The following is a 57,671-nucleotide window of genomic DNA, read 5'->3' as shown; positions in this document are numbered from 1 at the left end:
CTAAGCAAGGCAAAACGCGCTGGAATCTATTGCGCGGCACAGAGCCGCAAAACAAATGACCATTATGGCGAGATTTCACAGCACATACGAATGAAGCCGACCAAGCAGGAACAATTACAAAAGGTCAAGCACAAGAAGCGAATCGTTCAGAGCGACGCTTCTTTTTTTTGTCTTTAGAGAGAACAGCAGTGTCCTTTTCAGCGTGGATTTATAAAGTAGCAGAGAAATGATTGTATACAAGCGAAAAGCGCCTTTCTGTACCGAAAAAGGACTTGATAATAATTATCATTCTTGTTAGAATATCATAAGAAAGAAGGAACCCGGGCATGGGCTCCTTCATTATAAAGCTAGGCTTGAAATCAAAGATTTACTTGGCTTCGAAGGTTTTGCAGTCTGTTTCTTCAGACTTGTGAGTGTCTTCTGGTCTGTTGCTTACGATGTAAATGGAGCTAGCGCTGCATTTATTCTCTTGGGCCCAGTACGTACAAGAGTTGACTTCACACAGAACGTCTTTTGCCATGTTGTGCACCTCCTTATATGGGTGTGATGGGCTGAGCAAATAGTATCACGGTCAGTCAAGGTAGGACTTGTCCAACTGTGTTTACCCTCTTGTTAGGAAGAGGGATTTTGCTATGCCTACCTGTACAATATCAAATGAAATTTAAAATTGCAATGATAGCATCATTTGCAGTTCAAAGCGGACATAAGTGTCCCTTTTAATTAAAAACAAAAGCTGTCCTCCATGCAGAACGAAATGTTTCTCTGCTGGAGAACAGCTTTTTTTGTTTTTCTAACATAGGGACAGCACTAAAAGACTTAGCGCACGTTAGGAATATTTATGATGGGATCAATATCAGCATCATAGTCCACACCTTCGAACTCAAAGCCGAACAGTTGGAAAAATTCGCGACGATATCCTTCAAGATCTGACAATTCGTAGATATTGTTGGTCGTCAGCGCCTCCCATATCTTCTCAACCTCTGCCTGCACGTCTTCGCGCAGTTCCCAATCATCAATGCGAATACGTCCTTCTTCATCTACAGGAGTTTCTGGTGCGTACAGACGCTCAGCAAACAGGCGGTAGCTCTGTTCTACGCACCCTTCATGCAGCCCTTTTTCCTTCATTACCTTATATAAAGCAGAAATATACAGAGGAACGACAGGGATAGCGGAGCTTGATTGGGTAACGAGTCCTTTGGTGACTGCGACGAAGGCGCGTCCGCCTGTAACTTTCAGCTGATCGTTCAGCTGACGTGCTGTCTCCTCCAGATGATCCTTTGCACTTCCGATACTGCCCTCTCTGTAGATGGCTTGTGTAATATCTGAACCGATGTACGAAAAAGAGAAGGTCGTTGCAGTATCGGCGAGCACGCCGCCAGCACGCAAGGCGTCAATCCACAATTTCCAGTCCTCACCGCCCATAACTTCTACAGTTCCTTGTACCTCTTCTTCTGTTGCGGGTTCGAGCGTCACGCTGCTGACTTCCCCGGTGTGGAAGTTAACGGTCTTGTTTGTGTAAGGCTTACCAATAGGTTTAAGCACGGAATTAAACGTTTCGCCTGTGCGGGGATTTGTACGGCGACCTGAAGCGACACTATAAACCACTAGATCGACTTGTCCCAGTTCTTCGCGAATGGCTTCCACCGTTTTGGCTTTGACCTCATCCGAGAAGGCATCTCCTGTCACGCTTAAGGATTTAAGCCCAGCTTCCTGAGCGGCTTTTTCAAATGCAGCAGAATTGTACCAGCCTGCCGATGCTGTGCGTGTAGCCGTAGCATTGCTAGGACGATACACGCCAATTGTATTGGCACGCGCACCGAAGGCGGCAGTAATGCGAGAAGCCAATCCATATCCGGCAGATGCCCCGATTACAAGTACATTACGGGGGCCTTGGATAGCAGGACGGGCCTGTACATAGTCAATTTGCTCCTGAACATGTTGGGCACAGCCCACCGGATGAGCAGTGGTGCAGATAAAGCCACGTGTTCTTGGTTTGATAATCATGTTATTGTAATTCCTCTCTTCTTGTAGCGATCTTCACCCTTACTATTTTAACTTTTAACTATTTTTTTTCAAACGTGGATTTTAGTAAGTATCCTTTTTACCCAAAAGTGAATCTCTGTACAGGGTGGCAAGTGCCTAAGGGTCTGCATATGATGCTGTAACGATAAACATGAGAAGGGAGAGAGCTGCTTGAAGAACAAGAGCCGAAAAACCAACAGAAACAAAAAGCCGCTCTATCGTGTAATTGACCCGGATATGAATGAGTTAAGTATGATACAACGCTCAAAACCACTGCCTGCGGAGAGGGAGACAGAAGCAAGACTTCATCAAGTTGCTTCTCCGCCTCCCCCAACTACAGAGGAGTCGGAGCTAAAGACAGTTTTCGAGCCTGAAGTCGAGGCTCTGCACGAGAAAGAAATTGAGGTTGCAGATGTAGAGGAGACTCCAGCTTTGATGGAAGAACCCCCACTGCCAGAGCTAGAGCCAGAGCCAGAGATAGAGCTAGAGCTAGAGCCGGAACCAGAACCAGAACCTGATCCAATTGATGTGGAAGAAATTTTGAACAATAAGAAGGCTCCGCATGTAAACAATGCTTTCATCTATACAGACGATTTGAGTGATTTCGCTGTGACAGGTGAAAAGATCGCTCCCGCTTCCATAGATTCCAGCAAGCTGAAACAAGAGAGTATCCAAACGGAATTTCTAGCAGATTATGCTGTTCATACAATTAAAATAGCTGACGGTGCTGTGACTGCTTCGAAGATTGCTCCCGACTCCATTACGGTCGAGCATCTGTCAGACGCATCAGTGGCAGGCAGTAAATTGCAGGATCGCTCTATTAGTGGTGAAAAACTTCGTGATGGCAGCATCACTCCAGAAAAGCTGGCGGATAAAATTATCAGCGGCGATCATATTGCCAATGGCTCGATTGAAAGCCGTCATTTCAAGCAATGGATCGTGTCTTCAGATATGCTTCAAGATCAGTCGGTCACCTCCGATAAAATTCGCAGCGGTACGATTCAATCGAACAATTTGGCGAATGAAGCTGTTGATAGCTCCAAGCTGGGCGATCAGTCTGTGACCACCTCCAAATTGCGGGATGGGGCTGTGGATGGAACTAAAATCCAGGCAGGCAGCATTGAGAGCGCGCACCTGACTGAGCATGCCGTTCATGCAAGGCATTTGGCCCCCGGTTCGATTAATCGCAAGCAGCTATCCGACGGAATTGTGGGCAGGGAACAATTGGAGGAAGGTGTTGTCAGCGGGCGTCATCTGGAGTCTGAGGCAGTCACCAGTACGCACATTCAGGCAGGAGCGATTGAAAGAAAGCATCTGGGTCCTGGCTCCATCGGGGAAGAGCAGCTTGGAACGGGCCAAGTAACAGCCCGGCATATCGCGGATCGGAGTATTCAATCCAATAAACTGGCAGATCAGTCTGTAGGCTCATTGCAGATTGTTGATCAATCCGTCACTTCATCCAAAATATCGGATCAGAGCATTCTCCCACACAAAATTGCCGATGAGGCAGTACTTACCAGACATATTGCAACAGCAGCCATACAAGGACCTCAGATTTCTCCAGAGGCAGTTTCTTCCGTGCATCTTCAATCCGAAATTATTCGGAAAGATCATATTGCACCAGAGGCGGTTACGGAGCAACATTTGCATTCCGGGGCTGTGACAAGCGAGAAAATAGGGAAGGGTGCAGTTCTGGATTACCATGTGGCGAATCAGGCTATCAAGGAAAATCACATCGCTTCGAGCGCTATTAAGTCTGACAAAATCGCTGACGAGGCGGTTATAGAAACTAAAATTGGCACAGGGGCGGTAACCGGAAATAAAGTTGCGTCTCAAGCCATTACCCACGTACACATTGCAACGGGAGTAATCCGTGAAAACCACCTTGCCGACAACAGTGTGGGCGGAAAGGCGTTACAGGCTCAATCGGTGGATTCAACCCATTTGGCCCAGAGCTCTGTACAGAGCAAGCATCTTGGGGAAGACAGTGTCGGAACCGCGGCGTTGCAAGAACAGTCCGTTACCGCAGACATACTAGGCGAAGGCGCTGTTCATACCGCGCATTTGGCCAGTGGTGCGGTATACTCCCACCATTTACAGGATCATGCCGTTACTTCGTTGAAACTATCGCCGGAAAGTGTGGCTACGGATAAAATTAATGATTTGGCGATTACTGCGCCTAAGCTAGCTGAGGGCAGTGTCACTTCCTCCAAGCTGTCTGCTCGTTCGGTGCAGCCATGGCATATTACGGATAAAGCAGTACTGAGCAACCATCTGGCTGTTGAAGCAGTGGAGGCGAATCATCTCGCGCCGGAATCCGTCACCTCCAACCATTTGCAGTCTGCTTCGGTCCAAACCAAACATCTCGCCCCAGATAGTGTGTCCGGCCATGCACTTCAGTCGGAAAGCGTCACTTCCGAGAAGTTAGCGGCTCGGGCTGTGCAGGCTTCCAACCTGGCGGAAAACAGCGTGGGACCCGGGCATTTGGCTGCACAGGCCGTACAAACCAGACATTTGGCCGCAGGATCAGTAGAGGACACGATATTAGCCCAGAATGCTGTGAAGTCTGAGCATCTTGCAGCAGAATCCATCCAATCCGAGCATTTGCAAAGCGGGATCATTCAGGGAGAGCATATTGCATTGCAGGCTATAGCGACTCAAGCCATACAGGATGAAGCGGTTACCTCTGCCAAACTATCAGAGGAAAGTGTAACCTCTACCAAGTTGTCAGCCCATGCAGTGCAGTCCGGGCATATTATGGATGAAGCTGTACAAAGCAACCATTTGGCCGTGGCGGTTGTGGACTCGACCCATCTGGCATCTGGAGCGGTCACCTCGGTGCACCTACAGGCCTCCTCGGTGCTAACGAGACATTTGGCTCCGGATAGTGTGTCCGGTCGTGCACTTCAAGCGGAAAGTGTAACCTCGGAAAAGCTGGCAGCCCGCTCGGTACAAGGAATGAACCTTGCAGAAGGCAGTATCGGCCCTTCACATCTATCTGTGCAGTCCGTACACACGCGGCATTTGGCAGCTGGAGCGGTACAGGATAGAGTGCTGGCAGAGGGAGCGGTGAAGTCCGTGCACATTGCCCCGGAATCGATCCAACCACACCATCTGCATACTGAAATCATTCAGGGCGAGCATATTGCATCCCAGGCCATTTCGACCGATGCTTTACAAGATGAGTCTGTGACATCTGACAAATTGGCAGATGAGGGCGTGACTGCCGCCAAGCTGTCGGCCCATTCCGTACAGTCGTGGCACATTACAGACGAAGCAGTGCAAGGAAATCATTTGGCAGCAGAATCCATCCAGTCGAACCATCTGGCACCGGAAAGTGTCACTTCAGCCCACTTGCAGTCTTCGTCAGTGCTCACGAGCCATCTGGCCCCGGATAGTGTGTCCGGCCGTGCGCTACAAGCGGAAAGCGTCACCTCGGAAAAGCTGGCAGCCCACTCGGTGCAAGGAATGAATCTTGCGGAAGACAGCGTCGGCCCGTCACATTTGTCAGCACAGTCGGTACACGCCCGGCATTTGGCAACTGGCGCAGTACAGGATACAACGCTGGCAAAGGGAGCAGTGAAGTCGGTACACATTACCGCGGGGTCAATCCAGCCACATCACCTGCACACAGGAAGCATTCAGGGCGAGCATATCGCATCCCAGGCCATATCGACCGATGCTTTGCAGGATGCGTCTGTTACCTCCGATAAATTGGTGGATGAGGGTGTGACTTCCGCCAAGCTGGCGGTCAACTCGGTACAGCCGTGGCACATTACAGACGAAGCAGTGCAAGGAAATCATTTGGCAGCAGAATCCATCCAGTCAAGCCATCTGGCTTCCGAATCCGTTACCTCTCGCCATTTGCAGGCTTCCTCAGTGCTTACGAGTCATCTGGCGCCAGATAGTGTATCCGGTCGTGCACTACAGGCGGAAAGCGTCACCTCGGAAAAGCTGGCAGCGCGCTCGGTACAAGGGACGAATCTTGCGGAAGGCAGCATCGGACCGTCACATCTGTCTGCACATTCCGTACACAGCCGGCATCTGGTAGCCGGAGCGGTACAGGATAGAGCGTTGGCAGAGGGAGCAGTGAAATCCGTGCATATCGCTCCAGAATCAATCCAATCACACCATTTGCACCCTGGAACCATTCAGGGCGAGCATCTGGTATCTCAGTCGATATCGACTGATGTTTTACAGGATGAGTCTGTGACATCTGATAAATTGGCCGATGAGGGTGTGACTGCCACTAAGTTGTCGGCTCACTCGGTACAGCCGTGGCACATTACAGATGAAGCAGTGCAAGCTAATCATTTGGCAGAAGAGGCCGTTCAATCGAGTCATCTGGCGCCGGAATCTGTCACCTCAGCCCACTTACAGTCTTCGGTGATACTTGCGAGTCATTTGGCGCCGGATAGTGTATCCGGTCTTGCGCTACAAGCGGAAAGCGTCACTTCGGAAAAGCTGGCAGCACGCTCGGTACAAGGGACGAATCTTGCGGAAGACAGCGTCGGTCCTTCGCATTTATCTGCACAGTCGGTACACACTCAGCATTTGGCAGTCGGCGCTGTGCAGGATACAGCGCTAGCTGAGGGGGCAGTGAAGTCAGTACACATTGCCCCGGAATCCATCCAGCCGCATCACCTGCACCCTGGAACTATTCAGAGCGAGCATCTGGCATCCCTGTCGATATCGACCGATGTATTACAGGATGAGTCCGTTACGTCTGATAAATTAGCGAATGAGGGTGTGACTGCTGCCAAACTGTCGGCTCACTCGGTACAACCGTGGCACATTGCGGACGAAGCAGTGCAAGCCAATCATTTGGCAGAAGAGACCATCCAGTCGAGCCATCTGTCACCGGAATCTGTCACTTCAGCCCACTTGCAGTCTTCGGCGGTACTTGCGAGCCATCTGGCCCCGGATAGTGTGTCTAGCCGTGCGTTACAAGCAGAAAGTGTCACCTCGGAAAAGCTGGCGGCACGCTCGGTGCAAGCGACGAATCTCGCGGAAGGAAGCGTCGGCCCTTCACAATTGTCTGAGCATGCCGTACACCCCCGGCATTTGGCACCTGGTGCAGTACAGGACAGAGCGCTGGCAGAAGGGGCAGTGAAATCCGTGCATATCGCACCGGAGTCCGTCCAGTCGCATCATCTGCAAATGGGAACCATTCAGGGTGTGCATATCGCCTCACAAGCAATACCGACCGATGCTTTGCAGAATGAGTCCGTTACGTCCGACAAACTGGCGGATGAGGGCGTGACTGCCGCCAAGCTGTCTGCTCACTCAGTCCAGCCATGGCACATTACAGACGAAGCGGTGCAAGCCAATCATTTGGCAGAAGAGGCCGTCCAGTCGAGCCATCTGGCTCCTGAATCCGTCACCTCTGATCATTTGCAGGCTTCCTCGGTATTTGCGAGACATCTGGCCCAGGACAGTGTGTCAGGTCGTGCGCTTCAAGCAGAAAGCATCACCTCGGAAAAACTGGCGGCACGCTCGGTGCACGCGACGAATCTCGCGGAAGGAAGTGTTGGTCCTTCACAGCTGTCTGAGCATGCCGTACACCCTCGGCATTTGGCACCCGGTGTTGTACAGGACAGAGCGCTGGCAGAGGGGGCGGTGAAGTCCGTGCATATCGCACCGGAGTCTATTCAACCGCACCATCTGCATCTTGGAACTATTCAAGGTGTGCATATCGCCTCACAAGCAATATCGACCGATGCTTTGCAGAATGAGTCCGTTACGTCCGACAAACTAGCGGATGATGGCGTAACTGCCGCTAAAATATCTCCTCATTCGGTCCAGCCGTGGCACATTACAGACGAAGCGGTGCAAGCCAATCATTTGGCAGAAGAGGCCGTCCAGTCGAGCCACCTGGCTCCTGAATCGGTCACCTCTGATCATTTGCAGGCTTCGGCAGTGATGACTCGGCATATTGCGCCGGGGAGTATATCGGTTCACGCGCTCCAGGCAGGCAGCGTGAACGCTGAGAAGCTTGCACTTCGGGCGGTGCGTGCTTCGAATTTGGCAGAAGCCAGCATAAACTCCGTGCATTTAACGGAGCATGCCGTACACGCTCAGCATTTGGCCGAGGGGGCGATCCAAGGGTCCGCACTGGCAGAAGGCGTGGTGCAGTCCAGGCATATCGCGCTGGATTCAGTCCAGTCGGAGCATCTGCAAGCAGGGGCTATTCAACCACAGCATGTAGGCTGGCAGGCGGTGGTTGAGGATGCTATACAAGAAGGAGCGGTAACATCCAGCAAGCTGGCAGATGGAACGGTACAGTCCCGTCATGTGGCTGAGGAGGCTATTGAGAGCCACCACATTGGAGAGGAAGTTATTGATTCGCATCACCTAAAAGCAGGCTCAGTGACACGGGCTCAGCTGTCCACAGATATTCATCTCTCGGGACTTTTGCCAGAGGAAGGTATCAGTGGCGACAGACTTCAGGCAAACAGTATATCTCGAAACCATCTGCAAGCTCAGGCCGTCGACAGCGAGGTGCTGAGCCCGGGAGCTGTGGGAGCAGAGCATCTGCAGGCCGCTGCGGTACAAAGCCATCATGTGGCAGAGCAGAGCATTGAAGGCCATCATCTGGTGGAAGGCACTGTAGGCTCACGTGAGTTGGAGCTGAACGCAGTGAAGCCGGAGCATTTGAGCATCACTCCGGTTCGTACGTGTGCGAATCAGTCCGCATTGCAGCAGTTCGGCAGAGCGCCGTTTCTTTTGAAAGGCAGTGAAGGAGAGACGGAAGTGACCATTGTATTCGGGGAGCCTTTTGTAAACCCGGACTACACATTAGTAGCGATGACGAACCACCCTCTCTTTCATGCGACGCTGAAATCTCAGACGCCGAATGGAGCAGTGATCGTCGTAACCAAGTGGAACGAAACCGCGCATAACTACGGTATTATTTCCTGGATCGCCATTGGCTAGTGAAGCCGGTTATTGTAAAACTCATAGCGTGCAGACTCATGTATTTTCTAAATACAGAGCTGCACGCTTTTTCATATACTTTTCACACATTTGCTCCACAATTATGCCGAATTCTCCTGATAAGCTAAAGATACTTTAAAGGAGAGGTGATTCAATCATGAAAAAATGGACTAAAAATGCAGCAGCCGTATTGACCGTAGTAAGTGTACTGGGAGGAGCAAGCAGCGCATTCGCCGCTACAGCAACAACGACTCCAGCGAGCACTGCACCAGTAACCAAAGCTCCTGCGGTTATGACACCAGCTACCAAAACACCGGCAAAAGCACCTGTGACGAAAACACCTGTGGTAAAAATACCGGTTAAAAAAGCTGTAACAGCTCATAAAACAACAACCAAAGCAAAGAAAGCCCCTGCCAAAAAATCCGTTGCGAAAAAAGTGGCAAGCCACAAAACAAAAGCAGTGAAAGTGAAGCACCGCACAGTTAAACATCATGCCAAAAAACATAATGTTGTTAAACACAAAGCAACAGCTCATAAAACTCGTACACATCATGTCGTAGCTAAAAAAGTGACCCACAAAACTCCAGTTAAAAAAGCAGTCCCAGCAAAAACAGCTCCAAAAGCAGCAGCCAAAGTAGTAACAACCAAGAAATAAGTTTGATGCGTAGTTAGCACTCAGCTCGCCTGGCATATACAGCAGCGATTCATGATAAGAAAGACGGGACCGGGAACGGTATACCCGTCTTTTGTCTATTCTGCTAGGCTTCTGTTAAGCTTAAAGAGAGGATGGAAGCATCCAGAACAACGGCAAGGGGTTAAGGCCATGACAAAAATAGTAGTAGTGGATGACGATGTGTTCATTCTGCAATTAATATCTGAATATTTGAAAAAAGAATCCTACGAGGTGACTTCCTTTTCCAGCGGTAAAACACTGGTAGAGCATATCCGTACGAACCGTCCGGATTGTCTCGTTCTTGATATTATGATGCCTGGCATTGATGGGCTTTCTCTACTGACTCAGCTTCGTGAGTTTACGGAAATGCCGATCATTATGATCTCTGCCCGTGGAGAAGAGAACGACCGTATTCACGGGCTGGAGCTGGGCTGCAGCGATTTTTTGACCAAGCCCTTTAATCCAAGGGAGTTGGTAGGAAGGGTCAAAGCAATGCTGAGACTGAGCAAGGCCGGAATGTCTGCATCGGACGATAGGCAAGCGGCAGAAAACGCAGATCTATGCCATGCGGGCAATCTGTATATTTTTGCTGACTTTCGTAAAGTCACAGTGGACGGACAAGAGCTGAATTTAACCTCACGTGAATTCGATCTGTTGCTGTTTCTTGCGAATCATCTGGAAAGACCTTTTGGCAGGGAACATCTGATTCAGCAGGTGTGGAGCTATGATTTTATAGGTGATGTGAGAGTCGTGGATGATCTGGTCAAACGGATTCGTAAAAAGTTAGCTGAATATCACTCTACGCTCGTCATTAACACCGTATGGGGTTTCGGATATAAAGCAACGGTTCAGGAGTTGTAATCATGCGTACGATGAGAGCTAAAATACTGCTTTCCCTGTCCATCGCCATGCTTATTACCGTCTGTATTACGGTGGTTTTATTCGTTAGGCTTATCGACGACATTCTAGTGAATCAAGCCAAATCCAAACTTCATGAGCAGGCACGCAAAGCCGTCCATATTATGAGTGATGGAGGCTTTGATCGACTGGATAATGCTGAATTTAACTATGTTATCAAGGGCGTGCTTTTATCTACCGATTACTTTATTTTAAGCACGGATAACCACATCATCGACTCAAGCGTCTCTGGAATGGAAGGCAAAAAGATCGAACATTTGCTTTTGATCCGCCAGGGATTTTTTGCATCGGTTCATCCGTCTGCCCAGGATCTGACCGCTACACATGAAGGGGTGGCTGTGCTTCAAGGTAAAAAGGTACTGTTTACGAATGAGGAATTGTCCGGACAACCTTTTCGTATTTTTGTATACTCACCCTTATCTTCTTTGAGAGCCCTGTATGTACCGTTAATGAGAACCACATTACTGTCTATCATCGCGGGTTTTTTAGTGATTCTCGTCATTGGTCTGATGGTGGTCTCACGTCTGGTGCGTCCGCTCAAACGATTGAAGGAGGCGGTTGGCAACTATGAGCCGAATCAGCCGCAGGATAGTGATTTTCCGCAGGCGGATAAAAGTGAGATTGGCGAGCTGATCGGCACCTTTCATTCCATGTCCGCCCGTATTCAGCAGCACCATCACGGTCAAATTGAATTTCTACAAAATGTATCTCACGAGCTAAGGACACCGTTAATGTCGATTCAAGGCTATGTATATGCCATTCAGGATCAAGTGGTATCCCAGGACGAGGGACTGAGTATCATCAAAGTGCAGTCCCAGCGGTTAATTGACATGGTGGAAAAGCTGCTGCAGCTATCGAGGCTGGAGGCGCTGAATGAAGAATGGCCTGTCTCTCTGGTTGATCTTAGAAGCATGGCGGAGGATGCTGTTCATCTATTGATGCCGGTGGCTGCTGAACGTTCTATCTCGCTCCGAGTGGAGGGAGAGGGTCTGCATGTGGCCGTTCCGGCCGAGCAATTGTTCCGCATGATATTGAATTTGCTGCAAAATGCAGTTCGGCATACCTCTACGGAGGTTGTCATTCATTTGGAGACAGGGACAACACCGGAGGTTGTATGGGTTATACATGTGGATGATGATGGGGAAGGGCTGACCGAACAAGAGGCAACCGAGGTGTTCGGAAGATTCTATGCGGGCTCGAATGGTGTCACAGGTCTTGGATTAGCTATTTGTCGTCAAATTGCTACCCGGTTGAATGGAGAACTACTCTGCACACGTTCGCCATTGGGTGGAGCACGCTTCAGCTATATCCAGCGCATGTTATAAATGAGTACAAAAATGGTTAAAAATGATCGTTTTTTCGGAGAAACATTTCATTTATCTAACATCGAATGGAAGTTTTTCGGTGATATTTGAGATATAGCTTGACTGGTAGGTACTAAACTGAGTAAAATTAATCGTATATACCTTGACTCATGGACGTCGTTTTTTTAGATAGTGGTCAATAATAGTGATGAATAATAAATGAAAGAGTGATGAGATGAACCGCCTTTTGGAAGTGAAGGACTTAACGATATCTTTCAAGACCCGCCAGGGACTAGTGCAGGCCATTCGTGGCGTAAACTTTCATGTCAATAAAGGAGAGACGCTGGCGATTGTGGGCGAATCCGGCTCAGGTAAAAGCGTAACCTCACAAGCTGTTATGAAGTTGATTCCGACCCCTCCGGGCATTTATCAAAAGGGTCAAATTATGTTTGACGGACAAGAGCTGATTAATAAAACGGAAAAGCAGATGCAAAAAATTCGTGGTAAGGAAATTGGCCTGATTTCTCAGGACCCAATGACTTCGCTTAACCCGACGATGAAAGTGGGCAAGCAGATCACGGAAGTGCTTTTCAAGCATGAAAAAATATCCAAGGATGCTGCTCGCAAGCGGGGTATTGAGTTGCTGAATCTAGTAGGTATTCCACATCCTGAACAGCGTTTTAACCAATATCCGCATGAATTTAGTGGCGGTATGCGTCAACGTGTCGTCATTGCGATGGCATTGGCTGCTAATCCGAAACTTCTGATTGCCGATGAGCCGACGACTGCGTTGGACGTAACGATTCAAGCTCAAATTTTGGAACTGATGAAAGATCTTCAGAAAAAGATTGATACTTCCATCATCTTTATTACTCATGACCTCGGTGTTGTAGCGAAGATGGCTGATCGCGTTGCTGTTATGTACGCAGGACAAATCGTGGAAACAGGTACGGTTAATGAAATTTTCTACAACCCGAAACATCCATATACATGGGGCCTTCTCGCCTCTATGCCAAGTTTGGACAGCCATGGTCAGAAGCTGGCAGCTATTCCGGGAACACCTCCGGATCTGCTTCACCCACCTGTAGGGGATGCTTTTGCAGCTCGCAGTTCTTATGCTATGAAAATTGACTTTGAGAAAGAGCCTCCACTCTTTCAATTATCCGATACGCATTTTGTGAAATCATGGTTGCTGCATCCAGATGCGCCAGCGGTTGAGCCACCAGATGCGGTAAAGGCTAAGCTTCGCAAGCTGGATAACGCATTTGAAAAGCCGGTTTTGGTAGAACAATACGGTAGTTAATGTGCGCTATAATTTGTAATTAAAAAAATGAAAAATAAAAAAAAGGGCTGTTCTCTCCGTGTGGAATCATTCTACGGAGGAAGCAGCCTTTTTTGGTGTAAAATCGCAGGTTGTATGCGTCTGCGGTTATTTGTGTTAACGGGCAGTGTTTACAGCTTACCAGAGCCAGCTTGGGAAGTGACTTCTGCCTTCACACTGGCGGATGGGGAAATTTTATCGTTCAGCGATGGTTTCCAGCCTACAGAGGAGCTAAGACCCGCGCTGGAGCCTGCATTAACAGCTTGTCCATTCAGGATTGTGCCCGTATCTGACAGGGCAGTTCCACCAAAGACAGTCACAATTTTGGTAGCGGATAATCCCGCAACGTCGATGACATTGTTTTCGGCGAAGATTTTGGACGATTTACCTGCACCCCATATATACAGTGAAGGATACTCAGAGCGATTTACATCACCTGTATAGTAATTGTTGTACAGATGGACTTGTCCATACCGTACGCGTGGTGTGCGTTGGACCGTGTTTTCATAATAATTGTGATGCAAGGTTACACGTAAAGCTCCTTCATCTGCTGTTTTGCTGTCGCTGTTGCCAATAATCGATGATTTATCATGATCGTAAAAATGATTGTAAGAAACCGTAACCAGATCGCCCTGGTTAATCACATCGAGAAGCCCATCATGATGCTGGTATTCTTGACCGTAAAAGGAGCCGTTTTGGCTATCTGGGTGAGATCCATCATTGAAGGTATTGTGGTCTACCCATACATGTGTGGCGCCGTTAATTGTAATGCTGTCATATTCCGAATTCCAATTGCCTGTGCTGCCGTCCGTTGGGTCCCATTGAGGAAAATAATCGTAGGCATCCTGGAACTCAATATTACGGATAATGACATTATCTGTCCCTTTTTTTAGTTGAAGGTTCGCGCCGTTAATGACGGCATTGCTACCCTGACCGACAATCGTTGTATTAGAAGGAATCTCAATGACGACACGACTGGCCTGATTTTTTTGTGAAGCCTCACGTGCCTTTTCCAATGTGCCGGACGGAGCCTTTTTACCCCAAGTGGATGGGTCATAAGCTTTGAGGTAGGCGTCAAAATCATATTTAGAGTCCTTGTAATCGTTCAATCCCAACGGCTTGTTATTGTCATCGACGTTGGCGTTGATCGTGCCTTTGACATAAATGATTTTAGGCGTACTATTGCTGTTTTTGCCCAAAGCATCGACTAATTGCTTGCGATTCGTTACGGTGAAAATATTAGAAGAAGAGGCTGCAGCTCCGCCTGTTGTGCCTGTAGAAAAGGCTGCCCAACCGTTTTTGTTACCAAGCGTTTCTTTACCAATATCGCTGGCTGCATGAGCAGGTGAACCAAGAGGGGACAGGGTAGTGAATAGCAGAGCTGCTGCAATTCCGAGTGAAAATCTCTTTTTCATAAAATACCTCCGTATATTGGATGAATAGAGTAGACAAACGAAGGGAGTCCCGGGTGCTCCTGTGGTTTCTACATTTTCTATCATACTTCGTGTTCCAGTATTTGTTAATATAATAAAAGTTACATACTAAAATTTTTGTCGAATTTTTTATATAATTCAATAGACCCCTACTTTTTCCAATCAAGACGTATATGCAATAATGAAAACGTTAACAATCACACGGAATAGGAAATGTATATATGAATATATGGAATTGTTTTTGTGTTTTTTCTCAAAATGTTAACGATTTCAATCTATACATTCTGGAAGGTCGATTTATAGATTTTTGCAGAATCCTCAGGTAAAATGGCTTGTAATAAAGCTGAGGAGGAATGGGCATCATGGCAGAGCATTTAGCAGATATCTTGAAGTTGTTGAAGCAAAAAGAGTGGGTAGATTTGTCCCACGCTTTTTATCCTGAAATCCCTCATTTTCCAGTATTCGATAATGTTCAGGTGGATACCCTGTTTACCCACGACGATGGCTTTTTTGTAAAACAATACTGCTTTCCAGGTCAGTATGGGACTCACATTGATGCACCCGTTCATTTTGTGAAGGGCAAACGTTACTTGCATGAGCTTTCATTGAAGGAGCTGGTTTTGCCGCTCGTTGTCATTGACCGTTCAGCAGCCGTTGCAGCCAATTCTGACTATGAACTTACGGTTGCGGATATTTTGGACTTTGAGAAAGAGCATGGACGCATTGCTGATCAGTCCTTTGTCGCTTTTCGCAGTGATTGGAGCAAACGTTGGCCTGATTCAGATGCCTTCTCGAACAAGGATGACGCCGGAGATGCACACTGTCCGGGCTGGTCGCTAGAGGCGCTACGCTTTTTGGTAGAAGAACGGAATGTGGCTGCCATTGGACATGAAACGCTAGATACGGATTCTTCTGTAGCTTATCGCAAAGCTGGCAAGCTGGTAGGGGAATATTACATATTGGAGCAGGATCGGTATCAAGTTGAGATGCTGACAAATTTGGACAAGTTGCCCCCGACGGGCGCGGTCATATATAATATCGTTCCGAGCATTCAAGATTCCCCCGGATTTCCAGTGCGCTCCTTTGCTATTTTGCCTTAATCATACAGTACCCAGTCATTTGAAAACGATTGTATATTCATCTTGAGCTTAAAAGACCGATTCAGATATCGACATCTGAATCGGTCTTTTCTAGCTTATACGGGGTAATGTACAGTGTGAATGACCGTTCAGTCCATCTTGAATCAAAAGGATGAAACGTCTTAAGTGATAATTGTTACGGTAGGGGCAGAGATGGTGGGCTGAGTTGATATGGTGGAGGTTGTGCCGCTAAAATCAGATATTTCTATGACAGCGGGGACACCTGGTGTAATATCTACAGAGGCAATGACCAGACTTGCCGTGGTCAGGGTGAATAAGGAGCTCTGCTGAATAACTCCATTAATATAATAATTAGCAGAATCAGTAGCCGTTAATGTTGGTAAAGCAACTACTGGAGCGTCGGCGTCATCTACGAAGCTTGCAGCAGGAATAGTTGTTGTTGTTGCTCCGATCATCCCGGCTGTAATTGTTGCAAAAAAACGAGTCACGGCTGGGGTTACAGTCGTGCTTATGGCACCACCAGTTGCTACGGGAGCAGTAGCTACTGCTGTGTACACAGGTTTTATGATGGGCATAGTTTTCATCTCCTTTCTTTACTGGTATGAGCCATTCGGTGGCTCTTAATCAATAAATGATTTCTCAACCTATTCGGAAACGGCATATTAACCTTTCTATTAATAATAGGGTGAATGGAGAAGGCCTATTTTGCTACAAATACAGATGGAAGCGAATACTTGGAATCGGCATCCTACAAATGCCTAAAACCCTAAAGGGGGATATGCATACAATACATAAATAAGCATGTGAGAAGGAGGTGTATACGACTGGTATGAGGAGACGCGATTCATCACTAAGAAGGCAAGGAAAAAGAACCGTACATTGCAAGATCAACAAACGTAAAAAGTGTAAAACAAGTTATTCACTCAAAGGTAGAACAAAAACGGGGTTCCATACCAAAAAGCATCCAAAGCTAATCATGCAACGGAGATGTAGAAATACTCCTACCAAGCGGAGGCGGAGAATGGGCAAGACGGGAAAGCCGGGTGTTCCAGGTTCGGCAGGAGCACAGGGTATTCCTGGTTTGACAGGGAAGCAAGGCGAAGCCGGGTTAACAGGGGTACAAGGTATTCCAGGTTTAGCAGGAGCACAAGGCATACCGGGAACTGCGGGAACACCGGGAGTCCAAGGAATACCAGGAATACAGGGTCCAGCAGGAACACGGGGAGCGCCAGGTCCGGCTGGCGTCCAAGGTAGTTCAGGTGCAACAGGTGCACCCGGCCCTACTGGAGCACAGGGCATAGCGGGCCCAACCGGAGCCCAAGGAATAACAGGCCCAACCGGTCCGGCAGCTGACATTTCAAATATTGAAATTATACCCATAGCCGAGCGATATTTTTATTTTGCACCTGCTACAATTGAGTCTTCAATCACGATTATGGCGGATCAATTTTCTGTAGATGGTGTACAGGAGCCCTTTCAGCGGTTTAATGTCGGAAGCAACAGTTATGCCAATCTATACATTAATGGAATGATACAAGAAAGCACATTGTATAGACTGACACCTGAATCGCTGACGATTCGCCTTAACGAAGGGGAGGCAATTTCCTTCGGCACACCTATTATTGTGGAAATTGTTCAATTTAGTGTGCGAGCCAGTGGATGATACTGTTCGCGGTGAGGCAACCCAGAGGCAGATACAGCTGTTTTTGGGGCAACGAGCCTTTGCGTCCGACATGCCAAAGCTGAAGACCGGCCTTGGAGCTTTGGTTATGGATGGCGTGCACGACTTTTTGCAGCGGGGAAATGTGCTCGTCGCTCATATGCCAAGACTGCCTGAGTCTTTTCCCTGCTGGGTGACTGCATGCACCTTAAGCATAATGAGTCCCGCCTGCCCGAGCGCCCGTTTTATTCGATTACATATCTATTTTATATGAATAAAATGTGGCGATACACGTATCATTAATTGTATTTATGATCATTCACTTATAAAAACATGGTATTTAGGTTTAATACAATATATATCAAATGAAAGTATGAAGACAGAATGAGCCTGCATAAAAATATAATTTGCATTTTAGTTAGTTATCACTTACTATAATTTTATGAACAAGAAAACACATATAGACAGCAAAAAGAAAGATATTCTGCAGGCAGCGATGTGCTTATTTGCAACCAAAGGAATTGACGGGATTTCAGTCAAAGAAATTGGAGAGGCTGCCGGTGTGACGGATGCCGCGATTTATAAGCATTTTAAGAGCAAAGATGCGATGGCCTTGGAAGTATTTGGGCAGTATTGCAATAGCTACACCACCTTAATTGACTTCTATCGCAAGCAGAGTGGGAACTTCGTTAGTCGTTTCCATCAACTGGTGGATGAAGTGCTGAATATGCATGATGAGGACCAGTATGGTTTGCTTCTACTATCACAGCATCATGAGCTGTATGTTGAAGCAAGCCAGAGCCAGAATGTGCGTCAGCCGCTGGAGGCGTTGACTGAATTCATCGAACAGGGGATTCAACAAGGTGAACTGCCGAAGCAGGATGCTCAGCTATCCGGTGTGCTCATCATTGGAGCTATTACACGCTTGTCCGTATCCAGCCTGGAAGGTGAACTTCCACAGCAGCTGGTTCCATTTGCAGCAGAGGTCAAACAACGTTTAACTGCTTTATTAAGTAAAGGTCAGTAGTGGCCTTTTCTTTTTAAATATAAAGTTAGTGTTTTCTAACTAAAATCATAATGTGAAGATAGGAAGTGGCTTATATGTCTAAAAAAATATTGGTGATTCAAGGGAATCCAGTCGCTGGCAGTTATGGAGAAGCGTTGGCTCAATCCTATGTAAAAGGAGCGAAGGCTGCAGGAGCAGAGGTTCGTTTGTTGCAGTTATCCGCGTTGGATTTTAACCCAAATCTATTAGGTGGATATCGTAATAAATTGCCGCTGGAACCTGATTTGATCCAAGCACAGGAGTCGATTAAATGGGCAGAACATCTTGTTTTTGTCTTTCCAATCTGGTGGGGCAGCTTGCCTGCATTAATGAAAGGCTTCATTGACCGTACCATTATGCCGGGGTTTGCGTTTAAGTATCAAAAAGGAAAATCCTTGCCTGACAAGCTTCTAAAAGGAAGAACAGCTCGCCTCATTACAACGATGGACGGTCCGCACTGGTACTACCGATTTTTCCAGGGACAGCCTGGGCATCGGATGATGAAGGATTCCACGCTGCATCTATGTGGTGTCAAACCAGTGCGTTCTACGACCATTGATCTTATGAATAAGTTATCGGATCAGCAGCGCAACGATTGGCTGAGCAAGGTGGAGCAGCTAGGTCGAAACATGAGCTAGGTGTTCCCCTGACCCAAACCCATTGGCCTACAGGTAAACCATAGCGGTATCTGAGCATAATCGACCTGCGAGAAGGAAAAAGACCGCAATGGGAGCAACTAGCTCGCATTGCGGTGTTCGGAATAGCTTATGTTTGCAATCAACGTTAAATAAATATCGATGCAACGATTAAAATAAATCCGATCGCTAGACCGGCAGGGCCCCAATAATGCATAGGGATAAAAAACAGACTGTGCTGGGTTCCCATTCGATAGCGTTGTCCCGTTTCCATATCAACTAGCACTTTGTCCGAGTCGGAGTTGAGTGCTTTCCCCAAATACCAGATAATAACTCCCGACACAATGAACACAAAGGCCATTGGCAGCCGGGAATCTATGGAGTCAAGCCCTAGAGCGGATACTAAACTACCGACAATAACAAATAAAATCCCTGGAATAATAATATTTAAAATACCAAAACCCTTCCAAATAATCACATGAATACTTCCTTTCTAAATTAAAATCCAACATATGTATTTATCGGTTGAAAGAGAGATTTAGTTTACAAAATGACCCATTCAATGGGGAATTTACAATGTGTAAAACTGGAAGAACAAAAAAGCCGTTTCTCCACATCTTCATAGCCCAGCATAATCTGGCCTGAAGGAGGAAAATCGGCTTTTTTAATTAAGTGAAGTTGAAGGCCTGTGCCTATTCGGCTGCTGCTTCCGCTTGCTGGGCTACGGAAACAACAGGCTTCATAATTCGACCCAGCATATCTTGCTTCGGACGATTCCAGGTAGTCCAGTCATCCAGCAGCAGACCGCCTGTGTCGCCGCTATTCGGATTCAGGGACCAGTACGTAAAGTACAGGTTGTTGGCACCAATATAGTCAACAAGCGCATTTTGCCATTTCCCCTCAGGGGAGGACAAATCAACATTACGGCCGCCGAATTCACCAACCAGCACCGGAGCTATGTTTTGTTTGCTGATGTAGCCCCAGGTTTGATCCCAGATCGCTGGCAGGTTGGACGGGAAGGCCGGGTCGTTGAACCATGGCTGCGAAGACACACCGGGGCCGTAATCGTGTGGAGAATATACGACACGGTTCGGTACGTCCAGAACGACAGGATAGTTGGCTACACCTGTCAGGTTGCCACCCCACCAGTATTGGCTATTGTTGCCTTGTACATTGTGGTCTACACCTTCTACGAGAATCAGCCAATTCGGATTCACGGACAGAATCGCATTCCCTGCACGTTGTGCCGCCAGACGCCAGTCTGTGGAGGCATTGCCTGTACCCCAGCTTGCTTGACCGTGTGGCTCGTTGTGCAAATCCGCACCAATGACGGTGGGGTTGTTTTTATAACGGTCAGCCAACATTTTCCAGTCACTAATCCAGCGAGACTCAGGGTACTGGGATGTGTACCACAGCTCGGATTGCCCACCTGAGCCTGGACGGTGACGGTCAAGGATAATCTGAATACCGCGTTGTCCAGCTTTTTCGATCAGCTTGTCCATAATTTGAATCGGAGTTAACCCGACTAGATCAGGGTTTTTGTGATAATCAATACTGTCTGGACGGGAACTGGAATCGAATAACTGATTGCTGTAAGGCAGACGAATCAGATTGTAGCCTTCTTTCTTCACCTGATCCAGCATGTCGTCCATTGAGCGACTCCACAGTCCATGCAAGGTGTAATTAGGAGTTTCCAGACCGAACCAGTTCAGGCCGTTAAATGCCGCTTCTTTCCCGGATTCGTCTACAATCTTGTTTCCTTGGGTGTGATAATATCCTTTCACACTGGCTGCATCTGCAGAAACGGGTGTATAGCCATACAGTGTGAAGCCCATTACGAGGGAGGCAATGACGAAAAATGTTTTTTTTAATCCTTTTTTCTTCATAATTCTGCTTCCTCCTTTATTTAAAAGAATTTGTAACCGATTACATTTTTATTTTATGTTCAAATCTTCCATCAAACAAGTTCATAAAATTCGTATATTTCTAAGATTTCGTTCGAAATCAATAGATTTATAACAACGGATTATCAAGCTAAGTAGGAAAGTTCCTCTTGTAAAAGATTCGTGAAGGAGTTTCCACCCCGTATTTTTGGCCGCGCTTGTATATGAGGTAGAGGCACGCTCTAACTCTTTATTTATTATATTTTCCTGCTGTAAAAGAAGGTATATAATAAAGTGAAATTCACTTTACATACAGGTTGCAGAATATATATTTGAAAATTAGCACGCATGACATGCAAAAAAGAAAGGAGGGTAATTATGGTAGCAACGATGAAGGAAGTGGCAGAACGTGCCGGGGTGTCGAAGAGTACAGTTTCGCAGTTTCTGCAAAAGAGATACAACTATATGAGTGAAAACACCAAGAAGAAGATCGAGCAAGCGATTGAGGATCTCAGTTATATACCCAATGAGGTGGCACGTAGTCTCAAGCAGAAGAAGACCTTCATTGTGGGGGTTATTTCTTCAACCATTTTATCGAGATTTACAACAGAAGTCGTGCGTGCCATTGAAGATGAATGCCAACTGGAAAATGTCCAGGTCATTGTCTGCAATACCGATGATGATTCGCTCAAAGAGAAAAAGTATGTCCAGTCGATGATTGCTCGGCAAGTGGATGGACTTATCATTTTCCCGACGGAAGAGAACAAGAAATTATATGTTTCCCTTGCCAAGAATGGCTATCCCTTCGTGTTTGTGGACCGAAAAATCGATGAACTCAGCGTAGATACGGTGCTACTGAATAATGAAAAGGCCAGCGAGCTTGCGGTTGAAGCACTCATTGAGCATGGTCATAACAACATTGGGATTATCACGTTCCCCTTAGGCAAAAAAGCGATCACCACACGAAGTGAGCGACTGTCAGGTTACCGAAATACGCTGGGTAAACATGACATACCCGTGAATGAAAACTATATCAAAAGCGGCAGGTTGGATGAAATGCCTAATCTGATTGGACAACTATTTCACATGGAGAATCCGCCCACTGCAATTATTGCTACGAATGACATGATTTTGGAGCAGGTGCTGATTTATGCAAAAAATAATCATCTGACCATACCTAATGACTTTTCCTTGATTGGCATAGATGATGTATCCTTTGCGTCTTTTTATAATCCGCCGATCACAACCGTTTCCCAGCCGAGTTTTGAAATGGGGAAAAGAAGTGCCAGGCTACTGCTGGAGAAAATTGATCAAAAAGAACAGGATCATGAGGAGCTGTCAGAAATCATCCGTATGAATCCGGTCATCAACCACAGAGAATCGGTCCTAAAGCTGAACTGAATGTTTGAATAAGTCCTTTTCATCTTTTTGAAAACGTTTTTATGAATTCTATTGTAAAAAGAAAATAAAGAGCTATAATGATCTTATGATTCGAGTCATGAATACCCTTTCATTTATGGTTGTCCTGAATTTAGTGATGATGGTGATTGAAGAGAGGGGAGGAATAGAGCTCAAACGAATAATGCATGGAGTAATTTGTGATTTAATTCACAAAAAAATGATTCTTCTTCTTTTTACATTCCCGGAAGGGAAATTTTTTTCGAGTATTACTAAATCGATTTAGTAAGAATGGAAAATAAATAAAAGAAAGTCGGAGATCACTATGGAAATGTTTATGAGCATTATCAGGGAGCCATCCATCATTATCGCGATTGTGACATTACTCGGCCTTATATTCCAGAGGAAGAAAGTATCAGAAATCATTACGGGAACTACCCTTTCTTTCATGGGCTTCACCATGATCAAGGTCGGCGGCGGCATTTTAGGAGGCGTTCTCACTAACTTCAGCCAAATTTTTTCTTATGCGTTCAACCTTAAAGGTGTCGTACCCAGCAATGAAGCCATTATGGCACTGACCATTGATCAGATCGGGGCGGATGCTGCGCTCATTCTGCTCTTTTCCATGATCCTTAACATCGTGCTTGCACGTCTGACCAAGTTCAAGTACATTTATTTGTCTCTTCACTTGATTTTGTTTATGAGCTTTGCCGCTACAGCCGTTATGAAAGGTCTAGGTCTCAGTTCGCTGACTACGATCATCGTCGGTTCATTGGTCATTGGGAGCTATATGGCGGTGTTTCCTTACCTACTCCGAAATGCCAGCAAAAACATTATTAAATCGGATGATTATACGATTGCTCATGCTTCCATGACCTCTTACATTCTGGGCACCTATTTAGGGAAAGTGTTCGGCAACCGTGAAAATGACACCGAAAATGTAAAAATTAATGACCGCATCAGTTTTTTGCGCGACCCCAATGTTGCAACGACCTTGACGATGCTTGTGCTTTTACTGGTATCTGGACTGGTTGCTGGTTCTGACTATGTCAGCAAATTATCGGATGGCAAAGAATACATCGTCTTCATCCTCGAACAGTCAGCTATTTTCGCAGCCGGCTTGTATATCGCAAAAGCAGGTGTTAAGCTGTTCACAACTGAAATTGTACCCGCTTTCAAAGGCTTCTCCCAAGTGTTCGCCCCTGGAGCCATCCCTGGTGTGGATGTTCTAGTACTGTTCGATAAATCACCCAATTCCGCGTTGGTAGGTTTCTTGGTCAGCTTCTTCACAGGCGTTGCCTGCGTCTTTCTTTTCCCGTTTGTCGGATTGCCTGTCATTGTGCCAGGAATCATGGCCTGTTTCCTCGCTGGTGGTGCAGCCGCGATATTCGGCAATTCCAGCGGTGGTTTCAGAGGAGCTGTTATTTCCAGTTGTCTTAATGGATTCTTACTCTGTCTACTGCCAGCTCTCACTTTGCCGCTCTTTTCTTTTTTGGGTGCCGAAGGGGTGACGTTCGCCGATCCCGACTTTACCACCCTTTCTGGAGTACTTTGGCTTATTTTTCGCTGGTTTTAAACTAAACCGATTTATGAATTTTTTCAAAATAACTCATCTAAATCAATTGTGCTTAAAAAGAGGAGGAATGATCCATGTTTTTTAATGACCAAGATATTCAAATTGATATCGTTGACAGTAATACCACCCGGAAAGTGCTAGCCCACAGCGACCAGCTTATGTATGTCAAAGTGATGTTTGCTAAAGCACAAATAGGGGAAATCCTGTTGCATAAGCATGTCCATGAACAAGTCACCTATGTAGTGAAGGGAAGTTTTAAGTTCATGATTGATGATGGCGAAACCAAGGAAGTGCAGACCGTCAAAGAAGGAGACAGCATCCATTTTCCATCCGATACTCTTCATGGCTGTATCCCACTGGAGGATGGCGGCATTCTGCTAGATGCATTTACACCAGCACGTGCAGATTTCCTGTAACGTCCGATCATTTCATTTTTATCTTTTTTAGAAGAAGACCGGCAAGTATGTTATATTTAACAAACGGCAATCGTGATGAACAGTAATATAGTGATTTTTAGAAAAGGATGAGACAATTTTGGAAAACAACGAAACTCAGCAGGAATTTGCAGAAGTATATGAGCAGCTTAAAGTAGCTGCAAACCGAACCTCCGATTGGAAAACACGCCTAGCTGCGGTAAATGATCTGGGTGCATGGAAGAACCAGCAGACGATTGACTTGCTGACACATCGTTTGAATCATGATACGGTATATGCCGTTCAGGAAGCCGCTTACCGCAGACTTCAGGAATGGGGCGAGAATGTACAGCCGCCTGTGCGCAAAGAGGGTGAGCTTGTTAAGGGCCTGACGAAGATTCTGGTGCGGATTAAAAAAAGCTTGCCAGCCGACCATACCTACAACGATTTTCGCGAGAAGCTGCACAAGATGAGAGTCGATATTTATGACATCTATGAAGGCGACAAGGGCGCTGAATTTGACCAGTGGCTGGAGCAAAAATGGGCTTCATTATCCACAAGGTAATTTCTGAACCCTGTAATTATATGTATTTTAAGGATGGTTGCAGGTGATACAGACAGAGCCTTAACAAGGATAAGGGATTATCTTTGTTAAGGTTTTTTTGTATATATACTTCGGCAATAGGGTACGATGGGATCGGATTATTTTAGTGTGTACATGGGAGGGACTAACATGAGCAAGGCGAAGCTGTGTTTTATCGGGGCTGGCTTTCACGCTTCAACGAATATATATCCTGCTGTTATTGGGGCAGGTGCTGAAATTCAGGCGATTGCGACTAGAGATTTAAGCAGATCGAAGAAAGCACTTCAGCGGTTTGGAAGTAGTGGCACACCTTATGACAATTACAAGGCTATGCTGGAGCAGGAAGACTGTGATGGAGTTGTCGTGATAGCACAAGCGGCAGATCATCCTTCGCTCGTACTAGACTGCATTAAGGCTGGAAAACATGTCTTTGTAGACAAGCCACTGGGTTGGAATGCCGAGGAAGCGGCCCAAATTGCAGATGCGGCAGAAGCAGCAGGCGTCGTGCTGATGGTCGGTTTCATGAAGCGCTACGCACCTGTATACATAAAGTTAAAAGAATGGATTGAGGGTGGCTCGCTTGGAGCCGCACGCTCATTTCAGGCAAAATTTCTCGTGGACAGTACCCAGTTTTGTAAAACTGGCGAAGACTTCATGAAGCTGGCGGCGGTTCATATGGTCGACCTGGTACGTTATTTGTTCGGGGAAGTGGTACAGGTTACCGGATTTGCGAACGATAACGGTGAGTGTATTTCCCATACGATTGCCTTGAAATTTGAAAATGGTGTAGTGGGCAGTCTATACTTCGCAGGTATGACAGCATGGACACGCGAGAGTGAAGGGATTACGGTAACTTTTGATCACGGTTTTGCGAACGCGGATGAGGTGAATACACTGATCATTCACAAGTCGGAGAGTCATACAGAGCTTCCTTGGAAATCCCTTGCGGAAAATGATACGGTTCTGACACCATCAGCTTCCGCGATGTCGGGCGGGTACCGTGATTTGTACTTGCGCGGTTTTGTCGGTGAAATTGCTCATTTCATGAACTGCTGCCAAGAAGGACGGACGCCTGATTCAAGTGGACGAGACAACGTGAAAACGATGGAGCTGTGCGACCGCATTTTGGCTGCCCTCCAATAGGATACCTATTTTATATACAAGCTTCGGAGCCTGGACGGTACCTTAGTTTGGGTGATTTTAAAGAAGCTTCGGTTTAACTGGTCAGTAGATGGCTCCTGCATGTGTCGGGAGTCATTTTTTTTAATAAGTATCGTTATTACGTGTTATTGTCGAACATAATGATTCCAGAGATTGCTGTCCATTTTGATATAATCTCTGCTGAAAATATGCCAACAAAGGAGAATGATGCGCTAGAATAGAAAATAGAAAGCGTTCTCATTATCTACTTTTCTGCGATGGCTCAGGGGGAGATGGCATATGCGTTTAAGGTACCAACCATTAAACACATTACGTAATCAGATTTTTATCGGATTTATACTGGTGATGCTTATTATGATGAGTGTAGCGGGGGCGTTCATTTATCTCAATGTGTCTCACCTGTTAAAAGACAGTGCCGAGCGACATATTGGTCAAACTGCGGTACAAGCAAGCGGTAGGCTGGATGCATTAATCGGCCAGATGGACAGTTTGACGGAGCAGGTCGCTAATCACCCGTCTGTTCAGCATATTTTGCTGGAGGAGCGCAACGGGGGCAAGGTGAATTTTGGACAGCGTCAATCCCTACTGCAAGTGATGCATAGCTATCAGGCATATATGCCGAGTGTCGGCTCACTGGAACTGTATACTGCTGAAGGGAAGATGTTGTTTCCGATTAGAGAGGGCAGTCTGGAGGAACGTATTGGACAGGCAGACATCCGTGAGGCGAATCAGATGAAAGGAAGACTGGTCTGGATCGGCATTGATCCCGAGGACCCCAGGTCACTGCTAGCAATTCGGCAGGTCAGCTTGGTGGATCGCTGGTTCTCACGCGGAGGGTACCTGATTACCCGTATGGAGCGAAGTTATTTTGGACTGAATGGTGCGTCAGCAGTCAATGAAGAAGCGGATGAAACCATGCTGCTTGTAGATCGTCAAGGCCAGCTGCTGTCGGGTGAACCAATGAACCAGACGGATTTGTCAGGTGTACTGCACAGCAAGACACAGACGGTTCATATTGGGGAGCGGGAATATGTGAAGGCGGTTCAGCAGTCGGAGCGGACGGGCTGGTCGCTGCTGATCCTGATTCCGGTTAGCGTCGTCACAGACGGAATTACGGTTTTACGGACTACACTTATCATTTCCGCGTCTCTTGGTGCCGTGCTTTTCCTGTTTATGTCCTTTATGTTGTCTACGTTGATTACAAGACCGATAGGTCACTTGATTCAGGCGATGCGTCGTTCACGGGAAGGGGCGTTGGCTCTGAATCCAGAACCGGCAGCAGCGGTCGAGCTGCGAGAATTGAACGCAGAGTACAATACGATGATTGTCGATATCAATGAATTGATCCATGTCATTTACGAAAAGGAGGTTTTACAAAGCCAGACTGAGCTTAAAGCTCTGCAGGCGCAGATCAATCCGCATTTCCTTTTTAATACGCTGGATGCTTTCAACTGGTCGCTACAGGAGAAGGGAGAGGAGGAGCTTGCCGGGCTGATGGTGTCTATGTCGCGGCTGTTTCGTTATGTTATCGAACCGGCTCACCATGACTCTTGGGTGACCCTCGGGGAAGAAATGGCGCAAATCCGTCGTTATCTGGAACTGATGGAGATGCGTCTGGGTGAACGTCTGAGCTGGCAAATTCATATGCCTTCAGAGGCAGCCAGAATTCCGCTTCCTAAACTGCTGATCCAGCCTATTCTAGAGAATGCCATTTTGCATGGTGTGGAAAATCGCATCGGCAACGGTCGCGTTGAAATCAGTGTCACTCCTTCGACCAGACAGGGGTGGACCAAGATCGCGGTCATAGATAACGGACCTGGAATGACACTGGAGGAACTTGCAGCTGTGCGTACAGCGTTGATGGGGGGAGCAGCCTGCGAGAGCAAGGGAACCGGTATGGGACTGGTTAATGTGCAGCGCAGGCTCGCTCTCTATTATGACAGCGCATCTTATCCAACGGACGGTGTGCTGATACATAGTGCTGAGCAGGAAGGAACGGTGGTCGCTTTTGAAATTCCTGATGAATATGGAGGGCGGTAGCAATGAGTGTTTCATCCAAAACCATTGTCATTGTAGACGATGAACAGCGAACACGTCAGGGGATACACCAGACACTGGAGCAATGGGCAGCCGGGAAATACCGGATTGTGACATTCGGTAATGGTTTGGAAGCACTAAATATACTGCGTGCAGAGACGGTTCATCTGTTGATTACGGATGTCCGGTTGCCGGAATTCAGTGGGCTGGATTTAATCCGCTCTCTGGAACGGGATTCACGACGACCAGCGACCATTGTCATCTCAGGCTATGCGGAGTTTGATTATGTCCAGCAGGCTCTTCGTCTGGGAGCCGTCAATTATTTGCTCAAACCGATTGATAAACAAGAGCTGCTGAATGCGGTCAATGAAGCGCTTCGGCTGGAAGAGGAGCGGCAGCGATACGAGAAGCTGGACAAGCTGGCTGACCCTGTTCTGCTAGAGCTTGATCTCCAGGCGGCTACCCTTAGTGATCCGGTACGACGTGCCTTCACCTTTATGGCGGAGCATCTTCACGAATCCATTACGATGGCGCAGACTGCCGCGCATTCACACCTGAATGCGAGCTATTTTAGTGTTTTATTCAAGGAGCAAAGTGGTTTGTCCTTCAGCGAATATCTGCATCGGCTGCGGATGCAACGGGCCAAGGAGCTACTGCTGCATACCCAATTGACGATTGCCCAAATCGGCGAACGATCAGGCTACCGAACAGATAAATATTTTATTAAAGTATTCAAAGCGACCGAGGGGATAAGTCCCAGCCGCTACAGGCAGCAGATGCGTACAGGGCCGGAGAATATCGACTGACAGTAGGCAGATCAAACCCAATAAAAGTGGAATTATACCCAATGAGCGTACCCTGTTGAAAGCAGGAATAGAGTGCTAAACTTACAAATGATAACGGTTACAAAAAAATATAAATACAACAAACGGAGGTCTAACGATGTCCAACGAGTATGGTTTACGTAAGCGCTCACATCAAAAATGGTTTGCTGGGTTGACCCTGCTGCTGTCATTCATGCTGGTGTTATCCGGTTGCGGTGTTGGTAAAGATGGTCAAGGCGGTTCCAGTGGAGACGGGGGAAAGGTTACACTCAAAATGATGCACCTGTGGCCCGAGGGAAGTTCGGCACAGCAGAGCAAGCTTGTGACTCAGATTATAGATCAATACCAAAAGGATCATCCGAATGTCGTCATTCAGCAGGAAGTGCTGGAAAATGAACAATATAAAAACAAACTCAAAGTGCTGTCAGCTTCCAATGAATTGCCGGATATCGGCATCACCTGGGCAGCAGGCTTTATGGAGCCTTACGTTAAAGGTGGATTATTTACGCCGATGGATGACCTGCTGCAAGGTTCCAAGCTGAAGGACAAATTCGTACCGGGAACGACCGAAGCTTATGCGCTGAATGGCAAAACGTATGCGCTTCCGATTGAATTAAATATTACACCCATTTATTACAACAAAGCCATATTCCAAAAATACAATTTGAAGGTACCTGCGACATTTGACGAATTTAAGCAGGTTGTGAAAACACTTACGGATCATGGAGTAGCACCGATTGCATTGGGCAATAAAGACCGCTGGACCGGCTCGCTCTGGTATATGTATTTGGCGGACCGTATAGCAGGTAACGAAACGCTGAAAAAAGCGATTGACGGCTCAGGATCGTTCGATGACCCTGGTTTAATTCAGGCGGCCTCCGAAGTTCAGACGCTTGTGGATATGAATGCATTTAACAAAGGATTTAACGGCTTGTCCAATGATGAGGGAAAATCCGAATTTATGAACAACAAGGCAGCTATGTATTTGATGGCTACTTGGGAATTGCCGAATTTTACGACCAATCCCGCAATCCCGCAAGCATTTAAAGATCAAATTGGCTTCTTTAAATTCCCGATGGTTGCAGGCGGCAAGGGCAACGAGAACAGTTGGGTAGGAGGTCCGGGAGTAGGTTTGTTTGTTTCTGAGAATTCCAAGGTGAAAGAAGAGGCCAAAGCGTTCGTTGAATACTTTGTAGTTAAATGGGGAGAACAATCGGTCACACAGGCGGGCGTTATTCCGGCGACGAAAGTGGACACCTCCAAAGAAAAATTGCCCAAGCTGTATGTCGATTTGCTGAACGGACTGAATCAAGCCAGCAGTATTACGTTGTTCGCCGATGTACAGATGAAGCCGAATGCAGCACAGGTACATTTGAATATGATTCAGGCGTTGTTTGGTAAAGCGGTGACACCGCAACAATTTGCCGACCAGCATAAGGCTGCCATCGAGAAAGGAAATTGAAATTGACCACCTAAGGAGGTCCAACCGTGGAAAAGGTCATGTCCAATAAGCTTGTCATTGCTCTCTATGTATTGCCTTCTCTGCTGCTGTTATTAGCCGTAATATATGTACCCATCGTACTGACCGGCTATTACGGCCTGAATCAGTGGAATGGAATCGGTTCTATGACTTTTGTGGGGCTGGACAATTATCAACATTTGCTCACAGACAGTGCATTCTGGCAAAGTGCCTGGCATTCGCTGCTGCTGGCCTTGTTTTCAGGCATCAGTCTGATCGGTTATCTGGTCATTGCGATGATTTTGTCAGGAAAAATCAAGGGAGCGAATCTGCTGCGGAAAATTTATCTGATTCCCATGCTGTTGTCATCTGTAGCGATCGCACAGCTGTGGCTCAAAATGTATCATCCAACGAACGGAGTGTTCAATTCCATACTGGCGTCGGTCGGAGTCCACAATCCGCCTGAATGGTTAGCTAATCCGTCCTTGGTGCTGTTTGCTTTGTTCATTCCGATTATTTGGCAATATGCAGGCTTTTATATCCTGATCTATTATGCCGGGCTGAAAAACATTCCCGAAACGCTGATGGAGGCTGCCCGGATTGACGGGGCCAGTGTCTGGCAGATTGCGACTCGTATCAAATTGCCCCTGTTGCGCGAGGTGATTAACGTTACGATCATATTGTCCATTGTCGGCTCGCTCAAATATTTTGACCTCATCTACGTCATGACGGATGGTGGGCCGAATGGAGCCAGTGAAGTGATGGCTTCGTACATGTACCACCAGGCATTCCGCAGCTTTGATTTTGGATACGGTAGCGCTACAGCCTTTGCCCTGTTGCTCATCTGTCTGATCGCTACGTGGCTGATCCGCAAGGTTACGGCTACTAGTGACACCATCCAGTATTCATAATACGGTCATGCAAATAGATGAGGGTAACAAAGGACAGGAAGAGGGAGGAACGGATATGAAAACCCAGGCAGCCGCCAACTATCCGCTTGGAGTCGGTACCCGCGGCAAAATGTTAACTCGGGTCGGTTATGCCGCTTTGTATATCATTTTAATCATCTTGGCGGTGACGCAGCTTTTACCGCTGGTGTGGCTGATGCTTTTCTCACTTAAAAATAATCAGGAAGTGTTTAACCTTCCGCCGTTTGCACTCCCGTCCCAGCCACATTGGGAGAACTATATGAATGTGTGGACCAGCGGCAATATCGGGCGGTATTTCTTCAATAGTGTGTGGATTACGGTCATATCCGTGGCGTTAACGGTGCTGCTCGCCAGCTTTGTAACGTTTGCCATTACGCGTATGCGGTGGAAAGGAAGCCAGCTGGTTCTCGGGCTCTTTATGGTCGGACTGATGATTCCAGTCCATTCCACCTTGATTCCGTTGTTCAGTATGTTTCTCAAACTGCATTTAACAGACACTTCACTCTCTATCATCCTGTCGTATGTTGCTTTTAATCTGCCGACAACGATGATGATCTTGCTGGGATTCTATTACGCCCTGCCCCGTGAAGTGGAAGAAGCGGCTGTTATGGACGGTTGCTCCGTCAACCGAATGTTCTTCCGGATTGTGCTGCCCATGACCACCCCCGTCATGGCAACGACGTCTATTATTAACATGATCTATAACTGGAATGAGTTTATTTTCGTGAATACGTTTATTAGTTCGGACGAAAACAAAACACTGACCGTCGGCGTTCAAAACTTTATTGGACAATATACGACCGACTGGGGAGCTATTGGGGCTACGTTGATGATCAGCATTTTGCCCATTTTGCTCGTGTTCCTCATCATGAGTGACCGGATTGTGGAAGGGATCGCAGCAGGGTCGGTTAAGGGGTAAAACAGATTTCCCAGATTAGAAGAGCACCCCCTAGTGTAGACATGGGAACAAACTTTTTGGTTTGTCCGATGAATGCTAGGGAGGTGCATTTTTGTGTGCGGGTCTAGGTTTGAGGTGAAGGGAATACTTAATGAAGTAACTCCATAATTTAAAGTCTTTTCAGAAATTAAATGGAAAGCAAACGAACGTGTTGATATTTATTTACCGACCAATTGTGTGAATGGATCAGAGGTTATGATGTGGTTGGTAACCCTGATAGGGAGGAATGGCAAGTTGTGTTATTCATATAGGAATTGGGATTCATTCTGCTAATTGACTGCTTATTTTTGGCATGAAAAAAGCACATTCCTACTCGTATCTCAAGTGGGACTGTGCCTTTAAAAGACTATCATATTTGTGTTAAGTTGTTGGTTTGCATATCTGTTAATATTATAAATTAAATTTGTCCGAAGTTATTAACAAGCTATTGACATGGCTTATTTGAATCTTTCCAAAGCATGATATGGATTCGAAATATTTTCACCAACTTCATCAATTGTTTCTATAATTTCTTTTAATATTAATTCGTCTATATCCTTATCTTGATTTATTGAATCTTTAATTTTTTGAAAGCAATTTTTCAGTCCGAGGTTTACAACAATTGAAAGAATAATATCTACATCATCATAAGAATCGGTATTCCATAACCTATAAAGAACCATATCTATACTATTTCTTACTTCACTTTCCAATAACTCGTAGGTCATAACTTGTCTATCTGTTAATTGGCTAAGAATTAATAAAAAATCCTTTTTCTCAATTTTACCAGTATTAAATTCATTCAATACGTTTTGAAACATCAATGCTAATGTTTCTGTTGGTAATACATCGGGTAATTTCTCAATTTCTTTAAGATTCATTTTTTTATTTCCCCTCTATTGGAATGTGAAATTCATTTAAGGATTAATTTTTAGTCCAAGTTCCATCTGTTTTTAATTCTTTATTACCTATTTTTTTCTCAACTTGGTAAACAGATGCTCATCTTTTAATAAAATATAGACCGTTGTTCACTGGCGAGTTTTTGATAAAATCGTTTGCGTAACGCTTTGAGATACCAATCTGACATTTCGAATTTCCTCACCCGTGGTTTGAGTGTGCGTATGGTATTTCTGATAGAAAGGGATGAAAATCCATTGTTTTCTGCAGGAAAGCTGGACTATTATGTTTTTTTGCCTTAGATTTCGATAATACAAAAAAAGCTCGTTCCTACTCTTAGGTTCAAGTTGGAATAAGCCTTTGAAAGTTTATCAAGTTTGTGTCAAGTTTTTAGTGTTTGGTTTGTTATATTGTGCGATCTTGTTATTGGGTGTGTAAACATCCTATTGTTTTAAGCGTATAAATTTAACTTCTCCTTGATTTGAGCTAAACAACTTTCAACTTTAGCGACATTCTGGGAATGTCTTGATAGATACTCTTGAGCTACCTTAACTAAATACTCAAAAAACATCTCATAATCCACAATTGCATACACTTCTACACTAGTTACTGGCGGAGTTGTTGTGAAATTCACTCCACTATCTCCAAAATACTCTTCATCATTTGGAGTGCATTCAGTAGCAAAATAGCAGCTAGTATAACCAATACCAAATCCTTTACCCTTTTTAAATTCATTAAGAGCTTCTAAAAAATAGCCATCCCCTAAAGTACCGTAGTATGCCTCCATATTCTCAATTTTTTCCTGAGCATCTTCTACATAATATATTTCATCATCCATCTTATTCATTCCCTTATTTATTAATTAATTTTTCGGAATCACAGGGAAAAAGTTTGTTATTTCTCCAGTAGCTTTATCCCTGTAACCTATAAATTCCAGTTTTTTACCGTCAACTTCAGCATATCCAACAATTTCATCAGAAACAGCATTTTGTCGTGTGTCTATTTTTATTTTATTATGTTGAATGCCCTCTTCCATTGCCTCTCTCCCCAACTTAAGCATCTGTTCATCAGAGACTAGTTTCGGATCGTATACAGTTTTTGGATTCTTATACTCTTTCCACTGACCAGTAAAGTTTCCTTTTCCACCATTATCTAAGCTCATTCCGTCATAAACAGGGAGTTTGTATTTAACCTCATAAATTCCCGGAATATCTGGATGTGGCGTTTTTATCGCAGCTTGATTAATATTCTTAACTTGGTCGCCAAAGTTGTCTAAAATATACTGTTCAAAGTTTTCGAGGTTATGGCCACCTTTTATTCCTATAGTTGGTTTTGCTTTAAACCCTTTCACTTCAATTAAATGATCATCATAACCTGGTTTATAATTGATTCTAACATTAGGAGCTTGTGACGTCCCCTTAGTATTCTTCGATTTAACAATTTCTTTTTCCTTTTTTAAATACTCTTTTATATTTGAGGCTTTTCTTGTATTTGTACTTTTAGCTACATTATATATGACCTTCTTTTGAATTTTACTATTTTCTTCTCTAGTTGCCTTGGAGGCAGTCTCTCGTAGCGTTTTCCTTGCCTGTTGATCCTGTTGTTTATATTGGTTTTTCGTTGTTAACCTTTCATTTGGTTGTGGTTTGTAGCCTTTGGTTTCAAGAGTTTGGTTATTTTTTGGGTTAGCTATGTTTTCTCTAGCTTCTATTTGTTGTCTCGCTAATAATTCCTGAACTCTTACTTTTGCACTTACTCCAGAAGAAATATTAAAGAACCCTTTTCCTCTACCCAGTTTTGAAAGTATCCCCTTTAATTCCTTAGTATGGTCAATCCCCCCTCGACCACCAAACATAAGAGGGTTTTCTGTGATAATAGCATAGAACATCCATTTCTTCTCTTCTTCAGATACTCCTTGTTTCCTAGTTAGCATGAAGAAATCGCCGGGATAATTATGTTTCCATTCACTATAGTATTGGCGATCCGGTTTACCGTCACGAGTACGTACAAGACCATCTTCTCCTCGATAACTCCCCGGTTTAAGTTTGGGTGTAAAGTCTTCGGTATATGCTGCCCTAAGATAATCCTGCCAGATTCTTTCGTATTCTTCTTCTGTCAGCTCTGGTGGCGCAGCTTCTTTTTTTGCTTTAAGGGCAGCTTCAGTTCTATCTTTTTCTTGTTCTTTATATTCCCTCAGCATTCTATCTTTAACGCTTTTAGGTACCTGTTGATAGGCATGAACCATAGTTTTTGATGCTGCAAGCATGTTTTGAACCAGCTCTAATGGGCCACCGGAATGCGCTATATGACGTGCGCTTGTATACACTTTTCCTAGAATCCATTTGCTATAGTAGGCATGTCTCGCTTGCTCATGCTCGTATTGAGTAATCAACCCTTGCACCGCTAAACCAGCCAAGTGTTTCAACGGATTAATGCCGTTCCCCTTACCGCCTCCAATCGTAGGAGTTCCTTTGCTCCGAACGGGGATCATAGCGGTTGCTTTCAGAATGACACCCGCCGCAGGCCCACCTAAAGCTCCCGCAACAACGCCAGCCACTTTTCCCATCACTGGAATGGAGCCTAATAGCTTGGACACCGTACCCAACAAAGAGTTGGCCTGTTGAAGTGCAGCTGGATTTGTCACTTTGGCGGTAGGAGTGCTGCTTGATGTCTTAGCTGCTGATGGAGCTTGCGCCGCCTCATATGCTTTGATGCTCATCAATGGTGGCTCAGGTACAGGAGGGAGGTCGGCTACGAAAACAGGTGCCTTCACCGTACCTTCCTGATAAATCACCGGAGCCTTGGTATCCGTCTCACCATCCAGTACCATGCTGCTGGCTCCGCCTTTTAGATACATCGCCGTTCCAGCTTCCAGTGAAAGTCCCTCGCCAGCATTGAGCTTCACATGACTACCCTGAATCTGCACATTCCCCGGACTGTCGATGGTAATGCCGTTAACTTCATGCAGTGTAATGGAAAATTCACCGGAAGTGGATAGGGTCAGATCATGCTCAGACATTTCTACGCCGCTACCTTGCACATGTTGCCATACCTTCACATTCGACTGTCCATTGGTGTGGCGTTGTTGTCGCAGTGAATCCGTGACATAGGCATCTTGTTCGCGGTGGGTAGGCAGATACAATTCCACTTGTTCCCCGATCTCAGGCATATCGTACCAGCCACTTGTTCTTCCGCGACATAACGGGTGGCTACGGGAAACCAGCACGCTTTAGCAGGATATTGCTTCGGGTCAATGTCAAGTTGAAGCTGTACAAAATCCTCCTGTACCTTCTGCACCGTTCCTGTCAGTGAAATCCCGGTGGCCTGATCGTTTTCATACCGGGCATAGCGGATATCCTGTTCGACTTGAAGATCGTAACGGGTACGCAGTAAGCCATCCGTTAGTGTGGTTACTGCCCGAACCACGACCAGTTCTTTACCTTGTCCAATGGGTAACGTGATGAGGTCGCCCAGCGCATAGTATTGCAGGCTTTCGATCATATAGGTGACATACGAGCCAGCACGTTCGCCTGGCTTTTCCGCATCCAGCTCATGAAACGTTTTACGTACTCGATAAAATACATCCCGCTCTACCTTATGCTGCTTGCCTTCAGGCATCCCGAAGAAAACCTTGGGCGAGGCTGCGGTTACCTCTGGCACAAGTACGGAACCAAAGCGAGAAGCGAGGCGTTTTAAAAACGCCCAATCCGTCTCCTCATATTGTAAAACAAATGTCTCCAGTTTGGCATAGTTGGTCACCGTATCAATGGCATCTCCGTACTGATATTTTCGAACCAGCGCAGTGACCAGATCATCATAAGTACGGTGAATATCTTGATAGGAGCGCCTTTTACGCTTAATATCCATCTGGTACGAATGGGAAGCGGCCTCTAGTTCAAACGTATACACGCCTCGCACGCAGTGTACGGACATACGTGTAACAATCCCATGGAACAACCTTCTCAGCGATTGTCCCTGATCATCCAACTGACGAATCACAATCGGCTCATGCTCCATATCCTGTCCGATGCATGCAGCTCCTTGTTCTTCGGAGAGCAAGCCACTGATATGTAAAAAGGCATGATCGTTAATGGTACGTGTTATTTGAAGTTGTTCGATATGTAGTAGCTGAAAGGGACCATAAAAGCGTAGGCTTTCATATCCGATCCCATCTGATAATACGCTCAAGTGAGTTCATGACTCCTTTCTAGATGCGATGGATATTTCCAATTGAAGCACGTCATTTTGCAATTGCTTCTGATTATAGAAGCAGCAGATGGGTGCAACAGTGAGTCAAAATAGATATGTATTACAAGGTTTGTACGCTATAAAGGGACGAGAGGTGATATTTAATAAACAACCCAGCATATGTATTTATCGGTTAAAAGAGAGATTTAGTTTACAGAATGACCCATTGGAAGTGGTATTTACAATGTTTATTTCTGGAAGTAGGAGATATCGGAGGCGAGTTTTGAGAAGAAAAAAGCATATAATAGGTGGTAAGAGGGAGTATACAAAGATATTTATAAAAGATTGAACTTTAATGAGAGATGAGGGTTCAGGTTATGCCAAAAAACGATAATATGCTGGCCATTCTATGGATGCTGAATTCGGGCGTAAAGATGACGGCAAAACAAATATCCGAAAAGTTAGAAATAAATATAAGGACAGTTTATCGGTATATTGATGCTCTATGTGCCAGTGGAGTGCCTATAATATCCGACACGGGTCATAATGGCGGGTATAGCCTGCTGAATAATTTTATTAGAGCACCTTTACTATTTGATATGGAAGAAAAAAAGGCACTTCTTCATGCTGCTGTTTTTGCAAAAGAAGCTGGATACCCTTTGAGTGAGGCATTAGGCAATGCCACATCAAAATTGAAAATGTATTCAAATCAAGAGCAGGAAAGTATACTTAGCCGTCATTTAGCCGGGTTTGAAGTGATAAATCGCATGGGAGCTCCTTCTCTTCAGCCGATATTGGCAGAATTGGAGCAGGCTGTAGCCAACGAATTTTCTGTAGAAATGGATTATCGCACAAGTCATGAAGAACAACCCAAGTATAGGGTGATAGATCCCTATGGAATGGTTTACTGGAACAACAAATGGTATACTATTGCATTTTGCCACCTAAGGAATGAGATCCGTAGCTTTCGGGCAGATCGGATTCTACAAATCAAGCGGACTCCAATCCTATTTAAGCGTCCTGAGGATTTTTCGGCTCGTGAATTTTTTATGCAAAATCTGTTACCTGATTTAGTGGGCAAGGACGGTTTAATTTCTTTAATGATCGGAGGTAGGTCAGAGGCATTGGATGACTTATGTCTGCATTGGTTTTTGGGGCATCATCTGAAAGAGCGGACCTCCAATCAAGCAATCTTTTTGCTTGAGGAAAAATCACTTCATACCTATGTCCCTTATTTACTCCTACCCTACGGGAAATCCATTCAAGTCATCGAACCACAGAGTTTGAAGAAAAAACTTGTTGCTGTTGCGTCGGAGTTAATGGAATATTATCAACGTTAAAAGCTTCACTGACAGCGGATGTCAGTGAAGCTTTTTTATAATGAAGATAATCACGGATTACCGAGGGCTGGTATCACTTGATAAATTATAAAATAAGGAGAACCTGTGAATGAATAGTACGGTATATCTGTATGTATTTGACACCATGGCAGACTGGGAGATAGGTTACTTAACTGCCGAACTGAACTCGGGAAGATATTATAAAAAGGGGCTGGCCCCATCCAAAATAGTTACCGTGGGAATGGAAAAGACTCCTGTCACTACCATGGGCGGATTGACAATCCTGCCAGATATCAAACTGGATGAGTGCAAAATTGAAAGCACGGATGCATTGATTTTACCCGGTGGAAATACATGGACAGAAACCATTCACCAACCGATCTTAAAAATCGCTGAGAGGTGCTTAGAGGAAGGGATATGGGTTGCTGCGATTTGTGGTGCTACCATGGGACTTGCCCAGGCAGGATTGTTGAATTCACGTTGGCATACAAGCAATGATCTGGAATACCTCAAAATGACCTGTCCCACCTACACGGGCGAAAAGTATTACAAAATGGAGTCTGCTGTAACCGATGGAAAACTAATCACTGCATCTGGAACAGCTCCTTTGGAATTTTCCGTACACGTCTTGAAAGCTCTGGGTGTGTTTTCTTCTAAGACATTAGAAGCCTGGTATAGTCTAAATAAGACTCGTGCATCCAAATATTACTATGAGTTGATGAATTCAATCCAATAAAGGAATAAGCATAAAACTGAACTGTTACGATCATTTAAAGGAGGAGTCAAAATGACTGAAAGCAGAGAATATATGGGAGTGTCAGGTAAATATACAAAGAAGGGGATGCCCAACGGCTTTACATCTATTACCCCTTTTATTACAGTGAAGAATCCTTCTGAAGCAATAGAGTTTTATACAACTGTTTTCAATGCAAGGGTTAAGGATATTACTGAATTTCCTGATGAGAATGGCAATAAAATAATCGTTCATGCGGAATTAGATTTTGGAAATGGTTTTTTGCAGCTGGGAGCAGCGAATCCGGCATATCAATTGGTCTTGCCGCCAGATGGAGACCATGCGTGTTATTCTTTCGGAATTTACGTAATGAATGTGGATCAGGTCATTGAAAATGCGGTAGAAAGAGGAGCAAAAGTAAGGGAACCCGTTACAAACTTTGTATCAGGTGATCGATTCGGAAGTATACTGGATCCTTGTGGAGTAAGATGGTCTATTATGACCAGGATCGAGGATTTGTCAGAAGAAGAAAGCAGTCGTAGGGTTGCTGAATGGGCCAAAAGCTTTAGTGAAGAATAAAGGCAATCACTTTTTAAAAGTATTAAGAGTGACGGTCTGCTGAAATGATGTTAAGGAAAGATTGAAGATAGAATGCATTGGTAATTTGTTCTTCAATGAGGTTCTAGTTGATAATGACTCTATTGCACAAATTTGTATAGGGATACCGTATCTTTGGTGGGCGGTTCCCTTTATAATTATTTTCAAAAAATGGTTATATGTGGTTATTTGTATGATTACTAGCTTCTAAAAGAAAAGTGATTCCCGTGGGGAACTGTGACGGCTTATGTGAACTTCAGTCTAAGCGTGTCCATTAAGGAGCAAAGTATGAAAATAATTTTATTAATAGTAGCTATAATTTTAATATTTGTTCTCATATGTATCCTGTTTTTGCTCATTGCGAAGCGCCAAAATAATAAGAAAACAGAAATGGATGTTCTGAACTTTTTAAAGGAAAACCCGAGTAAAGCATCTTTGTATATGGTCAGAAATGGTATGGAGAAAATCAGCTATAACTCAGAAGTTAAAATGCCGCTTGCCAGCACGGTCAAAGTGATCATTGCTATCGAATTTGCTCGCCAAGTTGTGGCGAAAATATTAGACGAGCAGGAACTTGTTCCTTTAGAGGAATTAAATAAATTTTATATCCCTGGTTCCGATGGTAACGCTCATCATAACTGGATTCAATCCATTCGCACAAACCATAAAGAGGTTCAAGGAAAAATTACGTTATTGGATATTACTCACGGTATGTTAGCATATAGTTCCAATGCCAATACAGAATTTCTGATGGCGAAAATGGGTTTGGATAAGATAAATGAGAATATTATCAAACTCTCACTTTCTTCCCATGATAAAATCTTTCCTTTTTCATCTGCGGGATTCATGTCTCCTTATACCCAAGAGACCGAAAACATAGGCTTTAAAGAGTCGATACAAAAGATAAGTGAGATGAGCTACGAGGAATATATGAAAAAATCTATTGAAATTCATCAGATTTTAAATCGTGATCAGGGGATAGAATGTATTCAGAAATGGAACACCAGGCAGAATTATGTACGAAAGCTTCAAGTGCTGGAATCGCGCAAGCTTCCTCGTTCAACGACTAAAGAATATGCTTACCTCATGAAGCTCATACACAAGGAGGAGTTGGTTCCTTCTACTATAAATCCATATTTAAAAATGCTAATTCAGCGACAAGTAGATAACTCCAAGTTAATAGAGTTTGGAAACAAAGGTGGATCTACCATTTCTGTTCTAACAGAGGCTTTATATTGTACGGATCGGGAAGGAAATGACATTCAACTAGCCATGTTTATTCAAGATGATTCTGGGGTGGATCATATTTGGCTCAAGCAGAAGCTGGATTTGTTTTTTTACAAATTATTAACGGATACTGCATTTCAAGAAGAGGTAAGAAGCAAATTATCATATGATAAGGAAAGAAATTGAATGTTTTTTTATTTTGTAAAAATGCTGCTAATTCCGCTTATACTTTACTGGATCATGGCTTACTTTCCATTTTAAAATCGTATTTCGTGTCTCTTTATGGTTTATTAGCGATATATCAAGTTTTTATTTGTATTTTATTTAGTATTTCATACATTATCTCCACTCCTTTAGAACGACGGTTTGAGAATTGGTGTACCAGGTATTTTAAATTGTGAGACAAATTCATTTAAACATTCGATAATTATTCTCCTTATTAATAAGATGTTGCTGTATAAAAATAATACTGGCGGCCCTTGAAGATGTGTTAGGAGCCACCAGTAAAAATTCGATATACACCTTTATTTTGATTAAGAATTATTGTCCAATTTGTTCTAAAATTTGTGTGTAAGCATTCCTGTAATGATCGGGGTTAGGATCTTCTCCTATTATCTTGGGTACGTCAAAGTCAGACAGCAGAAAATGGTGTTTGGGTTGAACTTCATGCCTTGCTAGACAACTCTTGCAACAGGACAAGGGACAGCCGTCAATTGCAATGATGTCACGTCCCGATTTTGCTGTTCTGACAAGTGGTTTGACATCACCACCAACACCAGCTATGCAGGACATTTCAGCGACTTTTTCTCGATCCATTTGTATAGCGATCATGTTAGCGGTTTGTGCTGCAGAGGAACATCCAGAACATGAATAGACAAGAGGTAAATCAGTTCTTTTCATCTTTGTACACTTCCTTGTTTTTTCTTTGTGATCGATCACGGTATCTTTGGTTTCAGCTGAAATAAATTTAAAATTGTTTGTATTTTAACTTAAATTTACAGTCTAAACCGTGATCGTGATCACGACAATATTTTAGTAAAATCTGCTATGGGGCTAACTGTGTGTGTGTATAAATCAGCTAGATCCCCAATTATTTATCCATCTCCCAACGAAAATATGCAGATAGGTTTTTATATGCCTCATTAATATCATTATCTGCGCATTTATTAATGATACGATTTAATGTGGCTTCAAGTGTATTTTCATTAAAGTCCTTTGCTATAAAATGACCATGACCGATAATAATATCACCTTGACCTGCCATTCTATCTAACCTTTTAGGACTTACTAGTTCAAATGAAAACATGTCTGATGCTCCATTTATTTCACTGGGTCCGATATCTATACTATAAGTAATATAGAAGTCGTCTATATCTTCACCCCAATCCTCATACATCTTTGTTAAAGCCTTTATTATAAGCATTTAATTATCCTCCTATTCTTCAATATCAATATGAACGTTACTTATCTGTTTTGGTACCCGTGCTTAACCAGCGCTGTATTCTTCGAACACTTTCTCTTGTAAGTCAAACACGTTAAGATGTGGAGGGATCTCAAGTCATTGTTTTAGGGAAAAGATAGGGGCGTGTTCTATACAAAACGAAACAACTCTCGCAGTGACTTCTTTGGCGCTATGTTTTTATTTTGGTAGAGTGTAAATAACATCAAATGGGTTCTTATCTTCGAAAAACTCGGTGTATAGCTTTGCAACTTCGTTTGAACTCAAGTTCATATTAAGTCGCAATAAGTCCCCTAATTTCACCAATATGTCAGCTTCTCTTGAGGTTACTATTTTCTTTTGTACTATATGTTCTGTATTTTTTGGGGTTACCCATGCCCAATCATTCATGGCCGCTTCAGTAAATGGATATCCAAAAGATAACGAACTAACATGAGCGTATTCTGAACACAGAGGATGAACGATTAATAAAAAGGCTGCAATTATTCCTGAACGATATCTTATCCTTTGTGCTTTTTGAACCTCTTGAGCAAATGATTCTAGGTAATGAGGGATTTCTCCCCAATTAGAACGTCCCATTGAAACTAGTATTTCAACGGCAAATTTATGATTTAATTTATTGGCCAATTGTAAGAATATCTGATTGTTTGTACAGCCAGAGGCGGTAATTGCACCTAAACATCTTGCAGCTTCCTGAACGTTAGTCGCACCTTCTGATATAAGTTTCACATATTCGTCCAACATCGTATCGTAGCTAACGAATTCTGGAGATTCCACAATTGTTTCGATTAAAAGTGCCTTTGTACTCTGTTCTTTAACCAGAGGAATCATACTAACAAGTTGAGCAAAATAGTCACCCACTAATTCTTCTAAATTGCAATCATTTTTTAATAACTTTAGAGCAGCTACTATAACACTATCATCTTTATCTAAAGACGCGTTTATTATTAGGTGCATAATTTTTCCAATCACATATTTCTTCCTCTCAGGCTTAGATTAAAAGTCATCTTAATCTTTTAATTTGTTCTTTTGTTGATCTGACAAAAAAAATCCTGAGTAATTTTTCATTCGACGATAATCTATTCAAGCGGCTAAAGACTTTTTGAGTAACCGCCACTTATACGTTTGTATTGTTTAACTTATTGCGGTGTATAAAAAGAAACCACAACACGCGACTAGCACGTATTATGGCGTTTAATTTTACATACGATATGGAAATTTTCATAGACACTTTTAAATAGTTTCCGTAGTTCTATTTTATATGGTTTTATAATCCTGTTTCATTGTCTTCCATTAAATGTGACCAGTATCCTTAAACGTCTTTCATTGCTACAGATCAATTTGGTCAAACATCTTTTGGAGTTCATGTGTATATTTTTGTGTACTATATTCATTTTGTTGTTTCATTTTCATTGCTAATTCATTTTTTATTAAAATGGAACAAAAAAATGTCTTCAAGTCTTTATTTATCATATATAAATGAGGTTCATGAAGGGGTGAAGTAGTAAAAAGTTCACTGCTGCTTTCTTTAAAATACAATCCACACGAGTTACGCATACCGAAACTTGTAAAATGACCAATTTTAATATACTGTACGCCTTCAATTAAATTTTTTGAAAAGTATCTAATCCATAGAATATAAAATCATTATATTCCTCTGGCACTCCGATACTGACCATAAACTCAGCATTATCATGACTTACACCGAGTCTTACTAATTCATTGTAATCATAGTCTCTTATTTCAGATTCATAGTAGTCACGAATCTCACTAATATCAATATCCACACTTTCACTTCTCCTTTAACTTTTCAAGCTCACTAAATAGTTCAGCATTTCCTCGATCCCTTGAAGCCTTATCTCCCCCATACTCAACGCTATAGGTTACTTCTGCATGAGGAAGTTCATTAGCAAGTAGTTCTTTACAATTATGACCACCAAGAACACAAGGTTCTCTCTCAGTATAAACACGTTTGACTATATGTCTGCCCATTTTTTTCTGCAGCAATTTTATCCTCAATGAAAGGCACTAAACCAATCAAGGTATTACGGAATTATCACTAACTATTGGGGCAGAGTTGGTAAAAAAGGTCGCTTGTTTTCCAATTCAAACCACACTTCAATATGCTTACATAATGGAGGAATGTCTGCTATTGCTTGTTCACACAAAGTTTCATAACTATCTCCTAAAATCTCTTTTAAGTTATAGTTTACAGCATATTCATCACTTAATTTCGCTTTATAAACTATAACTGGCTCAATTATATAATTCTTATGACGTGTGTTATTGCTGACATTTATACACCATTGAAGTTTACCACTAAAAGCATTGATACAATCTTCTAATTGTGTATATACTTCATTCTTATTATGAAATCTAAAATAAAACCCCGCTGGGCGGTCATAAATATTATTCGGATTATACATTGATGTTCTATGCCATTCAAATGACCCTAGTTTTGAGATAGTATAAGCCATTAACTCAGGATACGCTACCTCTCCATTTTCCGAAAAATAAATACTTTTAGGGGACATTGTTCTCACCTACTCCAAAGATTGTGTACTTACAGACACCTTTCCACCATTTAGCTTATTTATAGTATTCATATAATCTTTAGCATGAATCGGTTGGTCACTTAATCGAGGATCATAGACATACTTACCATCAGAATACACAGTATGGTAGTCAAAACTTTTTGTTTCACCATACTCAGTAACTTTTATTGTCCCATATTTTTCTGATGATGTTATTGTAATAATTTTACCTCTACCTCCTGACGCGTGTGCTAAATCTTCTGCTATTTCTGAACAATCATATTCTAAATTCGATTTGTATCTAGCAGCATTGGAGGACATTTCATTAACGACAGATTTATTACCTACAACTTTACCCGTCCCCTCAGTTTTAGGAGGTTTCTCCTTGGGTTTGCCTGCTTTTGAAGGCATAACTTCTGATGCGTTCTCAATAGGTTCGGATGCATTTTTTGTGGTGATGCTCTTCTGATCTATTCGCTGTTGGATTCTCCTCACATTTTCTCTTGCGAGCCTAGCGTTCTCAGATGCCCCTTCTTTGCTCTTTTTGGAGAATTCATATTTAAGGGCTCTACCTTCACCACCTCGACCGTCAAGTGGCACTGGCTCTGCAAATATGTTTGCATGGCTCATCCATCGTTGTTCTTCTGGTGTGATGCCCTCTTGATTAGATAGAATCAAAAAATCTCCTGGATAGTTTTGTTTCCAGTCATCGTAGTATTTAAAATCTGGATTTCCATTCGCTGTACGAACCACCCCGTCCTCAGCACGGTAGCTTCCTAGCGGAATTTCAGGTCTGCGATTTTCTAATGAAGACCAATAGACATAATCTCTTAGAATTTTCTCATATTCTTCATCTGTAAGCTCTGGTGGTGCAGCTTCTTTTTTCGCTTTAAGGGCTTTAGCTCTAGCTTCTTTTTCTGCTTTAAGAGCAGCTTCAGCCCTAGCTTTTTCTTGTTCTTTATATTCCCTCAGCATTCTATCTTTAACACTTTTAGGTACCTGTTGATAGGCATGAACCATGGTTTTCGATGTTGTCAGCAAGTTTTGGATCAGCTCTAATCGGCTGCCGGAATGTACTATTTGACGTGCGCTCGTATACACTTTCCCCATCACTGGAATGGAGCCTAATAGCTTGGATACTGTCCCCATCATGGCATTCGCCTGTTGAAGCTCTGCTGGACTGGTGACTTTTGCTTTAGGGGTGGAGGCTTGGCTGCTAGATGAATCCTTGGCTGCTGACTGGGCTGCTTCATAGGCTTTGATGCTCATCAATGGTGGCTCAGGCACAGGAGGGAGGTCGGCTACGAAAACAGGTGCCTTCACCGTTCCTTCCTGATAAATCACTGGAGCTTTGGTATCCGTCTCACCATCCAGTACCATGCTACTGGCTCCGCCTTTTAAATACAGTGCCATTCCAGCTTCAAGTGAAAGCTCCTTCCCAGCATCGAGCTTCACGTGACCACCCTGAATCTGCACATTCCCCGGACTGCCGATCGTAATGCCGCTACCTTCATGTAGTGTAATGGAAAATTCACCGGAGGTGGATAGGGTCAGCTCCTGCTCAGACATTTCTACGCCACTACCTTGCACATGTCGCCATACCTTCACATTCGGCTGTCCATTCGCGTGGCGTTGTTGTTGAAGCGAATCCGTGACATAGGCATCCTGTTCGCGGTGGGTAGGCAGATACAATTCCACCTGTTCCCCGATTTCGGGCATATCGTACCAGCCGCTATGTTCTTCGGCAACATAACGGGTGGCTACGGGAAACCAGCACGCTTTGGCAGGATCTTGCTTCGGATCAATCTCTAGTTGAAGCTGTACAAAATCCTTCTGTACCTTGAGCACTGTTCCTGTCAGCGAAATTCCGGTGGCCTGATTGTTTTCATACCGGGCATAGCGGATATCTTGTTCGGCTTGAAGATCGTAACGGGTACGCAGCAAGCCATCCGCTAGTGCGGTCACTGCCCGAACGACGACCAGTTCTTTACCTTGTCCAATCGGTAACGTGATGAGGTCGCCCAGCGCATAGTATTGCAGGCTTTCGATCATATAGGTGACATATGAGTCAGCACGTTCGCCTGGTTTTTCCGCATCCAACTCATGAAACGTTTTCCGAACTCGATAAAATACATCCCGCTCTACCTTATGCTGCTTGCCTTCGGGCATCCCGAAGAAAACCTTGGGCGAAGCTGCGGTTACCTCTGGCACAAGTACGGAACCAAAGCGAGAAGCGAGGCGTTTTAAAAACGCCCAATCCGTCTCATCATATTGTAAAACAAATGTCTCTAGTTTGGCATAGTGGCTTACCGTATCAATGGCATCTCCGTACTGATATTTTCGAACCAGCGCAGTGACCAAATCATCATAGGTACGATGAATATCTTGATAGGAACGTTTTTTCAGCTTGATATCCATCTGGTATGAATGGGAAGCAGCCTCCAATTCAAAAGTATACACGCCTCGTACGCAGTGTACGGACATACGTGTAACAATCCCATGGAACAGCCTTCTCAGCGATTGTCCCTGCTCATCCAACTGACGAATCACAATCGGCTCTTGCTCCATATTTTGGCCGATACAAGCTGCTCCCTGTTCTTCGGAGAGCATGCCATTGATATGTAAAAAGGCATGATCATTAATGGCGCGTGTTATTTGAAGTTGTTCGATGTGTAATGGCTGAAAGGGACCATAAAAGCGTAGGCTTTCATATCCGATCCCATCTGATAATACACTCAAGTGAGTTCATGTCTCCTTTCTAGATGCGATGGGTATTTCTAAGTAAAGGACGTCTTCTTGAAATTGCTTTTGATTAAAGAAGCCGCAGATGAGTATAACAGTGAGTCAATATAAATATGTATAACAAGGTTTGTACGCTAAAAAGGGACGAGAGGCGATATTTAATAAACAACCCAGCATATGTATTTATCGGTTAAAAGAGAGATTTAGTTTACAGAATGAACCATTGGTTGGGGGATTTACTATGTTTATTTTTGGAAGTAGGAGGATGAGAGGGAAGTGTAACAAGAGTTAATATAGGAATATGGTAATACGCCACATGGTTTGCTATTTCGATGCTTTTCCATGCTGCCAAAATAGATACTTAAAACCAAAATGATACCCTATCCAAACGATCTAAATTTAAAAATAATGGAGTGATAGAATGATAAGAGGACTTGTACTTTTAACTGGTGGGAATATTGAAGATTACTTACCAGACTTATATGATTGGAGTCTTACTGAAAGCGAAAAAGAGCAACATACTTGCCGACCCATAATCGAACTTCCTCCATATAACAATTATAAAGAGAATGTACTGAAAAGGCTTGCAAATGGGCAATTAATATATATCTTGGTTGATAAAAGTAACGGTAATAAGCGGATAGGAAAGATACAGCTTTTTGACTATAATTCTCGAAATAAAAGTGCCGAGATCGGATACTATTTGCCTCTAAAACATAGAAAACAAGGATATGCGAATGTATTGTTAGAGCTATTTATAGATACCATTTTTGAACGTAAGGATTTGGAGTTGAACAAAATTTATGCAACGGTTGCAGCATGTAATCAAGCTTCTATAAAATTATTGAAAAATTCCATTTTAAGCTGGAGGGAACTTATCGAGAGCATTATTGGTTTAGTGATGGTTCGATATGCGATCAATATCATTATTCTTTGCTAAAAAGAGAGCATGCTAGCTTAGCTGAAAAAGAAATAGAAGAAAATTGAACTATTATTTTTAAAATGGAACGAGTTAATTTCAAGTAAATCCGTTCCATCCTCTCGACACACGTTGAGGCCGTAGTAAAGCTATGTCGAGTCGATATATAGAGGTGCTTAATTGTAGCTTCCTATGTCCTTTACGACTGGGGAAAAGTTTATAGAAATAAGGTATGGCACAACAAAATAAATGTTTCGATTTTTTTGGATTTAAAGTGGTTGGACACATCCGATGTATTTAACTGAAAATGTGAGTATTCAAGAGAGCGTCCTTAGTTTGGCGTTCTTTTCTTTGTACGCTACCTGTAAGAATTCCTTAAGCAATAAGGTTATTCCCTTCTGTGACGTGCAATCAACTTGCTGTGTTTAAATAAATACGGATGCAGGGAAGGTGAACCCCTTGGATAAATTTAAAGATCTGGAGAAATTGATTAAACTTACCGAAGAGACTTTCTGAGATGGATATTGTGAACAGACCTGAATTCTCGGAATGGGAGGATAAGCATCATTACAAGCAAGCATTGGAGAATGAAGCTTTGTACTGGCAGGGCATGAAGGACGGAGCACAGTTTGTATATGTTGTATTAGAGATGATGCTTCATGATGAAAAAGAGAAAGAAGAATAGCCAATGGAGATTAGATGGTTATAGAGAACATTAAAAAAGATGCTGGGCACCTACCAACCTGGTCATACCCCTGTCAAGTAGACAGGGTATGACCAGGTTGGTAGGTGTTTTAATTTGTCTTACGTTATGGGACACAGGCTCAGGCTTTTTAGTTCAATTTGTCTTGATTGACTATGCTTGCAACTTACCCGCACGAATATCATCTGTCATGCCCGCGTAAGGTGCCTGGGCAATCAACTTCTCGTTGTTCACACCTGCATTTTCAATGAAAGTAATATATGCGAATTCAGGAACTACATGCTTCGGATAAGTCTGATACTTTTCACGCGATTCTTCCATCAGAGGGATGAAATCATTTTGATAGCGTACTTTAATCTCTGGATGCTCATGCACCCATTTCGGAAAGAAAATAATACCATGCATGGTCAATGAAATGGCTGGATGGGTTCAGTATCGGAGAAGCTTCGCCGAAAGAATCATAAACTTTAAGTCGGTATAAGTCGATTAAATAATTAAGGGCTTATATATACACAAATTTCTATATTAGAACATACCTAGCAGTGAACTTAGGCCCAAGCGTAGAAGCCGTATCTAAAAATAGAATTCATTCCAGGAGGTAAGCTATGAATAAGAGAACAGGCTTTAGATTTTTAGTTGTAATTATGATGATTTATGTATTTACTTTTAATCTGGGTGTGGAAACTGTAAAGGCAAATTCCGTATATTATGTTTCTACAACGGGGAATGACATCACTGGAACCGGTACACTATCAAATTCATGGAAAACCATACAAAAGGCAGCAGATACCATGAAAACCGGAGATACCTGCATCATACGAGGTGGTACATACCGAGAAACAGTAACACTTCATACTTCCGGAACTTCTGCAAAACCCATAAACTTTGAGGCTTATACAGGAGAGAACGTAACGGTATCCGGTGCCGATCCGGTTACTGGCTGGAAAAATTACTCCGGATCCATCTATTATGCGGAAATGAAGGGTTCCCTTGGAACAAAAAATCAGATATTTGTTAATAAGCAAATGCAATTTGAAGCCAGATGGCCCAATTCACCAACACTTGATCCCTTAAATTTAACATATGCAACAGTTGATTCTGGTTCCACTACAACCATCAAGGATGGAAACTTAACTCAGGCACCTGGATACTGGGTTGGCAAAACGGTTTGGAGTGTTCCGGGAACAGGCTACAAATCTTATAAAAGTACCATTACCAGCTCAAGTGACGGCTCCATTACCTTTGATCAAATAGATACTGCAGCGACAGGCGGTAACAGCTATTATATTACTGGTAATCTTGAAGATCTTGACAGTGCGGGAGAATGGTATTATGACAGCATTACTGGCAGACTTTATTTATGGGCACCTGGTGGAGTTGATCCGAATACTTTGACAGTAGAAGCAAAGAAGCGGACTTATGCATTTGATTTAAGTTCCCGCTCTTACATAAATATTACCGGAATTAATATCTTTGCCTCCAGCATTAAAATGTCTAATTCCAATTACTGTAAAGTTTCTAATATGATTGCGGAATATGTCAGTCATGATTCGGATGTTACCAGACAATACAGTACAGGGATATTTATGTCCGGTACCAATAATGAGCTTAGAGACAGTACTTTGACCTACAGTTCCGGTAATCTGGTGAGTATAGAGGGAACAGGAAATAAGGTAATTAATAATCTTATTCATGAAGCAAATTATTCGGCAGCGGATATTCCGGCAATCTATCTATTGGGGGCAAACCATCTAATCAGTCATAATACGGTATATAACGCTGGGCGTCATCTGATATTTATGCCTACCCAAAACAGCCAGATACAATATAATAATCTGTACAATGCAGGAAAGCTGACAAAAGACTGCGGAATACTCTATGAATTTGCCTGGGATGGGCAAGGGACGGTAATTCATCATAATTACATCCATGATAATCTGGCAAAGAATTATTCCGGCACTGGTATCTATCTGGATAACGGTAGCAAGGGCTATACTGTGCATCATAATGTTGTATGGGGAAACTATACAGGGATAAGATTGAATACACCCAGTAATTTTAACCTGATTTATAACAATACCACCTACAGTAACGGAAATGTAGGATATTGGGGAAGTAATTTTCAGTCAGATATGTACGGCGACAGAATTTTCAACAATATCTTTACTACTACCTTTACACTGCCTGGTACTCATATAAAGGGAAATAATATTACCTCAGAAACCAATCCGTTATTTGTGAATCCCACAGCATATGATTTCAGGTTGCAGTCTACTTCTCCAGCTATTAATACAGGGGTTGTAATATCTGGAATCACGAATGATTATGTTGGTGCGGCACCGGATATTGGAGCATATGAGTTCGGTGGAACTGACTGGACTGCCGGGCATGATTTTTCTTCACCTCCGGACCCGGTTTTTGAGAGTGTCAGCTTACTTTATGTTAATAACGTAAGGCAATCTGATTTCGAGAAAGGGATAATCTCACCATGGGCAGCAACATATTCAGATACTGCTGCAAGTGTATCGGTACCAAGAAGCGGCTCTAAGAGTGTTAGATTGGGACCCGGAGAAGATGGTATCGAGCAGGTACTTACGGGGCTAAGTCCTAATACCAGCTATATGTGTACCGCCTGGGTTAAGGCAGACATAGGAGAGCGGATTCAGATTGGCGTTAATGGCTTTGAAGGAACGGATGCATCCGCAACATCTGACAGTACATCCTGGACAATGGTAAACATTCCTTTTACAACCGGAGCAGGCGCTACCAGGGCAACAGTGTATGCTTACAAGAATCCTGGTACAGCATATGTTTATGTGGATGATTTTGGGGTAGTTGAGCAATAAATTATTTTACTGGTTTTATGTTTGACAGGATTGTCAGAAAGTCAGAAAAACCAAGACTGCCTTGGGGCAGATGGATCAGGAGGGACACTTTCAGTAGAAAATACTTCCAGTGGACAGAAAGCTCGATATGTTGTCTCTAGTATGTAACCATCTTCAAATGAAAAGCTTTTGCGATAAGGTTGTACATCTGCCATCATCGGCAGAACAGGTGTGAAATTGGCGTTATCCAAAATTTCCAGCTTCGTATCAAAGAACATTAATCTGTCCCGACCTTGATTTTAGGTAAAGGAAGAGCAAGCCGGATACTTGTCGGAATGCCTGTTTCATAGGTAGCTGAGCGTTCACCTTCCTGCTTATCTATTAGACCAACCGAAGCGAGCATAACTTTGCTCAAGATTGGTAAGTTCCCGCACATGTAATTGAAGTTCGTCCAGACGGTCAGTAATTTGGTCCATTAACAACGGCAGAGAATCAAAAAGATCTTTTCCCACCCAAGCGAAACCATAGGGAGGAAGGTCAATCGACAGATGTAAATGCCTTTCTATAGGTCGCTTGTTCGGGCGCTCCATGGCAGGTTAATGGACCTCTACCCGAATTAGGAACTGATCATAAAACTTCAGACTCTTGACCGACTGTAACAATTGAACATAAGGGACAAGAGCAGCAATATCTTATAGAGGATAACCACGAACCAATTGTATCCAAAGAAATATTTGAAGCGGTGCAAAAGGAGAAGAAACGGAGAGCCCAGCTGAAAGGGAGTGTGATGGGGGAGAGTAAAAGATACTCCAGCAAATATGCACTGAGCAGTAAAGTATATTGTGGATGCTGTGGAGCCATTTTTAAACGCCGAACCTGGAATAGCAATAACCCATCCAAAAAAGTGGTATGGCAGTGCAAAACGTATGTCAATGAGGGTAAAACAGCATGTGATGCCAAATCGGTTGATGAGCAAGTTTTACATTCCGCGTTTGTACGATTGTTCAACCGGATGTATGAGAACAAGGAAAGATTGATTAAAACGCTGAAAGGAAATATTGTATCGGTACTTTCCAGCAGAGTAGAGCAAGAAACACTATTGGACATTGAAGGAAAGATGCAACAATTGAAATCCGACTTGAAGGAATTAGTGAATCTTAAGCTACGGAATCAGATTGATGAGATTGTATATGATGAAGAAACGAACAGACTTTCCAGCGAGCTAAACGAGCTACGGCAACAGATGCTGATATTAGAGGAGGAAGAGGATCAGAAGGAGAAAACCAAGGAACGAGTCGATGAGATTATTCAACTTTTGAGCTCACGGCAAGATATACTGGAACAATTTGATGATAACCTATTTAATGCGTTGGTGGAGAAGATAACCGTTCTCTCACCAGCGCATTTTGTTTTTACCTTGAAAAGTGGAATGAACATAGATGAAATTATTGGGGATTAATATTACATTGTTAGATGAATTGATGGGCTAACGAATATTTGTGGGTTGTATGACGGGAAGGATCAATCGAATCCCGTCTTTAACTCCTTCTATATAGATGGATTGCTTGTCCTGACTTAGCTGATAGCCTATAGCTTCTTCCCATTCGGATAGCAGACGTTGAATATCCCCGTTTTGGTTGGTTTTGAATCGATCCATTTTGGTAAATAGATTTTTATCCTCTGATGAAAATGAAGCCTGTTGTTCACTAGCGAGTTCTAACTCATAAAATCGTTGGCGTAACGCTTCTTGAAACCATTCTGGCCAATCTGACATAGCATATTTTCCCTCCCGTAGTTGAAGTGCGTGTATGTTAACTCTGATGGGGAGGGATGGCAAGTCATTTTTTTGCGTAGGGATGTTGAATTATCTTTAAAAGTATATTTTTCATTAAGAGAATTTTTGGTTTATACATAGATTTGAATATTGAAAAAATCCCCATTTAAGTAATGAGTATAACAAAAAATAGGTCAATCATGGTAGTATGTGACCATAATCGACCTGTCAATGTAACGGATTAGCGTTATTTGGGTTATAAAAATAAAGCATCTAATGTTCGTACAACCGAAATGTAGGAATCTTTATACGGGTATTACAAGGGTTAGATGTATTATTGGTTGAAAGATGGGTTCATTCGGCACTGGGTAGCCCCTACCAAAGAAAAAACCTTGAAAGGCATAAAGCCAATTAAGGTTTGAAAAATAACTACTTCTGTTCAATGTTCCTTAGTATCTTTCTTACTCTGTGACGTAACTTTTGTGAAGCCCACCGTGCATTCACAATTTTAGATAAGTAATCCACTAGTTCACTTTGTTTAATTAGAGACAATTCTTCAAACCAATTTAATGCTAGCTCTACCCAATAATCTGATTTTTGTTCAAAACCAATTTTAACAATTTCGGCAAAAGGGAAGACGTCCTCTAAATTAACAAATATCTTATAATTTGCTAAGGCTTCCCTTAACGAGTTATGGACTGTTTTTCTTTGTTGTTCTAATAGTACTAACAGGCGAAGATATTTCCAAGGTTCGTCTAGTATTCTTATTCCTTGGTTCTCGTTAATAACCCATTGAGCATCAGTGGATAATCCAATAGTTGGATTATGTTCCCCAATTGTCATAAGTGGAATCCACTTTACCGTTATTTCAGAGTCTACTAGATGGGTAATTATTAATTTGTCGGATGGTACTTGACTTTCAATTAGTGCTTTCAATTGATTGTTCATGTTTTATCTACCCCAAATCTCATGTTTTACAGGCAATCCATAGTTCCCCACTACCTCTTCAAATTGTTTTCTCACCTCAGGAGTCCAGTTCTGACCATAGTGACCACTATTCTCAGTAGTTAATATTTCTCCATTCGGCCCTCTACTAAATGTACCACCCACTACAGTTTTACCATCAGCATTTATTGTTTGAGCTAACTTTTGGTGTGGTGAACCAGTAAAGGAACTATTGTTCGGTTTGCCAACAACGAAAGTATTCGTTTTAGGGTCAAACACAAACTCAATTCCTTCTTTTGGATAATAATTTTTTATGGCCTCTACAGATTTAGAAGAGGAGTTTACCCCAAGTACACCAGAAGTCGGGCCTGAACCTTTCCAAGTAGGAACATTACCCGTCCCCTCAGTTTTAGGAGGTTTCTCCTTGGGTTTGCCTGCTTTTGAAGGCATAACTTCTGATGCGTTCTCAATAGGTTCGGATGCATTTTTTGTGGTGATGCCCTTCTGATCTATTCGTTGTTGAATTCTCCTCACATTTACTCTTGCGAGCCTAGCGTTCTCAGATGCCCCTTCTTTGCTCATTTTGGAGAATTCATTTTTAAAGGCTCTACCTTCACCACCTCGACCGTCGAGTGCAAACGGCTCTGCTGTTAGGTTTGCATAGCTCATCCATCGTTGTTCTTCCGGTGTGATGCCCTCTTGATTAGATAGAACCAAAAAATCTCCTGGATAGTTTTGTTTCCAGTCATCGTAGTATTTAAAATCTGGATCTCCATTCGCCATACGAACCACCCCGTCCTCAGCACGGTAGCTTCCTAGCGGAATTTCAGGTCTGCGATCACCTTCTAATGAAGCCCAATAGACATAATCACTATAAATTCTCTCATACTCTTCATCTGTAAGCTCTGGTGGCGCAGCTTCTTTTTTCGCTTTAAGGGCTTTAGCTCTAGCTTCTTTTTCTGCTTTAAGAGCAGCTTCAGCCCTTGCTTTTTCTTGTTCTTTATATTCCCTCAGCATACTATCTTTAACACTTTTAGGTACCTGTTGATAGGCATGAACCATGGTTTTCGATGTTGTCAGCAAGTTTTGGATCAACTCTAATCGGCTGCCGGAATGTACTATTTGACGTGCGCTTGTATACACTTTCCCCAGAATCCATTTGCTATAGTAGGCATGTCTCGCTTGCTCATGTTCATACTGAGTGATTAACCCTTGTAATGCTAGACCAGCCAAGTGTTTCAACGGATGAATGCCGTTCCCCTTACTGCCTCCAACGGTAGGGGTTCCTTTGCTCCGAACAGGGATCGCTGCGGTTGCTCTCAGAATCACACCTCCTGCAGGTCCACTTAGCGCTCCTGCAACAACGCCAGCCACTTTTCCCATCACTGGAATGGAACCTAATAGCTTGGATACTGTCCCCATCATGGCATTCGCCTGTTGAAGCTCTGCTGGACTGGTGACTTTTGCTTTAGGGGTAGAGGCTTGGCTGCTAGATGAATCCTTGGCTGCTGATTGAGCTGCTTCAAATGCTTTGATGCTCATCAGTGGCGGCTCAGGCACAGGAGGGAGGTCAGCAACGAAAACAGGTGCTTTTACCGTTCCTTCCTGATAAATCACTGGAGCTTTGGTATCCGTCTCACCATCCAGTACCATGCTGCTGGCTCCACCTTTTAAGTATAGCGCCGTGCCAGCTTCGAGTGATAGTTCCTCGCCTGCACCGAGCTTCACATGACCACCCTGAATCTGCACATTCCCCGGACTGTCGATGGTAATGCCGTTACCTTCATGAAGTGTAATGGAAAATTCACCGGAGGTGGATAGAGTCAGCTCATGCTCAGACATTTCTACGCTGCTACCTTGCACATGTTGCCATACCTTCACATTCGGCTGTCCATTGGTGTGGCGTTGTTGTCGCAGCGAATCCGTTACATAGGCATCCTGTTCGCGGTGTGTTGGCAGATACAATTCCACCAGTTCTCCTACTTCAGGCATATCGTACCAGCCGCTATGTTCTTCGGCAACATAACGGGTGGCTACCGGAAACCAGCACGCTTTGGCAGGATCTTGCTTCGGATCAATTTCCAGTTGAAGCTGTACAAAATCCTGTTGTACCTTCAGCACCGTTCCTGTCAGCGAAATCCCGGTGGTCTGATCGTTTTCATACCGGGCATAGCGAATATTCTGTTCAGCTTGAAGGTCATAACGAGTACGCAGTAAGCCATCTGCTAAGGTTGTCACGGCTCGAACCACGACCAGTTCTTTGCCTTGTCCAATAGGTAACGTGATGAGGTCGCCTAGTGCATAGTATTGAAGGCTTTCAATCATATAGGTGACATACGAGCCAGCACGTTCTCCCGGCTTTTCCGCATTCAACTCATGAAACGTTTTCCGTACTCGATAAAATACATCTCGCTCCACCTTATGCTGCTTGCCTTCTGGCATCCCGAAGAAAACCTTGGGCGAGGCTGCGGTTACCTCTGGCACAAGTACGGAACCAAAGCGAGAAGCGAGGCGTTTTAAAAACGCCCAATCCGTCTCATC

At 43.8% G+C, this 57,671-nt stretch carries 48 protein-coding genes and 3 pseudogenes (1 of these 51 running past the window's edge); 29 read left to right on the top strand and 22 right to left on the bottom strand.

Annotated elements, in window-relative coordinates; genetic code table 11:
- Positions 1–177, top strand: partial view of a hypothetical protein gene (locus G9G53_RS18875; protein WP_049816899.1) — the 3' portion only. Its footprint begins 27 nt before the window's first position; only the last 177 of its 204 coding nucleotides appear in the window; the start codon falls outside the window, past its left edge; it ends in the stop codon at positions 175–177.
- Between the two features lie 190 nt (positions 178–367).
- On the opposite strand, the gene G9G53_RS18870 is transcribed toward G9G53_RS18875, so the two are convergent.
- Together G9G53_RS18870 and fabV are read right to left on the bottom strand one after the other, a co-directional pair.
- Positions 368–520 carry a DUF1540 domain-containing protein gene (locus G9G53_RS18870; RefSeq protein ID WP_013311427.1) on the bottom strand — a complete coding sequence of 51 codons (153 nt, stop codon included), beginning with the start codon at positions 518–520 and terminating at the stop codon, positions 368–370.
- 296 nt (positions 521–816) lie between these two features.
- A complete protein-coding gene (gene fabV, locus G9G53_RS18865; protein ID WP_029515641.1) occupies positions 817–2,004 on the bottom strand; it encodes an enoyl-ACP reductase FabV in 1,188 nt (395 codons plus the stop codon).
- A gap of 189 nt (positions 2,005–2,193) precedes the next feature.
- Here fabV and G9G53_RS18860 point away from each other — a divergent pair, with 189 nt between their 5' ends.
- The 5 genes from G9G53_RS18860 (at position 2,194) to G9G53_RS18840 (ending at position 13,156) form a co-directional block, all read left to right on the top strand.
- Positions 2,194–8,958 (top strand): WIAG-tail domain, encoded by a 6,765-nt coding sequence (locus G9G53_RS18860; RefSeq protein ID WP_165149605.1) that lies wholly within the window; start codon positions 2,194–2,196, stop codon positions 8,956–8,958.
- A gap of 157 nt (positions 8,959–9,115) precedes the next feature.
- Positions 9,116–9,613 carry a hypothetical protein gene (locus G9G53_RS18855; RefSeq protein WP_165149603.1) on the top strand — a complete coding sequence of 166 codons (498 nt, stop codon included), beginning with the start codon at positions 9,116–9,118 and terminating at the stop codon, positions 9,611–9,613.
- A 168-nt stretch (positions 9,614–9,781) separates the two neighbouring features.
- The gene (locus G9G53_RS18850; protein WP_029515637.1) at positions 9,782–10,492 is read left to right on the top strand and encodes a response regulator transcription factor; all 711 of its coding nucleotides are present in this window, start codon (positions 9,782–9,784) and stop codon (positions 10,490–10,492) included.
- 2 nt (positions 10,493–10,494) lie between these two features.
- The gene (locus tag G9G53_RS18845) at positions 10,495–11,874 is read left to right on the top strand and encodes a HAMP domain-containing sensor histidine kinase (protein WP_165149601.1); all 1,380 of its coding nucleotides are present in this window, start codon (positions 10,495–10,497) and stop codon (positions 11,872–11,874) included.
- Between the two features lie 214 nt (positions 11,875–12,088).
- Entirely contained in the window at positions 12,089–13,156 is a 1,068-nt protein-coding gene (locus tag G9G53_RS18840) for an ABC transporter ATP-binding protein (RefSeq protein WP_029515635.1), read from the top strand.
- A gap of 149 nt (positions 13,157–13,305) precedes the next feature.
- Here the strand turns inward: G9G53_RS18840 and G9G53_RS18835 are convergent, their stop codons facing one another.
- Positions 13,306–14,589: a pectate lyase family protein gene (locus G9G53_RS18835; protein WP_165149599.1), complete on the bottom strand. Its 1,284-nt coding sequence runs from the start codon at positions 14,587–14,589 to the stop codon at positions 13,306–13,308.
- A 380-nt stretch (positions 14,590–14,969) separates the two neighbouring features.
- On the opposite strand from G9G53_RS18835, the gene G9G53_RS18830 reads away from it, so the two are divergent.
- Positions 14,970–15,707, top strand: a complete 738-nt coding sequence (locus G9G53_RS18830; RefSeq protein ID WP_029515633.1) for a cyclase family protein — start codon at positions 14,970–14,972, stop codon at positions 15,705–15,707.
- Positions 15,708–15,868: 161 nt separating this feature from the next.
- Here G9G53_RS18830 and G9G53_RS18825 read toward each other — a convergent pair whose 3' ends face one another.
- On the bottom strand, positions 15,869–16,282 hold the full coding sequence (locus G9G53_RS18825) for a DUF4183 domain-containing protein (RefSeq protein WP_013311418.1): 414 nt from the start codon (positions 16,280–16,282) through the stop codon (positions 15,869–15,871).
- Between the two features lie 446 nt (positions 16,283–16,728).
- Between G9G53_RS18825 and G9G53_RS26750 the strand changes: the two genes are divergently transcribed.
- The gene (locus G9G53_RS26750; protein ID WP_165149597.1) at positions 16,729–17,370 is read left to right on the top strand and encodes a DUF4183 domain-containing protein; all 642 of its coding nucleotides are present in this window, start codon (positions 16,729–16,731) and stop codon (positions 17,368–17,370) included.
- On the opposite strand, the gene G9G53_RS26550 is transcribed toward G9G53_RS26750, so the two are convergent.
- A complete protein-coding gene (locus G9G53_RS26550) occupies positions 17,348–17,527 on the bottom strand; it encodes an oxidoreductase (RefSeq protein WP_238437886.1) in 180 nt (59 codons plus the stop codon). The genes G9G53_RS26750 and G9G53_RS26550 overlap by 23 nt on opposite strands.
- Before the next feature lie 282 nt (positions 17,528–17,809).
- Between G9G53_RS26550 and G9G53_RS18810 the strand changes: the two genes are divergently transcribed.
- Together G9G53_RS18810 and G9G53_RS18805 are read left to right on the top strand one after the other, a co-directional pair.
- Positions 17,810–18,394, top strand: a complete 585-nt coding sequence (locus G9G53_RS18810; RefSeq protein ID WP_165149595.1) for a TetR/AcrR family transcriptional regulator — start codon at positions 17,810–17,812, stop codon at positions 18,392–18,394.
- Positions 18,395–18,468: 74 nt separating this feature from the next.
- Positions 18,469–19,050 carry an NAD(P)H-dependent oxidoreductase gene (locus G9G53_RS18805; RefSeq protein WP_165149593.1) on the top strand — a complete coding sequence of 194 codons (582 nt, stop codon included), beginning with the start codon at positions 18,469–18,471 and terminating at the stop codon, positions 19,048–19,050.
- A gap of 145 nt (positions 19,051–19,195) precedes the next feature.
- Here the strand turns inward: G9G53_RS18805 and G9G53_RS18800 are convergent, their stop codons facing one another.
- Together G9G53_RS18800 and G9G53_RS18795 are read right to left on the bottom strand one after the other, a co-directional pair.
- Positions 19,196–19,525: a hypothetical protein gene (locus tag G9G53_RS18800; protein ID WP_029515629.1), complete on the bottom strand. Its 330-nt coding sequence runs from the start codon at positions 19,523–19,525 to the stop codon at positions 19,196–19,198.
- A gap of 214 nt (positions 19,526–19,739) precedes the next feature.
- On the bottom strand, positions 19,740–20,933 hold the full coding sequence (locus G9G53_RS18795; protein WP_165149591.1) for a glycoside hydrolase family 5 protein: 1,194 nt from the start codon (positions 20,931–20,933) through the stop codon (positions 19,740–19,742).
- 375 nt (positions 20,934–21,308) lie between these two features.
- On the opposite strand from G9G53_RS18795, the gene G9G53_RS18790 reads away from it, so the two are divergent.
- From G9G53_RS18790 to G9G53_RS18745, 10 genes are all read left to right on the top strand, one after another.
- Positions 21,309–22,331, top strand: coding sequence for a substrate-binding domain-containing protein (locus G9G53_RS18790; RefSeq protein WP_165149589.1), 1,023 nt, complete (start codon positions 21,309–21,311; stop codon positions 22,329–22,331).
- Positions 22,332–22,659: 328 nt separating this feature from the next.
- Positions 22,660–23,904: a PTS ascorbate transporter subunit IIC gene (locus G9G53_RS18785; protein ID WP_238437885.1), complete on the top strand. Its 1,245-nt coding sequence runs from the start codon at positions 22,660–22,662 to the stop codon at positions 23,902–23,904.
- Positions 23,905–23,978: 74 nt separating this feature from the next.
- Positions 23,979–24,320, top strand: coding sequence for a cupin domain-containing protein (locus G9G53_RS18780; RefSeq protein ID WP_165149587.1), 342 nt, complete (start codon positions 23,979–23,981; stop codon positions 24,318–24,320).
- Positions 24,321–24,438: 118 nt separating this feature from the next.
- Complete coding sequence (locus G9G53_RS18775; RefSeq protein WP_029515623.1) at positions 24,439–24,882, top strand: HEAT repeat domain-containing protein; 444 nt, start codon at positions 24,439–24,441, stop codon at positions 24,880–24,882.
- Between the two features lie 168 nt (positions 24,883–25,050).
- On the top strand, positions 25,051–26,043 hold the full coding sequence (locus G9G53_RS18770; RefSeq protein WP_165149585.1) for a Gfo/Idh/MocA family protein: 993 nt from the start codon (positions 25,051–25,053) through the stop codon (positions 26,041–26,043).
- A 297-nt stretch (positions 26,044–26,340) separates the two neighbouring features.
- Positions 26,341–28,101: a cache domain-containing sensor histidine kinase gene (locus G9G53_RS18765; RefSeq protein ID WP_165149583.1), complete on the top strand. Its 1,761-nt coding sequence runs from the start codon at positions 26,341–26,343 to the stop codon at positions 28,099–28,101.
- Positions 28,102–28,103: 2 nt separating this feature from the next.
- Positions 28,104–28,904 carry a response regulator transcription factor gene (locus G9G53_RS18760; RefSeq protein ID WP_165149581.1) on the top strand — a complete coding sequence of 267 codons (801 nt, stop codon included), beginning with the start codon at positions 28,104–28,106 and terminating at the stop codon, positions 28,902–28,904.
- Between the two features lie 136 nt (positions 28,905–29,040).
- A complete protein-coding gene (locus tag G9G53_RS18755; RefSeq protein ID WP_165149579.1) occupies positions 29,041–30,384 on the top strand; it encodes an extracellular solute-binding protein in 1,344 nt (447 codons plus the stop codon).
- A gap of 26 nt (positions 30,385–30,410) precedes the next feature.
- Complete coding sequence (locus tag G9G53_RS18750) at positions 30,411–31,292, top strand: carbohydrate ABC transporter permease (protein ID WP_165149568.1); 882 nt, start codon at positions 30,411–30,413, stop codon at positions 31,290–31,292.
- 55 nt (positions 31,293–31,347) lie between these two features.
- Complete coding sequence (locus G9G53_RS18745) at positions 31,348–32,229, top strand: carbohydrate ABC transporter permease (protein WP_069012544.1); 882 nt, start codon at positions 31,348–31,350, stop codon at positions 32,227–32,229.
- 476 nt (positions 32,230–32,705) lie between these two features.
- Here the strand turns inward: G9G53_RS18745 and G9G53_RS18740 are convergent, their stop codons facing one another.
- The 3 genes and pseudogenes from G9G53_RS18740 to G9G53_RS18725 form a co-directional block, all read right to left on the bottom strand.
- Positions 32,706–33,128 (bottom strand): hypothetical protein, encoded by a 423-nt coding sequence (locus G9G53_RS18740; RefSeq protein WP_165149566.1) that lies wholly within the window; start codon positions 33,126–33,128, stop codon positions 32,706–32,708.
- Between the two features lie 467 nt (positions 33,129–33,595).
- The gene (gene cdiI / locus G9G53_RS18735; protein ID WP_165149564.1) at positions 33,596–33,982 is read right to left on the bottom strand and encodes a ribonuclease toxin immunity protein CdiI; all 387 of its coding nucleotides are present in this window, start codon (positions 33,980–33,982) and stop codon (positions 33,596–33,598) included.
- A gap of 1,370 nt (positions 33,983–35,352) precedes the next feature.
- Positions 35,353–37,332: pseudogene (locus tag G9G53_RS18725) on the bottom strand (contractile injection system protein, VgrG/Pvc8 family); the annotation flags it as partial.
- Between the two features lie 377 nt (positions 37,333–37,709).
- Between G9G53_RS18725 and G9G53_RS18720 the strand changes: the two are divergent.
- The 4 genes from G9G53_RS18720 to G9G53_RS18700 all read left to right on the top strand — a co-directional run bounded on the left by G9G53_RS18720 (position 37,710) and on the right by G9G53_RS18700 (position 41,415).
- Positions 37,710–38,672 (top strand): helix-turn-helix transcriptional regulator, encoded by a 963-nt coding sequence (locus G9G53_RS18720; protein WP_165149562.1) that lies wholly within the window; start codon positions 37,710–37,712, stop codon positions 38,670–38,672.
- Between the two features lie 109 nt (positions 38,673–38,781).
- Complete coding sequence (locus tag G9G53_RS18715; RefSeq protein ID WP_165149560.1) at positions 38,782–39,408, top strand: type 1 glutamine amidotransferase family protein; 627 nt, start codon at positions 38,782–38,784, stop codon at positions 39,406–39,408.
- A gap of 51 nt (positions 39,409–39,459) precedes the next feature.
- Positions 39,460–39,984 carry a VOC family protein gene (locus tag G9G53_RS18710; protein WP_165149558.1) on the top strand — a complete coding sequence of 175 codons (525 nt, stop codon included), beginning with the start codon at positions 39,460–39,462 and terminating at the stop codon, positions 39,982–39,984.
- Positions 39,985–40,290: 306 nt separating this feature from the next.
- Positions 40,291–41,415, top strand: coding sequence for a serine hydrolase (locus G9G53_RS18700; RefSeq protein ID WP_165149556.1), 1,125 nt, complete (start codon positions 40,291–40,293; stop codon positions 41,413–41,415).
- Between the two features lie 354 nt (positions 41,416–41,769).
- Here the strand turns inward: G9G53_RS18700 and G9G53_RS18695 are convergent, their stop codons facing one another.
- The 7 genes from G9G53_RS18695 to G9G53_RS18665 all read right to left on the bottom strand — a co-directional run bounded on the left by G9G53_RS18695 (position 41,770) and on the right by G9G53_RS18665 (position 47,961).
- On the bottom strand, positions 41,770–42,129 hold the full coding sequence (locus G9G53_RS18695) for a putative zinc-binding protein (RefSeq protein WP_013311396.1): 360 nt from the start codon (positions 42,127–42,129) through the stop codon (positions 41,770–41,772).
- Positions 42,130–42,319: 190 nt separating this feature from the next.
- Positions 42,320–42,652: an Imm8 family immunity protein gene (locus G9G53_RS18690; RefSeq protein ID WP_165149554.1), complete on the bottom strand. Its 333-nt coding sequence runs from the start codon at positions 42,650–42,652 to the stop codon at positions 42,320–42,322.
- A 216-nt stretch (positions 42,653–42,868) separates the two neighbouring features.
- On the bottom strand, positions 42,869–43,660 hold the full coding sequence (locus G9G53_RS18685; RefSeq protein WP_165149552.1) for a hypothetical protein: 792 nt from the start codon (positions 43,658–43,660) through the stop codon (positions 42,869–42,871).
- Positions 43,661–44,292: 632 nt separating this feature from the next.
- Complete coding sequence (locus G9G53_RS26545) at positions 44,293–44,475, bottom strand: hypothetical protein (RefSeq protein WP_238437884.1); 183 nt, start codon at positions 44,473–44,475, stop codon at positions 44,293–44,295.
- A 4-nt stretch (positions 44,476–44,479) separates the two neighbouring features.
- On the bottom strand, positions 44,480–44,695 hold the full coding sequence (locus G9G53_RS18675) for a nucleic acid/nucleotide deaminase domain-containing protein (protein WP_165149550.1): 216 nt from the start codon (positions 44,693–44,695) through the stop codon (positions 44,480–44,482).
- Between the two features lie 56 nt (positions 44,696–44,751).
- Entirely contained in the window at positions 44,752–45,222 is a 471-nt protein-coding gene (locus G9G53_RS18670; protein WP_165149548.1) for a hypothetical protein, read from the bottom strand.
- A gap of 9 nt (positions 45,223–45,231) precedes the next feature.
- Positions 45,232–47,961 carry a contractile injection system protein, VgrG/Pvc8 family gene (locus G9G53_RS18665; protein WP_238794845.1) on the bottom strand — a complete coding sequence of 910 codons (2,730 nt, stop codon included), beginning with the start codon at positions 47,959–47,961 and terminating at the stop codon, positions 45,232–45,234.
- A gap of 424 nt (positions 47,962–48,385) precedes the next feature.
- Here G9G53_RS18665 and G9G53_RS18660 point away from each other — a divergent pair, with 424 nt between their 5' ends.
- Both G9G53_RS18660 and G9G53_RS18655 read left to right on the top strand, forming a co-directional pair.
- Positions 48,386–48,904 (top strand): GNAT family N-acetyltransferase, encoded by a 519-nt coding sequence (locus G9G53_RS18660; protein WP_165149546.1) that lies wholly within the window; start codon positions 48,386–48,388, stop codon positions 48,902–48,904.
- A 496-nt stretch (positions 48,905–49,400) separates the two neighbouring features.
- Entirely contained in the window at positions 49,401–49,568 is a 168-nt protein-coding gene (locus tag G9G53_RS18655; RefSeq protein WP_017426816.1) for a hypothetical protein, read from the top strand.
- Between the two features lie 171 nt (positions 49,569–49,739).
- Here the strand turns inward: G9G53_RS18655 and G9G53_RS18650 are convergent.
- Positions 49,740–49,991: pseudogene (locus G9G53_RS18650) on the bottom strand (phenolic acid decarboxylase); the annotation flags it as partial.
- 200 nt (positions 49,992–50,191) lie between these two features.
- Between G9G53_RS18650 and G9G53_RS18645 the strand changes: the two are divergent.
- A complete protein-coding gene (locus tag G9G53_RS18645; protein ID WP_165149544.1) occupies positions 50,192–52,432 on the top strand; it encodes a carbohydrate binding domain-containing protein in 2,241 nt (746 codons plus the stop codon).
- Between the two features lie 256 nt (positions 52,433–52,688).
- Here G9G53_RS18645 and G9G53_RS18640 read toward each other — a convergent pair whose 3' ends face one another.
- The gene (locus G9G53_RS18640) at positions 52,689–52,826 is read right to left on the bottom strand and encodes a hypothetical protein (RefSeq protein ID WP_238437882.1); all 138 of its coding nucleotides are present in this window, start codon (positions 52,824–52,826) and stop codon (positions 52,689–52,691) included.
- Positions 52,827–53,072: 246 nt separating this feature from the next.
- Here G9G53_RS18640 and G9G53_RS26745 point away from each other — a divergent pair.
- Together G9G53_RS26745 and G9G53_RS18635 are read left to right on the top strand one after the other, a co-directional pair.
- Positions 53,073–53,165 (top strand): annotated as a pseudogene (locus G9G53_RS26745) (recombinase family protein); the annotation flags it as partial.
- 33 nt (positions 53,166–53,198) lie between these two features.
- Positions 53,199–53,870: a recombinase zinc beta ribbon domain-containing protein gene (locus G9G53_RS18635; protein ID WP_238437881.1), complete on the top strand. Its 672-nt coding sequence runs from the start codon at positions 53,199–53,201 to the stop codon at positions 53,868–53,870.
- 27 nt (positions 53,871–53,897) lie between these two features.
- On the opposite strand, the gene G9G53_RS26225 is transcribed toward G9G53_RS18635, so the two are convergent.
- From G9G53_RS26225 to G9G53_RS18620, 3 genes are all read right to left on the bottom strand, one after another.
- Positions 53,898–54,185: a hypothetical protein gene (locus G9G53_RS26225; protein ID WP_185156360.1), complete on the bottom strand. Its 288-nt coding sequence runs from the start codon at positions 54,183–54,185 to the stop codon at positions 53,898–53,900.
- Between the two features lie 429 nt (positions 54,186–54,614).
- Positions 54,615–55,133: a hypothetical protein gene (locus tag G9G53_RS18625; protein WP_165149542.1), complete on the bottom strand. Its 519-nt coding sequence runs from the start codon at positions 55,131–55,133 to the stop codon at positions 54,615–54,617.
- Positions 55,134–55,136: 3 nt separating this feature from the next.
- On the bottom strand, positions 55,137–57,671 hold a 2,535-nt coding region (locus G9G53_RS18620; RefSeq protein WP_165149540.1), incomplete at its 5' end, for a polymorphic toxin type 43 domain-containing protein.

Source organism: Paenibacillus sp. EKM206P, from assembly GCF_011066155.1.
GTDB classification, from domain to species: Bacteria; Bacillota; Bacilli; order Paenibacillales; family Paenibacillaceae; genus Paenibacillus; species Paenibacillus polymyxa_D.
This window is presented reverse-complemented; position numbering and strand designations above follow the sequence as displayed.

Bases quoted from the DNA above. Each gene is read 5' to 3' on its own strand.
- G9G53_RS18660 (WP_165149546.1), top strand. From the start codon at position 48,386: ATGATAAGAGGACTTGTACTTTTAACTGGTGGGAATATTGAAGATTAC.
- G9G53_RS18700 (WP_165149556.1), top strand. From the start codon at position 40,291: ATGAAAATAATTTTATTAATAGTAGCTATAATTTTAATATTTGTTCTC.
- G9G53_RS18655 (WP_017426816.1), top strand. From the start codon at position 49,401: ATGGATATTGTGAACAGACCTGAATTCTCGGAATGGGAGGATAAGCAT.
- G9G53_RS18760 (WP_165149581.1), top strand. From the start codon at position 28,104: ATGAGTGTTTCATCCAAAACCATTGTCATTGTAGACGATGAACAGCGA.
- fabV (WP_029515641.1), bottom strand. From the start codon at position 2,004: ATGATTATCAAACCAAGAACACGTGGCTTTATCTGCACCACTGCTCAT.
- G9G53_RS18795 (WP_165149591.1), bottom strand. From the start codon at position 20,933: ATGAAGAAAAAAGGATTAAAAAAAACATTTTTCGTCATTGCCTCCCTC.
- G9G53_RS18765 (WP_165149583.1), top strand. From the start codon at position 26,341: ATGCGTTTAAGGTACCAACCATTAAACACATTACGTAATCAGATTTTT.
- G9G53_RS18720 (WP_165149562.1), top strand. From the start codon at position 37,710: ATGCCAAAAAACGATAATATGCTGGCCATTCTATGGATGCTGAATTCG.
- G9G53_RS18710 (WP_165149558.1), top strand. From the start codon at position 39,460: ATGACTGAAAGCAGAGAATATATGGGAGTGTCAGGTAAATATACAAAG.
- G9G53_RS26225 (WP_185156360.1), bottom strand. From the start codon at position 54,185: ATGTCAGATTGGCCAGAATGGTTTCAAGAAGCGTTACGCCAACGATTT.
- G9G53_RS18645 (WP_165149544.1), top strand. From the start codon at position 50,192: ATGAATAAGAGAACAGGCTTTAGATTTTTAGTTGTAATTATGATGATT.
- G9G53_RS18690 (WP_165149554.1), bottom strand. From the start codon at position 42,652: ATGCTTATAATAAAGGCTTTAACAAAGATGTATGAGGATTGGGGTGAA.
- G9G53_RS18810 (WP_165149595.1), top strand. From the start codon at position 17,810: ATGAACAAGAAAACACATATAGACAGCAAAAAGAAAGATATTCTGCAG.
- G9G53_RS18715 (WP_165149560.1), top strand. From the start codon at position 38,782: ATGAATAGTACGGTATATCTGTATGTATTTGACACCATGGCAGACTGG.
- G9G53_RS18830 (WP_029515633.1), top strand. From the start codon at position 14,970: ATGGCAGAGCATTTAGCAGATATCTTGAAGTTGTTGAAGCAAAAAGAG.
- G9G53_RS18805 (WP_165149593.1), top strand. From the start codon at position 18,469: ATGTCTAAAAAAATATTGGTGATTCAAGGGAATCCAGTCGCTGGCAGT.
- G9G53_RS18770 (WP_165149585.1), top strand. From the start codon at position 25,051: ATGAGCAAGGCGAAGCTGTGTTTTATCGGGGCTGGCTTTCACGCTTCA.
- G9G53_RS18840 (WP_029515635.1), top strand. From the start codon at position 12,089: ATGAACCGCCTTTTGGAAGTGAAGGACTTAACGATATCTTTCAAGACC.
- G9G53_RS18850 (WP_029515637.1), top strand. From the start codon at position 9,782: ATGACAAAAATAGTAGTAGTGGATGACGATGTGTTCATTCTGCAATTA.
- G9G53_RS18835 (WP_165149599.1), bottom strand. From the start codon at position 14,589: ATGAAAAAGAGATTTTCACTCGGAATTGCAGCAGCTCTGCTATTCACT.
- G9G53_RS18695 (WP_013311396.1), bottom strand. From the start codon at position 42,129: ATGAAAAGAACTGATTTACCTCTTGTCTATTCATGTTCTGGATGTTCC.
- cdiI (WP_165149564.1), bottom strand. From the start codon at position 33,982: ATGGATGATGAAATATATTATGTAGAAGATGCTCAGGAAAAAATTGAG.
- G9G53_RS18745 (WP_069012544.1), top strand. From the start codon at position 31,348: ATGAAAACCCAGGCAGCCGCCAACTATCCGCTTGGAGTCGGTACCCGC.
- G9G53_RS26750 (WP_165149597.1), top strand. From the start codon at position 16,729: ATGGGCAAGACGGGAAAGCCGGGTGTTCCAGGTTCGGCAGGAGCACAG.
- G9G53_RS18740 (WP_165149566.1), bottom strand. From the start codon at position 33,128: ATGAATCTTAAAGAAATTGAGAAATTACCCGATGTATTACCAACAGAA.
- G9G53_RS18785 (WP_238437885.1), top strand. From the start codon at position 22,660: ATGTTTATGAGCATTATCAGGGAGCCATCCATCATTATCGCGATTGTG.
- G9G53_RS18635 (WP_238437881.1), top strand. From the start codon at position 53,199: ATGGGGGAGAGTAAAAGATACTCCAGCAAATATGCACTGAGCAGTAAA.
- G9G53_RS18845 (WP_165149601.1), top strand. From the start codon at position 10,495: ATGCGTACGATGAGAGCTAAAATACTGCTTTCCCTGTCCATCGCCATG.
- G9G53_RS18790 (WP_165149589.1), top strand. From the start codon at position 21,309: ATGGTAGCAACGATGAAGGAAGTGGCAGAACGTGCCGGGGTGTCGAAG.
- G9G53_RS18670 (WP_165149548.1), bottom strand. From the start codon at position 45,222: ATGTCCCCTAAAAGTATTTATTTTTCGGAAAATGGAGAGGTAGCGTAT.
- G9G53_RS26550 (WP_238437886.1), bottom strand. From the start codon at position 17,527: ATGAGCGACGAGCACATTTCCCCGCTGCAAAAAGTCGTGCACGCCATC.
- G9G53_RS18855 (WP_165149603.1), top strand. From the start codon at position 9,116: ATGAAAAAATGGACTAAAAATGCAGCAGCCGTATTGACCGTAGTAAGT.
- G9G53_RS18625 (WP_165149542.1), bottom strand. From the start codon at position 55,133: ATGAACAATCAATTGAAAGCACTAATTGAAAGTCAAGTACCATCCGAC.
- G9G53_RS18755 (WP_165149579.1), top strand. From the start codon at position 29,041: ATGTCCAACGAGTATGGTTTACGTAAGCGCTCACATCAAAAATGGTTT.
- G9G53_RS18825 (WP_013311418.1), bottom strand. From the start codon at position 16,282: ATGCCCATCATAAAACCTGTGTACACAGCAGTAGCTACTGCTCCCGTA.
- G9G53_RS18870 (WP_013311427.1), bottom strand. From the start codon at position 520: ATGGCAAAAGACGTTCTGTGTGAAGTCAACTCTTGTACGTACTGGGCC.
- G9G53_RS18780 (WP_165149587.1), top strand. From the start codon at position 23,979: ATGTTTTTTAATGACCAAGATATTCAAATTGATATCGTTGACAGTAAT.